47 protein-coding genes and 4 pseudogenes (1 of these 51 running past the window's edge) are annotated in these 57,671 nt (G+C 61.7%); 23 read left to right on the top strand and 28 right to left on the bottom strand.

The window, feature by feature from the left end; translation table 11 throughout:
* Positions 1-526 carry the 3' portion of an ImmA/IrrE family metallo-endopeptidase gene (locus JHC79_RS01425; RefSeq protein WP_296388087.1) on the top strand. Its footprint begins 44 nt before the window's first position, so only the last 526 of its 570 coding nucleotides appear in the window; its start codon lies beyond the left edge, outside the window; the stop codon is at positions 524-526.
* Between the two features lie 56 nt (positions 527-582).
* Complete coding sequence (locus JHC79_RS01420; protein WP_296388086.1) at positions 583-1,464, top strand: hypothetical protein; 882 nt, start codon at positions 583-585, stop codon at positions 1,462-1,464.
* On the opposite strand, the gene JHC79_RS01415 is transcribed toward JHC79_RS01420, so the two are convergent.
* The 8 genes from JHC79_RS01415 to JHC79_RS01380 form a co-directional block, all read right to left on the bottom strand.
* The gene (locus JHC79_RS01415; protein WP_296388085.1) at positions 1,415-2,290 is read right to left on the bottom strand and encodes an SAM-dependent methyltransferase; all 876 of its coding nucleotides are present in this window, start codon (positions 2,288-2,290) and stop codon (positions 1,415-1,417) included. The genes JHC79_RS01420 and JHC79_RS01415 overlap by 50 nt on opposite strands.
* A gap of 215 nt (positions 2,291-2,505) precedes the next feature.
* Positions 2,506-2,829 (bottom strand): PaaI family thioesterase, encoded by a 324-nt coding sequence (locus JHC79_RS01410; protein WP_296388132.1) that lies wholly within the window; start codon positions 2,827-2,829, stop codon positions 2,506-2,508.
* A gap of 615 nt (positions 2,830-3,444) precedes the next feature.
* The gene (locus tag JHC79_RS01405; protein WP_296388084.1) at positions 3,445-4,509 is read right to left on the bottom strand and encodes a BtrH N-terminal domain-containing protein; all 1,065 of its coding nucleotides are present in this window, start codon (positions 4,507-4,509) and stop codon (positions 3,445-3,447) included.
* Between the two features lie 239 nt (positions 4,510-4,748).
* Positions 4,749-5,951: an FAD-dependent oxidoreductase gene (locus tag JHC79_RS01400; RefSeq protein ID WP_296388083.1), complete on the bottom strand. Its 1,203-nt coding sequence runs from the start codon at positions 5,949-5,951 to the stop codon at positions 4,749-4,751.
* A complete protein-coding gene (locus JHC79_RS01395; protein WP_296388082.1) occupies positions 5,948-7,336 on the bottom strand; it encodes a cytochrome P450 in 1,389 nt (462 codons plus the stop codon). Before JHC79_RS01395 ends, JHC79_RS01400 begins: the two co-directional genes overlap by 4 nt.
* 26 nt (positions 7,337-7,362) lie before the next feature.
* Entirely contained in the window at positions 7,363-7,683 is a 321-nt protein-coding gene (locus JHC79_RS01390; protein ID WP_296388081.1) for a 2Fe-2S iron-sulfur cluster-binding protein, read from the bottom strand.
* A gap of 403 nt (positions 7,684-8,086) precedes the next feature.
* Positions 8,087-11,176, bottom strand: coding sequence for an MMPL family transporter (locus tag JHC79_RS01385; protein WP_296388080.1), 3,090 nt, complete (start codon positions 11,174-11,176; stop codon positions 8,087-8,089).
* Between the two features lie 125 nt (positions 11,177-11,301).
* A complete protein-coding gene (locus tag JHC79_RS01380; RefSeq protein ID WP_296388079.1) occupies positions 11,302-11,643 on the bottom strand; it encodes a DUF4873 domain-containing protein in 342 nt (113 codons plus the stop codon).
* A gap of 127 nt (positions 11,644-11,770) precedes the next feature.
* Between JHC79_RS01380 and JHC79_RS01375 the strand changes: the two genes are divergently transcribed.
* The 17 genes from JHC79_RS01375 (at position 11,771) to JHC79_RS01295 (ending at position 31,383) form a co-directional block, all read left to right on the top strand.
* Positions 11,771-12,739 (top strand): diiron oxygenase, encoded by a 969-nt coding sequence (locus JHC79_RS01375; protein WP_296388078.1) that lies wholly within the window; start codon positions 11,771-11,773, stop codon positions 12,737-12,739.
* Positions 12,740-12,842: 103 nt separating this feature from the next.
* Positions 12,843-14,360 (top strand): NAD(P)/FAD-dependent oxidoreductase, encoded by a 1,518-nt coding sequence (locus JHC79_RS01370; RefSeq protein WP_296388077.1) that lies wholly within the window; start codon positions 12,843-12,845, stop codon positions 14,358-14,360.
* Between the two features lie 41 nt (positions 14,361-14,401).
* Positions 14,402-15,268 carry an SDR family NAD(P)-dependent oxidoreductase gene (locus JHC79_RS01365; protein ID WP_296388076.1) on the top strand — a complete coding sequence of 289 codons (867 nt, stop codon included), beginning with the start codon at positions 14,402-14,404 and terminating at the stop codon, positions 15,266-15,268.
* Complete coding sequence (locus JHC79_RS01360; protein WP_296388075.1) at positions 15,265-16,335, top strand: ferredoxin--NADP reductase; 1,071 nt, start codon at positions 15,265-15,267, stop codon at positions 16,333-16,335. Before JHC79_RS01365 ends, JHC79_RS01360 begins: the two co-directional genes overlap by 4 nt.
* Before the next feature lie 67 nt (positions 16,336-16,402).
* On the top strand, positions 16,403-17,239 hold the full coding sequence (locus JHC79_RS01355) for an alpha/beta hydrolase (RefSeq protein WP_296388074.1): 837 nt from the start codon (positions 16,403-16,405) through the stop codon (positions 17,237-17,239).
* Between the two features lie 125 nt (positions 17,240-17,364).
* On the top strand, positions 17,365-18,108 hold the full coding sequence (locus tag JHC79_RS01350) for a TetR/AcrR family transcriptional regulator (protein ID WP_296388073.1): 744 nt from the start codon (positions 17,365-17,367) through the stop codon (positions 18,106-18,108).
* Positions 18,109-19,226: 1,118 nt separating this feature from the next.
* Complete coding sequence (locus JHC79_RS01345) at positions 19,227-19,961, top strand: ABC transporter permease (protein WP_296388072.1); 735 nt, start codon at positions 19,227-19,229, stop codon at positions 19,959-19,961.
* A 135-nt stretch (positions 19,962-20,096) separates the two neighbouring features.
* Positions 20,097-20,837 carry an ABC transporter permease gene (locus tag JHC79_RS01340; RefSeq protein ID WP_296388131.1) on the top strand — a complete coding sequence of 247 codons (741 nt, stop codon included), beginning with the start codon at positions 20,097-20,099 and terminating at the stop codon, positions 20,835-20,837.
* Between the two features lie 9 nt (positions 20,838-20,846).
* Positions 20,847-21,881, top strand: a complete 1,035-nt coding sequence (locus JHC79_RS01335) for an MlaD family protein (RefSeq protein ID WP_296388071.1) — start codon at positions 20,847-20,849, stop codon at positions 21,879-21,881.
* Positions 21,878-22,882: an MlaD family protein gene (locus JHC79_RS01330; RefSeq protein ID WP_296388070.1), complete on the top strand. Its 1,005-nt coding sequence runs from the start codon at positions 21,878-21,880 to the stop codon at positions 22,880-22,882. The genes JHC79_RS01335 and JHC79_RS01330 overlap by 4 nt, the downstream gene beginning before the upstream one ends.
* A gap of 59 nt (positions 22,883-22,941) precedes the next feature.
* The gene (locus tag JHC79_RS01325; protein ID WP_296388069.1) at positions 22,942-23,877 is read left to right on the top strand and encodes an MlaD family protein; all 936 of its coding nucleotides are present in this window, start codon (positions 22,942-22,944) and stop codon (positions 23,875-23,877) included.
* Between the two features lie 41 nt (positions 23,878-23,918).
* Positions 23,919-24,941, top strand: coding sequence for an MlaD family protein (locus tag JHC79_RS01320; RefSeq protein ID WP_296388068.1), 1,023 nt, complete (start codon positions 23,919-23,921; stop codon positions 24,939-24,941).
* Between the two features lie 56 nt (positions 24,942-24,997).
* On the top strand, positions 24,998-25,978 hold the full coding sequence (locus JHC79_RS01315; protein WP_296388067.1) for an MlaD family protein: 981 nt from the start codon (positions 24,998-25,000) through the stop codon (positions 25,976-25,978).
* Complete coding sequence (locus JHC79_RS01310; RefSeq protein WP_296388066.1) at positions 25,975-26,931, top strand: MlaD family protein; 957 nt, start codon at positions 25,975-25,977, stop codon at positions 26,929-26,931. Before JHC79_RS01315 ends, JHC79_RS01310 begins: the two co-directional genes overlap by 4 nt.
* The gene (locus JHC79_RS01305; protein ID WP_296388065.1) at positions 26,928-27,650 is read left to right on the top strand and encodes a hypothetical protein; all 723 of its coding nucleotides are present in this window, start codon (positions 26,928-26,930) and stop codon (positions 27,648-27,650) included. Before JHC79_RS01310 ends, JHC79_RS01305 begins: the two co-directional genes overlap by 4 nt.
* Positions 27,651-27,785: 135 nt before the next feature.
* Positions 27,786-29,384 (top strand): MFS transporter, encoded by a 1,599-nt coding sequence (locus JHC79_RS01300; protein ID WP_296388064.1) that lies wholly within the window; start codon positions 27,786-27,788, stop codon positions 29,382-29,384.
* Positions 29,385-30,366: 982 nt separating this feature from the next.
* Positions 30,367-31,383, top strand: coding sequence for an AraC family transcriptional regulator (locus tag JHC79_RS01295; protein ID WP_296388063.1), 1,017 nt, complete (start codon positions 30,367-30,369; stop codon positions 31,381-31,383).
* 113 nt (positions 31,384-31,496) lie between these two features.
* Here JHC79_RS01295 and JHC79_RS01290 read toward each other — a convergent pair.
* From JHC79_RS01290 to JHC79_RS01275, 4 genes and pseudogenes are all read right to left on the bottom strand, one after another.
* Positions 31,497-32,600 (bottom strand): annotated as a pseudogene (locus tag JHC79_RS01290) (IS3 family transposase).
* Between the two features lie 125 nt (positions 32,601-32,725).
* Entirely contained in the window at positions 32,726-34,306 is a 1,581-nt protein-coding gene (locus JHC79_RS01285; protein WP_296388062.1) for an adenylate/guanylate cyclase domain-containing protein, read from the bottom strand.
* 11 nt (positions 34,307-34,317) lie between these two features.
* On the bottom strand, positions 34,318-34,815 hold the full coding sequence (locus JHC79_RS01280; RefSeq protein WP_296388061.1) for a PaaI family thioesterase: 498 nt from the start codon (positions 34,813-34,815) through the stop codon (positions 34,318-34,320).
* The gene (locus tag JHC79_RS01275; RefSeq protein ID WP_296388060.1) at positions 34,808-36,376 is read right to left on the bottom strand and encodes an MFS transporter; all 1,569 of its coding nucleotides are present in this window, start codon (positions 36,374-36,376) and stop codon (positions 34,808-34,810) included. The genes JHC79_RS01280 and JHC79_RS01275 overlap by 8 nt, the downstream gene beginning before the upstream one ends.
* Before the next feature lie 119 nt (positions 36,377-36,495).
* On the opposite strand from JHC79_RS01275, the gene JHC79_RS01270 reads away from it, so the two are divergent.
* Positions 36,496-37,113 carry a TetR/AcrR family transcriptional regulator gene (locus JHC79_RS01270; RefSeq protein ID WP_296388059.1) on the top strand — a complete coding sequence of 206 codons (618 nt, stop codon included), beginning with the start codon at positions 36,496-36,498 and terminating at the stop codon, positions 37,111-37,113.
* 34 nt (positions 37,114-37,147) lie between these two features.
* Here JHC79_RS01270 and JHC79_RS01265 read toward each other — a convergent pair.
* From JHC79_RS01265 to JHC79_RS23785, 3 genes and pseudogenes are all read right to left on the bottom strand, one after another.
* A pseudogene (locus JHC79_RS01265) lies at positions 37,148-40,128 on the bottom strand (MMPL family transporter).
* Between the two features lie 213 nt (positions 40,129-40,341).
* Positions 40,342-40,533 (bottom strand): hypothetical protein, encoded by a 192-nt coding sequence (locus tag JHC79_RS01260; RefSeq protein ID WP_296388058.1) that lies wholly within the window; start codon positions 40,531-40,533, stop codon positions 40,342-40,344.
* A 41-nt stretch (positions 40,534-40,574) separates the two neighbouring features.
* Positions 40,575-40,721: pseudogene (locus JHC79_RS23785) on the bottom strand (transposase); the annotation flags it as partial.
* Between the two features lie 430 nt (positions 40,722-41,151).
* On the opposite strand from JHC79_RS23785, the gene JHC79_RS23780 reads away from it, so the two are divergent.
* The gene (locus JHC79_RS23780; protein ID WP_366782095.1) at positions 41,152-41,487 is read left to right on the top strand and encodes a relaxase domain-containing protein; all 336 of its coding nucleotides are present in this window, start codon (positions 41,152-41,154) and stop codon (positions 41,485-41,487) included.
* 170 nt (positions 41,488-41,657) lie between these two features.
* Here the strand turns inward: JHC79_RS23780 and JHC79_RS01255 are convergent, their stop codons facing one another.
* From JHC79_RS01255 to JHC79_RS01245, 3 genes are all read right to left on the bottom strand, one after another.
* Entirely contained in the window at positions 41,658-42,272 is a 615-nt protein-coding gene (locus JHC79_RS01255; protein WP_296388057.1) for a hypothetical protein, read from the bottom strand.
* Between the two features lie 100 nt (positions 42,273-42,372).
* A complete protein-coding gene (locus JHC79_RS01250; protein WP_296388056.1) occupies positions 42,373-42,903 on the bottom strand; it encodes a hypothetical protein in 531 nt (176 codons plus the stop codon).
* Between the two features lie 92 nt (positions 42,904-42,995).
* Positions 42,996-43,295, bottom strand: coding sequence for a hypothetical protein (locus JHC79_RS01245; protein WP_296388055.1), 300 nt, complete (start codon positions 43,293-43,295; stop codon positions 42,996-42,998).
* 568 nt (positions 43,296-43,863) lie between these two features.
* Here JHC79_RS01245 and JHC79_RS01240 point away from each other — a divergent pair.
* A complete protein-coding gene (locus tag JHC79_RS01240; RefSeq protein WP_296388054.1) occupies positions 43,864-44,097 on the top strand; it encodes a hypothetical protein in 234 nt (77 codons plus the stop codon).
* Between the two features lie 49 nt (positions 44,098-44,146).
* Here JHC79_RS01240 and JHC79_RS01235 read toward each other — a convergent pair whose 3' ends face one another.
* Entirely contained in the window at positions 44,147-44,533 is a 387-nt protein-coding gene (locus tag JHC79_RS01235) for a DUF5313 domain-containing protein (RefSeq protein ID WP_296388053.1), read from the bottom strand.
* Positions 44,534-44,689: 156 nt separating this feature from the next.
* Here JHC79_RS01235 and JHC79_RS01230 point away from each other — a divergent pair, with 156 nt between their 5' ends.
* Positions 44,690-44,986 (top strand): metalloregulator ArsR/SmtB family transcription factor, encoded by a 297-nt coding sequence (locus JHC79_RS01230; RefSeq protein WP_296388130.1) that lies wholly within the window; start codon positions 44,690-44,692, stop codon positions 44,984-44,986.
* Positions 44,987-45,090: 104 nt separating this feature from the next.
* On the opposite strand, the gene JHC79_RS01225 is transcribed toward JHC79_RS01230, so the two are convergent.
* The 9 genes and pseudogenes from JHC79_RS01225 to JHC79_RS01185 all read right to left on the bottom strand — a co-directional run.
* Positions 45,091-45,216, bottom strand: coding sequence for a hypothetical protein (locus tag JHC79_RS01225; protein WP_296388052.1), 126 nt, complete (start codon positions 45,214-45,216; stop codon positions 45,091-45,093).
* 111 nt (positions 45,217-45,327) lie between these two features.
* A complete protein-coding gene (locus tag JHC79_RS01220; protein ID WP_296388051.1) occupies positions 45,328-47,235 on the bottom strand; it encodes a hypothetical protein in 1,908 nt (635 codons plus the stop codon).
* Positions 47,232-48,386, bottom strand: coding sequence for a VWA domain-containing protein (locus JHC79_RS01215; protein WP_296388050.1), 1,155 nt, complete (start codon positions 48,384-48,386; stop codon positions 47,232-47,234). Before JHC79_RS01215 ends, JHC79_RS01220 begins: the two co-directional genes overlap by 4 nt.
* A complete protein-coding gene (locus JHC79_RS01210; protein WP_296388049.1) occupies positions 48,383-50,548 on the bottom strand; it encodes a DUF5682 family protein in 2,166 nt (721 codons plus the stop codon). The genes JHC79_RS01215 and JHC79_RS01210 overlap by 4 nt, the downstream gene beginning before the upstream one ends.
* On the bottom strand, positions 50,545-51,633 hold the full coding sequence (locus tag JHC79_RS01205) for an AAA family ATPase (protein ID WP_296388048.1): 1,089 nt from the start codon (positions 51,631-51,633) through the stop codon (positions 50,545-50,547). Before JHC79_RS01205 ends, JHC79_RS01210 begins: the two co-directional genes overlap by 4 nt.
* Entirely contained in the window at positions 51,630-54,908 is a 3,279-nt protein-coding gene (locus JHC79_RS01200) for a DUF4132 domain-containing protein (RefSeq protein WP_296388047.1), read from the bottom strand. Before JHC79_RS01200 ends, JHC79_RS01205 begins: the two co-directional genes overlap by 4 nt.
* A gap of 194 nt (positions 54,909-55,102) precedes the next feature.
* Positions 55,103-56,044 carry a GTP pyrophosphokinase family protein gene (locus tag JHC79_RS01195; protein WP_296388046.1) on the bottom strand — a complete coding sequence of 314 codons (942 nt, stop codon included), beginning with the start codon at positions 56,042-56,044 and terminating at the stop codon, positions 55,103-55,105.
* A gap of 197 nt (positions 56,045-56,241) precedes the next feature.
* A complete protein-coding gene (locus JHC79_RS01190) occupies positions 56,242-57,174 on the bottom strand; it encodes an alpha/beta fold hydrolase (protein WP_296388045.1) in 933 nt (310 codons plus the stop codon).
* Positions 57,171-57,494 (bottom strand): annotated as a pseudogene (locus tag JHC79_RS01185) (acyl-CoA synthetase); the annotation flags it as partial. The pseudogene JHC79_RS01185 and the gene JHC79_RS01190, both read right to left, overlap by 4 nt.
* Positions 57,495-57,671 lie beyond the last annotated feature (177 nt).

Here is a 57,671-nt window from a genome sequence, read left to right as displayed (position 1 = left end):
GATGTGGACTGCGGATTCCTTCGTCGTAGACGAGTCGTTGCGACGCACTCGCCCGATCCGTGTTGTCACGGCGCGCGATGATTCAACCTTTGGCGAGGGCGTAACCGGACAACTATGGCCGCTCGAGGGTTACGACGAGATTGTCCTCGTAGCCGACCTGTCGGCCGACGAACGCCGGTACGTCATCGCGCACGAAATGGGTCACCTTCTGCTGGGGCACCCTCGTCGCGTCACTCCCGAGCGTTGGGTTGGATGGCTCGGTGCCCTGCCACCGGCGATCGTGGAATCACACCTGGGGTCATTTGCGTGTAAGGCGGGCTCGCATGCCCCATCGGATCTGTCACCGTTGACGGATTATGAACGGGCAGAACAAGAAGCGGAGTGGTTCGCAACGATCGTCCTGGCCAGAGTTGACGAGAAGCGGGCCCGGATTTCTGCGAGCAGAGGTCACGACCGAGGCGCCTTGATGATTGATCGGATCGCGCGGACATTTGGCTACTACTGTGTCGCTGTGAGCATGTTCTGATGTTTTGGCTTGACATGATGACTACGTGCGGAGCCCTTGTCCTTCTGGCGGTCGGCGTGAAATTGCTGTCGCGGTCAGGACCGGGGTCCTCGCCCACGTCGGGGGGCCACTGGATCGGCATCGCGCTGGTGCTGTTTGTGTGTGCACGATTTCTTCACCTCCCAGTGATCGAGAATTTCTTCGACGGCTTGAGCCAAGAAGTCGACGGCTCTGGGCGGTGGTACAACGTTCCATACTTCCTGACGATCACCAGCACCACCCTTGCACTCGGGTACTGCGTGCCGGCGACTGCCTGGGTCGTCGGATACGGATTCAATCCCCGAGTGCCACACTGGTTTGCGGCTATGACGGGGGGCGTGCTGTTCGGGGCATTTGCGACTAGCAACTTGCGAAACCGGCCGATCAGCTACCTCCCTGACGCCTTCGACTCGAGCCTCTCGCAGTCCATTTTCTGGGCGTACGTCGCTCTCGCAATTGCGGTGGTCGGCGTGGCGGCGATCGCGCTCATCGGACGCGCCTCGTCAGAATTTGTTGGTGCGATTCGAGCGATGATGGTGCTGATCGGGCTCGCGTCAGTAACAGCGATCCTGTTTTCGATCCACATCGTTCTGCGGGTCTTCGTTGTTCACATGGCGCCGAACGTTTTTCCAAGTAGCTATGTCGAGGGGAGTTCGTTGATCGCCGTCAGTTTGACGACGCTGGTCACGGTGCTGCTGGTCGCGGCGCTGATGGTTCCCCAGGTCATCAGGCTGGTAGATCGGGTGCAGCGGTATCGGCTGCTGACCGCACTCAGTGACAGTTGGCTGCGGTCACGAAGCGCGCAGCACCGAAACCACTTTGATGACATCAGAGTTCCCGTGAATCTTGCTCAGTGCTGGAGGGCCTCGGCTACGCCCGTGGTGACCCATCGGATGATGTTTGAGATTTCGCAGCACTGAGCGAGGCTGCGAACATCCACGTCACCTCTGCTCCGATTGCGTCTTCGTCGTACGGGATCTTGCGCCCGACGGTCGGAGCGTATTGCGCTATCGAAGTTGCGCTCAGGACGTCCCAGGAGTCGCCGAGCCACTTATCCGGCGTCGTGTCGATTACGGACTCGAAGCCGTACCCGTTCTTGCCGATCGCAGCTGACATCGCCTGCGTCTCAGCGTCGATCAGCGCGCCGCGCCCGAAGTGAACACCGAGCAGGTGGCTGCCGGGAGCGCTCAGCTTCTCGATTTGGGCGATGATGTCTGTACTGACGACGTCATCCAGGTACATGAACAACCCCTCGGCGATGAACAACGTCGGGGCAGTCGGGTCGAACCCGGCACCGTGAAGTTCTGCCGACCAAGATTCTGTTGCCAGATCAGTCGCGAGACCGCGCCACCGAGCGTCGGGATCGATTCCGAGCACCTGCGCTTTCAGCTCCGTGACGTCGGAGCGGTCGATCTCGAAGACCGACAGACCGTCGTCAAGCCAGTTGAGACGGATCGCGCGCGTGTCGAGGCCGGCGCCGAGTATCACGACCTGCCGGATGGCGTTGGGGCTGAGTAGCTGGCTGCACCATGCATCGAGGTAGTGAGTACGGACCGACACTGAAACGTAAACCCGTTGTCCCTCAACCTGTTCCAGGGTGACGTTCTCTATACCCATGGCGGCAGCCGTGACCAGCTCGTGGGCGAGTTCATCCGTGAACAAGCGGTCCGTCCGAGCGGACTCAAGCGCTCTCATCTGAGCCACCAAGACCGCGGTTGTGCCGACGCTAGATATTTCAACCCCCATAATCGCGAAGACTACCTCCCGTGACGGGCTTGCGAAGGTTTGGTCCGCGCATATCCTTTACAACGCGGTCTCATCGCTGCCGCCACTTCATACCGGATGGCCGGGTCTCAATCTCCGAACTGGGTGGATCCGGTCGCCGGGAACACGCCACCGGGCGCGGTGGTAATAAGTCCAACCGTAATCGGTGACTTATGAGTAGCTGCAATTAAAGGCTGTTAGACATCGTTTTTTTCGCCTGGTTGTATAGCAAACGATGTGACGGCGCGACGCGAACTGAGATCGCTCTCCCGAGCTCGGATTTCGGGTCGAAGCGCGGCGATGAAATGCGCGAGATCTACGACGATGAAGACGCCTTCTGCAGAGGCCACTATGTCACCGGTGTGTTGCGCTCGAACTTCGGCAGCCACGTGAAGCTTGCGGCCGTCGCGCTCTTTCAGGATGGCACTTACCTCGTAAGGCATTTGCAGGAGAACTGGCGCGAGAAACTCGATATCGAGCTTCCGTGTAACCGCCATGTCCCCGATCACGTAAAGAAGCATTCCCACCATGTCATCGAGCACGGTGCCTACAGCCCCGCCGTGCGCGATGCCCGGAGCACCTCGGTGCCGACCATCGAACACATGCACCGCCACGACGCCGTCGCCCCGCCGTCGCGCCTGTAGATGATGGCCGTGGGGATTGTCCGGACCACAGCCAAGGCACCACGGGTGGTGAGGCGGGAGAGGGTCACCGTCCGCGAGTGTGTCTCGCTGTTCCTTGAAGTTTCGCCACCAGGTCGTAACGAGCGCGAGGTCGGTCTCAACCTGACGCTCGGAGGATTCTCGACCCGTTTCCAGTGGTTCTGTCATGGCGAACCCACTGAGGCCGGGTTCCGCCCCGACGTAAACAGCAAGACATCGATCGCTGAGTCGATTTCCATCCCGGGCGACACCAGTCTTATGAAGTGTCGATTCAGTATCACCACAGAATCAGTCGCATCGTGTCGGTCTCCTCGAGTCTCGCATCCATAGTGTGTTTGTCACCAATATTCTCTCTTGACGGATCTATCAAGGGTGTATCGCAATGAAACGTATCGCCGTGTAGAGGCTTTCTGTAGAAGAAGTTTCGGTTTCCATGACGGCGCGGCCTGATCTGATTCCATGAGTCGAGCGCGGTCAGCGGTTTGCAGTCGCCAATGAGCTGGAAGCAAGTTCCAGGGCCTCGGCAAGATCCGCTTCGGCTTCGGGCAATCGATTCACTGACAGGATCACCGCGTCCAGGCGGGCTCGCACATCAACGTCGCGTTGGATCCCTGCGCGCGCGGTCTCGGTCCAGACCTGCGCACAGCAGTCGGCGACTCGCGCGAGGTCTGCTGTGGCCGGGTCGCCGGTCAGTCTTGCGATCTCAGCGCACCCCTCGGCGAGGAGACGTCGGAATAATCCGCCACCGGTGCCTGCCTTCTCGATGAACGCGCCGAGGCCGAACAGTAGGATTTCAATTTCGCCGTCGGGAAGGCCGGTCCAGGTGTGGATGTCGGCGGCCAGCGCTCCGGCGGCTGCCAAGCCCTCGGCACCGCTCGCGGGGGTGAGGTCGGCGATGCTCGCCCCTGATGGCTGACGCAAGTTCTCGGCAGACTGTCGGAATGCTGCCGCTGCAATGTCACCGATAGCGGGGAGCTCGCTCGGCCAGGTAATGCGATATGTGCAATGGCGCGTCGGCTCTGGAAATGACGTCGACGATCTGGCCCGAGCCAGCGATTCGAGGGGAACCGATTGCACGTCGGCCCGGTCGTTGTCCACGACGAACGCTACGTGCGCGTCCTCGTCGTAGCCGATCACGACGATGTCGTGGCGGCTCATCTGCATCTGGACCCTCAGATACGGTAGCTCGGCGATGTCGCCCCACACCAGGCTTGGTCGACCGGAATCGATGTCGTCGCGAACCCACGACCATCCTTCCTGGGGATCATCGGTGGTCAGGACCTCGACGTGCCCACCGAGCCGGCGGGGCAAGTCGATTTCGAAGTCGGCGCCTCGTCCCACCAGATACAGCGGTGGGAAGAGGGCGCTCGATCGGACGTAGGACAAGCCCAGAGCGCCGCCGAGGGCGAATACCAGCCCTTCGCTAGGTGGTCCGTCCCACCCCAGGCCGTGCCAGTGCAGCAGATCTCGCATCGCGCCCGAACCACAGTGTCCCCCGATCTGATGCGGGTAATCCTGGATGAGGGTCTTGTGGGGCATGCGACGTCCTTTGTAAGTGGCAGGCGGGGCTGTTTACAGTTCGGTTGTTACGAATTTGATCCGGCGTGGTCGTGCACTTCCCATAGGTCGCAGTTGCTCCGACACCAAATCGGCGGCCAGTGCGAACGTCGTCGTCGCGGCCATTCCCCGAGCTGGTCACATGACGTCACCGAATGGCTGCGCGTCTCGATTGGACAGCTCGAGTTATTCCTCGAGAGGGTGAAGCCGCGCGAGTCACCTCACGTTGCAGCCGCGAGTGCCAGTTCGGCGCGGTCGACGGGGAGATGCTGCGTGATTATCCGTTTACTCAACATGAAGTCGCGGGGACGATTGATGCAGTCCGCCGCAATCAGCTCGCCACCGCGTAGGTAGTAGCAGGTGAAGCCGCGGTCCAGGGCGGGTCTTCCGCTGAGAACGACCTCGTCGTAACCGGTGTTGAGACCGGCGATCTGGAGCTTGAGATCGTATTGATCGGACCAGAACCACGGCAGCGCCGTGATTGTCTTGGACTTCCCACACATGGCGGCGGCGGCGGCCTTGGCTTGCTCCAGGGCACTCGACACGGACTCCAGCCGGATACGCCGGCCGTAGCGGGCCATGACGTGGCTGGCACAGTCCCCGGCGGCAACGATGTCCGGGTCACTGGTCTGGGCGTGATCATCGATGACTATGCCGTTGTCGATGACCAGGCCCGCGTCAGCGGCCAGATCGATGTTCGGTTCCACGCCGATACCGACGATGACGAGGTCGGCGGCAATCGACTCACCACCGGCCAAGACCACCTCGCTGACCCTGTCATCCCCGGAGAGGGCTTCGACCAGCGCACCCGTGCGGATATCGACGCCTTCCGCCCGGTGGATCTGTTCGAAGAACGCAGAGACCTCAGGGGCGGTCACCCGCTCGAGAACGCGTCCGGTCGCCTCGAGGACGGTGACCTCCACGCCGAGCGCGCGCAGGGAGGCTGCCGTCTCCAGTCCGATATAACCACCGCCGACGATCACCGCGCGCAGCCCGGGGCGCGCGGCCTCGCGGATCTCAGCGACGTCGGCCGCGGTACGCAGGTAGTACACGCCGGCCAGGTCGGCTCCCGGGGCGGAGAGCCGACGAGGCCGGGCGCCCGTACAGATGGCGAGCTTGTCGTAGGACATCGTCTCGCCGTCTTTCGACACGACGTGCCCAGCCGCGCGGTCGATGCTCACGACCGAAGCATCGAGCAGAGTGATCCCCTGCTTGACGTAGAAATCCGAGCTTCGGATCGCGAGGTCGTCCAGTACGCACTTGTCCGCGAGGTAAGCCTTCGAGAGCGGTGGACGCTGATAGGGCAGCGCCGACTCATCCCCGCTGAGGACGATCTCGTCGGCCCACCCCTCCTGCCGCAGACTGGCTACGAGCTGTGCTCCGGCATGGCTGGCCCCGATGACGACGGCTCGCCGAGGTGTCATGCGTCCGATTTCGCGGTGAGGCGAACCATCATCTTGCTGATCCCTCTGACAAAGTTGGACTGCACGTACTCGGGTTCGCCGATGACCTCGATGTTCTCGAACCGAGGAAGCAGCTCTTCCCAGAGGATTTTCAGCTGCAGCTCGGCCAGTCGGTTGCCCATGCAGCGGTGAACACCGAAGCCGAATGAGATGTGGTTGCGGGCGTTGGCGCGATCGATGATGAAGTCGTCCGGACGATCGAACACGCGCTCGTCGCGGTTGCCCGAGGCGTACCAGATCACGACTTTGTCGCCCTTGCGGATAAATTGCCCGTTAAGCATCGTGTCGGTCGTGGCGATGCGGCGCATGTAGGCCACCGGTGTCTGCCACCGGATGATCTCTGAGTTCATGTTGGGAATCAGGTCGGGGTTTGCCTTCAGCTTCTCGAACTGGTCGGGGAACCGGTTCAAGGCGAGCACACCGCCGCTCATCGAGTTGCGGGTCGTGTCGTTGCCACCGACGATCAGCAATGCCAAGTTGCCCAGGAACTCCATCGGTCGGTCGATGAGGTTTTTGGTGTCGGCGTTGCTTTGCATCATGGTGATCAGATCGAATCCGGGTTCCTCGCCGGCTGCGGTCCGGGCCGCCTTGTCGTGCCAGTGCTTGCTGAGACCTTGGGCCATCTCACGCATACCGTCGAACGTGTCGTCGAGGTCTGAGGGGCCGCCGTTGGTCTGCTCCATCGACGTTGCGAGATCGGACCACTCAACGAGCTTGTGACGTTGCTCGTACGGGAAGTCCAGCAGTGTGGCAAGCATTCGAGCGGTCAACTCGATCGAAACGTTTTGCACCCAGTCGAAAGGCTCGTTCAGCGGGAGGTCGTCGAGCACCTCCTGAACGCGCGATCGAATCAACGCCTCCATCTCACGGAGATTCTTCGGCGCGACCACGCCTTGGACGGCGGCCCGCTGCCGGTCGTGGCGGGGCGGATCCATCGCGATGAACATGGTGATGTCCAGAAAGCGCGGCGGGACCCCGATGACGATCAGCGGTTCGGCGGAGAACACCTCATGGTTCTTGTCGACGGCCATGATGTCGGCATGTCGGGTGACCGACCAGAACGGACCGAACGGGCTGGCGGGCAGGTAGTGCACGGGCGCCTCATTGCGGAGGCGCTCGTAATAGGACTGCCAGCGCCCCTGACGATAAAGGAACGGGTTGCTGAGGTCGATATCGGCGAGTTCGACCTCCTCGACCGGCGGGATGGGACTTTCGACGAACAGCCTCTTCCCGTTCGATCCGGTCACCCACCGCCGGGTCCTGTCGTACAGGTGCGCGCCATGGATTTGTAGATCGATCGGGAGGGCGGACTGAACCCGCTCAGTGATCACGTCAGAAACCTTCATTGCGTCTTATCCGTCACTCTCGTGGGTCACATCTGAAATTCAGGCGTCTGGACGATCAAGCCGTCCCACGCCGCGGACACGAGCATCTGGCAGGACAACCGGGAGGTCGGTCGACGCTCGGGGTTCATCGCGAGCATCTCTTCCTCGACGGCGCCCGACCCCCCGACCGTCGCAGACCACTGCGGATCGACGATCACATGGCAGGTCCCGCACGCGGCTTCACCGCCACAGTCACCATCGATACCGGGCACCGCGTTGTTGGTTGCGATCTTCATCAGGGACACGCCTTCCTCGATCGGCGCCTCGTCTTTCTCGCCGTCGTGGGAAACAAAGGTGACAACACCCATAGCCAACTCCTGATGATGCGTTTTCGGTGTAAGAACTCGAATCAACTCTGGTCGATGCCGACGGAGTCGGCTATGGTCGCTGGAGTCAGATGGTTGTGAATACAGCTCAAAGAGGCACGTTCCATCTGACCGGCGCCGACATGTGGTTTGGCATCACCGAGCGGCACGCGTACCAAAGCGTCTGTCCGTGGCGTTTCCGTGCCGACCGGTGGAGTTCGTCCTCGACGGCTGGAACCCGATACCCAAGGTCCTTCTCCGGTACCTCGCAGCCGGCAGGCTAGGTGATGACGTGGGGACCTCTCGCGGCAGAACGGCTTTCCTTGTCGAAACGGATCCAACAGGGCCCCTCATGAGACATCGGATACTCAAATCGCACTAACCTCAGACCTCAGGTGAGAAAACCTCACTGGTCTCGCGAGAGTATAAATTCTTCGACTGGGACTTCCCATTTCCGTCTAATCAATCTGCGCTCGTGGTGCTGCCTCTCAATATTTCCCGGCCACCAGCTCGCCTTGCCCAGCAGAACTGCCAGTGCAGGGACAACCAGTGTTCGAACCACGAACGTGTCCATCAAAAGTCCGGCCGCGACAATTACACCGATCTGGACCATGACGTCAATAGACCCGAAGGCCAACCCGAACATGCTAGCAGCGAAAATCAATCCCGCTGAGGTGATCACGGACCCAGTGTGGGCGACGGTCCGCAGCACGCCGAGCCGAACACTGTCCGTAGTCTCCTCGCGTAGCCGCGACACCAGCAACATGTTGTAGTCCGCGCCCACCGCCACAAGAACGATAAACGAAACCAGCGGAACCGGCCACGATATCGAAGCACCGAGCAAGTTTTGAAATACTAGGACCCCAATCCCGAGCGCGGCGAGATAATTGAGGACCACCGTCGCGAGAAGATAGATGGGTGCGACGATAGCTCTCAGCAGAATCATCAGAATCAGCCCCACGATGAGCAGGGTGGCAATTCCCAATAACTTGAAATCGTAAGAAAGCAGACGCTGGACATCCGCGTTGATGGCCGGGAATCCGGCCACGGAAGCGCGGGCGCCCTCGAGAGAAGTATTTGGCATCGCGCCTTCGGCAACCTTTGACAGCGTGTTCGCCAAGCGAATGGCATCAGCCGTGTACGGATCGTAACCAGTCTGTACCGCGAACCGTACAGTCTTCCCGTCCGGCGAGATGAACTGTTTTGCGACCTGACTGAACTGCTGATCCTTGAAGGCGTCGGCAGGAAGGTAAAAGCCGGTGGCCGAGTCCGAGTTGCCGATATCACGGGCGGGCGCTCGTAGTTGCGCAGCCACCTGCGACAGTCCTGCGAGCAACTGCACATTGCTGTCCACCAAAGCGGCCACACCACCCGACAATCGACGGGCGCCGTCGGCCAGTGCGCCGACTCCTGTCTCGAGCTGGGACAGCCGGCTGGTGAGGTCTTGGCCGTTGATGGTCTGTAAGGCGGAGTCGAGGACATTCAATGAGTCCCGCAGCTGTGCGACATCCGCGGCGCCCGGCGCGCGGATCCCGCCGAGGTTCGTGGCGAAGTCCGCGAATCGAGTGAGCGACTGGTTCTCGGCAAGTGAGCGAATGTCGGCTGTCTGGGTCCGCAAGGCAGAACACTGGGGAATCTGCCGGCACCACGGTGCGTCGAGCGCGTCCAATGCGGGAGCGACGGTGTTGGCTGCCGACTGCGCCTGCCGAGCCAGTCTCGCCAGCTGTGGCGCCTGTTGCGAGAACTGGTCGAGAGCTGGTGCGGCGCTTGCGAGCTCGTCCACCAACGGCCGGTACTGACTGAGTTGACCGCCCGCGGCGGAGGCCTGACCGAGCAGACCTCCCAGTGGCGCGAGATTGGTGGTGATCTGGTCACTCAGAAGTGCGAGGCCACCTGCGAGCTGCGAGGACCCCGTCTTCAGGAGTTCGAGGTCACCTTTGCGCGCTTGTGCGCCTCCGGTTTGCTCGGTGATCTTGTTGCCGATCTGATCGTTCTGCCATGACAACTGGGCCTGCTGAAGTTTCTCGCCGGTCGGACGTGTAACGCCGATGACCCGTGTGACTCCTGGTGTTTGTGCGACTCGCGAGGCCATCTGATCGAGATCGGCGAGACCTTGAGCGGTGCGCATGTCCTTCTTGGACTCCACGATCAGGAATTCGGAGATTATGGTGTCTTTGGGAAAGTGTCGGTTGAGAAGGGCGTAACCCTCGTTACTCTCCGTGGAGGCGGGTTGACCCTCTCGATCGTCGTACGTGATCGTCATAGTGGTTGCGATGAGACTGAGGCCGATCAGCGCCACGATACTGACGGCGAGGAGTTGCACCGGCCGCCTGACGACGAAGGTCCCCACGCGATGCCAGTATCGCCGCGTCAAGTCTCTGCGAGGCAGCCCCGCACCATGTTTCGCGGCAAATGACAGCACTGCAGGCAGCAACGTGACTGTTGCCAGGAAGCCGATTAAGATCGCGATTGCGCACGCTGGTCCCAGCGTTCTGAACACGCTCAGTTTCGCGAACGCCATCGACAGAAACGCCAAGGCGACAGTCGCTGCCGACGCCAAAACCACGCGTCCGATGGTCCCGTTGGCCTGCGCAATCGCGACATCTGGCGTGCTGCCGGAGCGGATGGCCTCGTGATATCTGCTTATCAGGAACACGGAGTAGTCCACTCCTGCACCGAAGATGATCACCGTCATGAACATCGAGGTGAACTGGGATACGGGCATACCAATCTCACCAAGTCCGGACAGGACGCCCCGACCTACCGCGAGGCTCATCACCACCACAAGCAGCGGCATCACGGCGGTGAACAACGATCGATAGACGATAAAGAGAATCGCGGCGATCATGAATACGGTGGCGAGGGTGATCACGAGTAGATCCGATTCGCCCACCTTGATTTGATCGCTGAAGGTTGCCGGCGGGCCAGTGATCCGCACAGTGGTTCCGGAACCGTCGAAGGTTCGGTCCGCGACTTCGCGAACCGAATCCACGGAGTCTGCGGCCTTCGGACCACCCAGCGTTCCCTGCAGCGAAACCGGCAAGTACCACGCCTTCTTGTCGCTGCTCAGCGCCTGACTCTCGGTGAGCCGATCACCGAGGAGGTCACGTACAGCGATGACGTGCTCGCGATCGGCATTCAGCGCTTTCACCATCTCGCCGTACTTGACCCGCGTTTCCGCGTCCAGTCCACCCTTGTTTTCCATGGCCACGAACACGGTGGTCTTCGCGCCGCGCTCGTTGAACGCAGTTCCCATCCGGTCGAGCGTCTGGAACGACGGGACGCTGGCCGGGATCGGGTCCACGGACTGGTCTCTGATCACCGACTCGAGCTGAGGAAACAGCAGAGCAAGCCCACCGGCGATGATGATCCACACCAATGCCACGACACCCTTACGCCGCAAGACTAGCCAGGCCAACTTCTCCAGCAGAGCGCTGTACTCGCCGCTCCCAGCCGACTTCTTCGACGATGGTTTCGGTGACGGACCGTTGTCCACGGTCGACGCGCTAGGCACGTGTCTTGTTTCCTCTCGAACAATTGGTCATGCAAAAGTCCAGTGAACTGCGACGGGCCAATTGAGGAGAGTTTGCAGTTACCCCGAAACGACCGTCTGCAGTCAGATCAGCTGTGGTGTTCGCTCTCGGCGATTGCTTCCACCTCTTCGAGAGTGCTCGGTACGTGGTACGGCGGGCGGCTCTTGCCGCTCAGCCGGTAGCGGCCCCAGAAATCGACGTCTCCGACGACGCATTCGGCGCGTCCCTCGGGCGTCGAGACCACCGCCACCGTTCGCTTGCCCTCCAGCAGGGCATCGAGCTCGGCGTTCTTGGTTATCCGGCCGTACCAGGTGTACAGGCCGTTGAGCGGCTGAAAATAGCCCTTGATCTTGAGATCAACAGGGATCTCTTTCCCTCGGCATGCCAGCACCGCTTCGCCGGAGTAGTCGAGATCGTGGTCGTCTGACATTTGGGTCTCACCTTCGTGCATCGCCGTTGACAAGTTGGAACTTGTTGAGAATACTATCAGTACCGGGTACTACTGGTAACAGATACTCGAGCAGCGGATCCCGAAACCACGAACACATGGAGCGCAGATGACCGTTCAAGATGCCGAAATCAAGCCGAACTTTTCCACCGAGGGACTAGCGCGAGTCAATACGCGTAAGCCTGTTGACATGCAGCGCTCGGCCGGTCGCTTGCTGCGCTCGTCAGCCGAGAAATCCTACGATGCCGAGATTGACATCGATTGGGATTCGCCGTGGGAAGACGGCAAGCGTTTCCTGCCTGAACACAGGGTGTCGCTCTACGGTTCGAAGCTGTGGAACAAGATGACCGACGAGCAGAAGTTCGAGCTGGGCCGGCACGAGATCGCAAGCATTCTGAGCTTCGGAATCTACGCCGAGAACTTGCTGAGCTCAGCTCTCCTACGGACCACCGCCAAGGGGGCGATCACCGACGAGCGTTCGTTGTACTCGCTAACAGAGGTCGGTGATGAATCGCGTCACTCGATCATGTTCGCCCGTCTGATCAACAAAATGGGCATCGAGCCCTACCGTTTGCCCACGGGTTTCCTCAGCTTCGCCAAGATTCTTCATTTCGTCCCGCTAGGTCCCTCGGTCTCTGGTGCGACTCTGCTGATCGAGGAGATCCTCGATCGCGCTCAGCGTGAGGCGATGAGTGACCCCGAGATGCAGCCGCAGCTGCGTCAGCTGATGAAGATCCATGTGCTCGAGGAGGCTCGGCACATCACGTTCGCGCGGCTGGACATGGTCGAAGGAATGCAGCGTCGCGGCAAGATCTCCCGAGCGTGGCACCGCGGAGTGCTCGCAGTAATCGCCAATCTCGCATACCCGCTGCTGATCAACCCCAAGGTGTACCCGGCCGTTGGCATCGGCCGTCTGCGTGGCGTGTTCGCACAGCAGACCAGCCCGCACTACCGCGTCAACATTCAGTTCATGTCAGAGCCCATGATCCGGTTCTTCCACGAGGCCGGCATGATCGAGGGCAAGTTCACCATGGCGATGTGGCGCGCGACCCGCAGCCTTCCCGACGACCTTCGGTGACTGATCGTTGATCCAACGGATCAACGCATAGGCCAAGCATCACGCCTGCACCTCCCTGACTCATATGCATCGCGAACACTCGTTAATTGAGGAGTATCAATCAATGACATCATCCACCACGAAGCGCGCGCCGCGCTCTGCCAAGTCGCCGAAATCCAACGATCCAATCACGACCAAGGTCCTTATAGTTGGTAGCGGGTTCTCGGGACTTGGGATGGCCGTCCAGTTGCGCCGCAAAGGAATCAACGATTTCCTCGTTCTGGAAAAGGCAGACTCCGTGGGTGGGACCTGGCGCGACAACACCTACCCAGGTTGCGCGTGCGATGTCCCTTCCTTGATGTACTCCTACTCCTTCGAGACTCGCGGCGGCTGGTCAAAAGTGTGGTCGTCGCAACCAGAGATCGAGCAGTACCTCCAGGACATCTCTGATAAGCGCGGCGTCACGCAGAAAATCCACTTCGGCCAGAAGCTGATTTCTGGGTACTGGAGCGAGCCCGAGTCCCGGTGGCACGTGCGGACCGAGGCGGGTCGGGAGTACATCGCGCAATACGTGGTGTCCGGTGTCGGTGCGTTGCACATCCCCAACTTTCCTGACCTCGCCGGTATCGAGAAGTTCACGGGCCAGGCGTTTCACTCCGCGCAATGGGACCATTCGGTAGAGCTCGCAGGCAAGCGTGTTGCTGTCCTGGGTACCGGTGCCAGTGCGATTCAATTCTTGCCTTTCGTGCAGAAGGAGGCCGGCGAGCTGACAGTTTTCCAGCGTTCTCCGGCATGGGTGCTGCCGCGCAGGAACTTCGCGGTTCCCGCCGCCGTTCGCACGGTTCTCAACAAGGTCCCCCTCACGCGTCGGCTCGCACGCTGGTCGGTGTACTGGGGCGCCGAGAGCCTGGCTTTCGGACTGAACGGGCACTCCAACCTCATGCGTCCGATCGAGAAGGTTGCGAAATGGAACATCAAGCGTTCTATTAGTGATCCGGTTCTCCGCGAGAAGCTGACCCCCTCCTACCGCATCGGGTGCAAGAGGATCCTTGGCTCGAACGACTACTATCCGGCCCTTGCGGCGCCGAACACGACCGTCGTCGCCGACCGGATCGCAAAGGTGACCGAAGATTCCATCGTCACGTCTGATGGAAACTCGTACCCGGTCGATGTGATCATTTACGCGACGGGCTTCCACGTCACTGATGGCTTCGATTCGCTGGCGCTGAAGGGCGCCCGCGGTGAAGATCTGCCGTCACACTGGCGCGAGACGGGCATCAACACCCACCTCGGTATCACAACTGAGGGCTTTCCCAATTTGTTCTTCCTTCTCGGGCCGAACACCGGATTGGGACATAACTCCGTCGTTTTCATGATCGAACAGCAGATCAAGTACATCTTGAAGGTGATCGATGCGGTCGACAGCAAAGATGCACAGCGCATTGACGTGCGCCCGACTGTTCAGAGCAAGTTCAACGACGACATCCAGCACAAATTGGCCAACGGGGTGTGGACCAACGGTGGATGCACAAGCTGGTATCTGGATTCACTCGGCGTGAATCGGACGGTGTGGCCCGGCTTCACTTGGCAGTACTGGCGCGCCACGAAGGACTTCGAGGCCTCCGACTACGAAATCGCCTAGATAGCGCATTTGTTCAATCATCGACAGAGTGGGTTTACAAAGTGACTAGTTCGACGTCAGGCAATTACGCATCAAAGGTCGCGGTTGTCACCGGCGCAGCTTCGGGAATCGGGAGATCGTTGGCAGTGCAGTTGGCCGAACGTGGCGCCTCGCTCGCCCTGTCCGATATTGACGAAATGCACCTCAAAGAGACTGCTGATATCTGCCGTACGAAGTACGGCACCACGGTCGAGACCTCAGTTCTCGATGTTGCAGACCGCAATGCGTTTCAGGATTACGCGGACGCGATGCAGTCGTCGTTCGGCAAGGTCAACCTGGTCTTCAACAACGCCGGCGTCGCCCTCGGCGCCGACGTCGTCGATATGTCCTGGGAGGACTTCGACTGGCTGATGGGGATCAACTTCGGCGGTGTCGTCAACGGCACGAAGTCGTTCCTGCCGCATCTGATCGCGTCCGGCGACGGGCATCTGATCAATACCTCGAGTGTCTTCGGTTTGATCGGGATCCCGAGTCAGAGCGCGTACAACGCTGCCAAGTTCGGTGTTCGAGGGTTCACCGAGGCTCTGCGCCAAGAGATGAAGATCAGCCGCTACCCGGTCGTGGTGACCTGCGTTCACCCGGGCGGTGTCAAGACGAATATCGTCAACAATGCTCGTGGTGTGTCCGAGATGGGCGACACCACGACCATCGCGTCCATGTTCGACAAGATCGCTCGGAGCACGCCCGACAAGGCTGCATCGACAATCCTCAAGGGCGTTGACAAAAAGCGTGCACGTGTTCTCATCGGCGCTGATGCTCGTGCCTTCGACTTCGTCGCGCGCGTCGTCGGACCGCGCTACCAGGACATCGCAGCACCTCTGACACGTGTGGGATATGCAGTTGCTCGCAGGCGGGGGATCATCAAATGACGGTGGAACAGGACGCGCCCCCGGTAGCGAGATCGCGATCTCGAGCACTCACCGTGACCGACGTCGTGCAGGAAACCATCGATTCGGTGACGATTGCCTTCGACATCCCGGACGAAATCGTCGAGGACTTCAAGTACGCACCGGGCCAGTTCGTCACGGTGAAAATTCCGTCTGAGCAGACCGGTCATGTTGCTCGGTGCTATTCACTCAGTAGCTCGCCCTATGTCGATGATTTCCGTCTCGAGATCGGTGTCAAACGTACCCGCGACGGTTACGCGTCGAACTGGTTGTGCGACAACGTGACTGTGGGTATGGAGATGACAGTTCTAGCGCCGTCCGGCCAATTCACCGCGAAGAACCTGGACGTGGACATGGCGTTCTTTGCTGGCGGAAGCGGAATCACGCCAGTCCTCTCGTTAGTGAAATCGGCGCTCATAGCCGGTGGTGGCGAAGTGGTGTTGTTTTACGCCAACCGCGACATCGAATCGGTGATGTACGGGGGCCAACTCGAACAGATCGCAGCGGAATTCCCTGAGCGGTTCTCCATGGTGAATTGGCTCGAGTCGGAGCGCGGGATCCCGACGGCACAGGCGGTGACGGAGATCCTGAGTGATCACAAAGGTACCGAAGTTTTCATGTGCGGCCCTGCGCCGTTCATGGACCTCGTCGAGCGGGCCGCGGTCGAGTGTGGGGTGAACCATGCGAACGTCCATCGCGAGGTCTTCCAGTCTTTATCCGGCGATCCATTCGACACAGCGACGCTGCGGCGCCTCAGCGACGATGAGGGCATCGCCACCGCAACTGTGTACCTGAACGGCGACTGCATAACCGTTGAATGGCCGCGGAACACGCCGCTTCTCGATGTGCTTCTGTCACAGGGGCACAACGCGCCGTATTCGTGCCGTGAGGGCGCGTGTAGCGCGTGCGTGTGCAGGTTGGTCGACGGCGACGTCGACATGGTTCAGAACAATATCCTGGTCGAAGAGGACGTTCAGGACGGCGAACGCCTTGCCTGTCAAGCGCTTCCGCTGACCGACGCAGTCACTGTGAGTTTCGATGCCCTCTGACATTCAGTTTGCAGTGTCCGAAACTCGGCGCGTCAGGGAGGTCCTATCAACGGATGGGACGCGGCTGATGGTCGAAGAGTTCGGTCTCGGATCCGACGCCCCGCTGTTGGTCTTCAGCCATGGGTGGGCTTGTCAAGGTCGATTCTGGCGCCCACAGATCGAGCACTTCGCCAAGTCCAATCGTGTAGTGGTTTATGACCAGCGCGGACATGGCTGGAGCGATCGTGGACGCACTGCGTTCACCTCAGCCGCGCTCGGCGACGACCTCGAGGCCGTTCTGCGAGCCGTGGTGACGCCGCCTCACAAAGCGCTCCTGGTGGGTCACAGTATGGGTGGAATGTCGGTGATGGCGTGGGCAGACGGGCATCCTGACTCGGTAACTGAGCTCGCGCGTGGCGCTGTTCTGGCCAGCACCGGTCCGTCGGAACTGGTTAGCAAGTCAACGCTGATCGGATCGCGTCCGTCGCTTCGCGCACATCTCGAGCGCGCCTTCGGTGCAGGTCTGGCAGTAGCGGGCCCGGAGATGCCCAACAGCGCACTCACCCGGCGCTTCGTGAAGTACGGCACCATGGGGCGGCATGCCCCAGTCGATGTGGTTGCCGAGTGCTGCGCGATCGTTCTCGAATGTCCCCCATCAGTGCGGGCCGGCTGGGGGGGCGTCCTCGCCACCATCGATGTCGGTGCGGGGTTGGATGCTCTGACTGTGCCGACCACGGTTGCCGTGGGCGACGCGGACAAGCTGACCCCGCAGGCCCACTCGATCGTAATTGCAGAACGTCTACAACAACGTGGTTGGTTGCATGAGACGGTGACCATCCAGCACGTCGGTCACATGATCAATCTCGAGGCCCCGCGGGAGTTCAACGACGCGGTCGGCCGACTGGACGCAGCCACACCCCACTAGCCATGTGGCATGACCTGCAGATTGCAATGTGATTGAAGCGGCGGTGCCCACGCCTGCGATGCAGGTCCTCGAGGATGACCCAGGCTCGGTGGTTGTGTGGCACCGCTGGTAATCTCATCACTGATATGTCTGTCATTCGCCGGATCTCAGCAAAGCCCCACCAGGTTCAAAAACGTGTGTTCGATGCACGAAATACCCGCTGGGATGACCACAGGCTCGTGGTCAGGGCCGAGCTTTCGGACGCAGCAGTTCGCGCGATCGACAGGTGCGGCCAAGGTGTCAGCATGGAGGATATAGCAGCGGAGGCCGGAGTTTCGAAGCCCAAGTTGTACCGCCACTTCGGCGACAAAGCGGGTTTATACCGGGCGGTGGGTTCGAGGCTGGGAACCATGATCTGGGAATCGGCCGAACTGACGTTGCAGGACGCGGGAAGTGCGCCCTCCGTGGATGAAGTTTTCGGTTCCTTGATCCGTTCCTATGTACGACTGGTCGGGAAGCATCCGGCAGTTGTGCGCTTTTTGATCAGCCACAAGATGTTTCAGTACTCGGTCTCGGGAGATGGCGGTGCGGCGGACGAGTTGAGGTCGATTGTCGAGATTCTGGCCGACCAGTTCGCGACGCACCTACGGACCATTGATGCCGACACTTCGACTGTTCCAATCGTGGTGGCATCCATCCTTGGTTCAGGTTTATCGGCGACAGAGTGGTGGTTAGACGGTGGTGCAGAGCAGGGCGTAGATGACGAGTTGTTCGTCGCCCACCTGCAAGATACGACCTGGGGGATAGTCGAAGCCGCTTCCCGCCGGCTTGGTGTCGATTTCTCTCGAGACCGGTCGATTTCAGATCCTGGCCTCGTGACTCGTCGTTAGCCCGCTCGATCAGTCCGGTTTCGCGGTCGCAACGCTTGGTTAGGCCCTCCTTCGCGATGTGGAGACCTGGCTCAACGGTACGGCGCTATTGAGAAAATTGTGCGCTCCTCGCTCCAGGAAGTCTGTATTCGTTCAATTTGAGGCTCGAACGTGGAGCCATACGAAGTTGGGGAGCTGATTTACGAAGGCACGGGCCCTCACTAGCTGACCTACCGTCACAGTGACGGAAAGTTCGCCCGTGAGTCTCGGTTCTCGGTGATCTTGAGATGACATGGTTCGTGGACCGGGATGGTTGCGTGCGTCGTAGGTCTGTACCTGCCATCCTTCCTATGTCCACAAACGGTGGACCTGCCTCTCGTTGATCGGCATGGCCTGGTCGTGCAGCAGATGCCCGCGCTCGGATAGCCATGCACCGGATTCGCCTGGGCATACGTTCGTTGTATCTCGTGGAGATCGGCCTCAGAATCAGCCGGACTCGACGATCGTTGCACTCGTTTGGGTAGAAGGAGCAAGCGCGACCGCCCCGCACGACAACCGCTTCGACACACACAAGCCCTCGACGAGCATGTCCACAGCGCGGCGCCTGGCGGTTCGGCCCTGAAGTTGCCCTCCGCCACCTCGCGCAGCGCATACTTTTCGGCTCGGCGTCGGCGAGGAGTTGTTGAGCCGGTCGTTTGCTTGCGGAGCTCGTGGAGTTCCTTCGCAACGTCGGTGTACATACCGCTATACGAGCGTCGCCAGTTGCACTGTGGCGACCGACACCTCCAGCTCGGCAGCGGGCTTCTCAGACGTATCGCCCGCCGCAGTGAGCTCGTCAGCACCGCGCAGCGCACGCAGCCCGCGCACGATCTACTGCGCGGAATGCCTCTTCCGTTCAACCATATGGTCATCGAAAGCCATATCCGCCCAGTTCACGGCAACAGGAAGCAAAAACAGGATGCGCAGATAACTGAGGACATGCCAATTTCCTGAACCGGTGAACGTACTCCAAGTACCTGATACCCTCAGGAACGAATTCGCGATGAGATACGGATCTGTGTTGTCAGGAGCAATCAATTACCAGTCGAATAGTGGGTCGAACAGCAGACAGCCTGGCGACCTTTGGGAGTACAGCCACGATGGCGGGCGGGGCGCTGAGATGGACTGTCCGCGACATCGTCACCGGCCGCTTTCCGTTCCGGGAATTCATCACGCAAACCTGGTTTGTGATCACCGTGACCACTCTGCCGGCGATTTTGGTGGCTATACCGTTCGGCGTCATCGTTTCGGTGCAGGTCGGGAGCCTGACCCAGCAAGTGGGCGCGACATCTATCGCCGGAGCAGCCGGCGGACTCGGAATCATTCAGCAGGGAGCGCCGATCGTGACGGCGCTCCTGCTCGGGGGTGCGGCGGGATCGGCCATCGCAGCCGACCTCGGCGCGCGGACGATCCGAGAAGAGATCGACGCCATGGAAACCCTGGGCTTGAATCCGACACGCCGAGTCGTTGCGCCACGCGTTGTCTCAGTCCTCGTCACAGCGCCGATGCTCTGCATGTTGATCGTGTTCACGGGGCTCCTGGCGGGCTACATCATCAGCGTGAACGTTCAGGGAATCACCCCTGGCAGCTACACCGCTTCCTTTGCGTCCTTCGCGTCTGTGACAGACATCGTGGTTGCTCTGATCAAGTCGCTCGTGTTCGGTCTCGTCGTCGTCGCGATCGCATGCCAACGCGGACTTTCGACAAAAGGTGGACCGGCGGGAGTCGCACAGTCGGTCAACGCGACGGTCGTTCTGGGTGTCGTGTCTTGCTTCATCATCAATGTGCTGATCACGCAGCTCACGACCATGTTTGTACCCCAGACCATCGGATAGCAGACCAACATGAACCTAGCTGTGCCTTCTCTTCAAACTAGACCTGGCATCCGAACACTCGCCGGCGTAGCGAATGCAACCACCGGAATTGCCGAGCAGGTGGGCCATGTCTTCACCTTTGTCATCGAAACGGTCATGGGACTCCGACACGTGGCGACCACATATCGGCGTCAGACGTTGCTCTACATACAAGAGTTCGCTTGGGGCCGTGGAGCGGTCTTAGTCGGCGGCGGCACGGCGATCGTTCTCGCCATACTCGGTATTGCCGTCGGCGCGTCCATCGGCATCCAGGGCTATGCGTCACTTGACCTGGTCGGGATGAGTTCATTGACCGGATTCTTGTCGTCGTACGCAAACACACGCGAACTCGCCCCGATTATCGCGGCGATCGGATTCGCGGCTCAAGCGGGTTGCCGCTTGACCGCAGAGATCGGGTCGATGCGTATTGCTGAGGAGATCGACGCCCTGGAATCGATGGCCGTGCGTCCGATTCCTTTTGTGGTGAGCACGCGAGTGGTTGCGGCGGTGACCACAGTTATCCCGCTCTACATTGTCACCCTCATTCTCGGGTATTTTGCCGCCAAACTGGTCGTCACCATCGGACACGGACAATCGGGCGGCACCTACGATTTCTATTTCAACGAATTCCTTGTGCCACGCGATCTATTGTTTTCAATGATCAAGGTCCTGGTGTTCGTCGTTTCCGTGGTCATCGTGCACAGCTACCAGGGTTATTACGCCACCGGTGGAGCGGAAGGAGTGGGTCGTGCCTCAGGCCGAGCGATTCGGAGCAGCCTCATAATCATCGTCGTCGAGGACATGGTGCTGACACTGTTGATGTGGGGCTTTGATTCAGGCGTCCGGATCTCAGGGTAGGGGGTTCAGATGGCTGTCTTCAAAGATCTATCCGGGCGTGCGCCGTCGCGCAAGAGCCAGATCGTACGTGGCGTGGCTGTGCTGGTGGTGGTGATCATTGCGGGTTACTTCCTCGTCGACACCACGACGAAAGTCAACGCGGACAAGACTTTCACCTTGAACACCGATGTGATCGGCGATGGGTTGAAGGGCGGTTCGGAGGTCAAGTATCGGGGCCTGACCGTGGGGCGAGTGTCGAGTGTCAAAGTCGGCACCCGCGGCACGGCCGTGAAGATCGAATTCACCGGGGGAAACGGCGCCATAAATCCGAAGCAGGGTTTGTCGGTAAATTACACCTCCGCGAATGCTTTGGGACCGACTGCTCTCGAGATCGTCGACCTGGGCGACGGAGCGCGGGTCCGAGACGGAGGGGTGGTCAGCGTCTCGCGGGCGCAGACCGAGCAGACCTCGGTGTCGACCCTGATCCGCAAGATCTCAAACCTGGTCCAAGTTCTCGATCAACCGTCGTTCAAAGCGGTGACGAAGTTCATCGTCGATGACTCTCAGACATTCGCCGACACCGGTAAGTTGGCGTTCCAGATCGCACAGCTCACCCGCGATGTACAGAAACGACCCGTCGGTAAAGACCTTGCGATTGCTGCTGATTTGTCTCAAGGCATTGCGGATTTCATGAAGCCATTTATCCCGGGCATATATCTCAACGTAGACATTGCTGACTTCTTCGGCAATCAGCGCGGCATCGACATCGCGAAGAGCAATCTGAAGGATACCGGCGAGGTGCTGTTCGGCGGACTCGGCGGCCTGTTGACGAAGAATTACGCGGCACTCAGCTCACTATTGGACGTAGGGCTTGATCTCGCACTTCCTGTGGCACGTTCTGCGTCGGGTCTGGTTCGGACCATGGACTCGGTCCCGCAGATCCTTGACGGAATCGACAAGGCAACGCCGCGTGTCGACAACAAAGTGCAGCTGCACGTCGCGCTGATTATTCGCACGTCGCCTGCTTTGCAGAGCGCGCTGGCGGCGGGAAGGGCTGTCAAATGACTCTCAAGTCGTTGATTCCCACGATTATAAAAATCCTGAGTTTTTTTGTGGTGATCGGGCTACTGACCTATGTGATCGTCGCCATTCTGGAGCCGGCTTCGCAGGATGGGAGTTCGGAACATTCCGCTGTATTCAGCGATGCGTCGGGCCTCAAGCCCCGCGACGGGGTGCGCTTGGCCGGCGTCAAGGTCGGATATGTGACGGCGGTCGATCTTAAGGGCGCCACTGCCGTTGTGCGATTCCAGCTGAACAAAGACATCACCATCACTGACAAGACGAGTGCTGCGGTGCGGTACCAGAACCTCTTGGGCCAGCGATATGTCGAGCTCATCGGTGCGCAGCAGAACGACACACAAGGGTCGCTCACTCAGGTGGCCCTCGACAAAACCATTCCATCGTTTGACGTGTCGACACTGTTCAACGGATTCAAACCCGTCTTTGACACGCTTAACGCCAACGAGATCAATGAGTTGCAGGCCAATCTGCTTCGAGTCGCGCAAGGCGACGGTAGTGGGTTATCTCCGGTTCTCAAACAGGTCGAGAACATCACCGCGTACGGCAACCAGCGATCTGAGATCATCACCAATATCGTGACCAGCCTTGGCCGGGTTTCCGATCAGCTGCGGGGACGATCGGCGCAGTTGGTAGAACTCGTCGACAAACTGGGATCGATTGTGGACGCCTTCAGCCGTGTCAGTGATCGGCTCCGTGCATCGCTCCGCGAGGTCAATCGGTCACTTGCCAACACCGTGAAGATCGGTGAGCAGTTCGAGTCGACGTACGACGACAGCTACGCGGTGATCTACCAACGATTGCTGCGTGAGCCGGGTGATTCAGAACGACTTCTCAATGGAGCAGTTCTGCTGAAGCCGGTCCTCGACGCATTGGCCGGTGCAACCCACGCGACCACGTCCGACGCGAAGTGTTCCGGTAGTCCGCTCACCTTGCCCAGAACCGCCCAGATCGCGTTGATGGGCCAACGATTGGTTGTGTGCCAGTGAGATCCGTGTTCAATTCCAACCGACCGCACAATCGGCCCGAACGCGGACGGAACCTAATCGTGGCAGGCGTGCTGTCTCTGCTTTTGGTCGTCGGTCTCGTGATCGCCGGCGTCACCTACGTCATGCCTCCTGGGCAACGAACCCTGTCGGCACAGCTGATCAATACAGGCGGCTTGAAGTCCGGTGATCAAGTCCGCATTGCCGGTATCCGTAAGGGCAAGGTCTCGGCGGTGGATCTGACCGGGACGTTCATCACCGTTAAGTTCCGGCTCGACGACGCGATTCCAGTTCGGTCGAACGCCACGGCGAACGTCCGTCTGGTGACGCCGATCGGAGGGCGAGTCCTGGACCTGAATCCAGGATCGGGATCGCAGAAGTTGTCGGGACCGATACCTCTTGTGCAGACATCGAGTACCTACGATATTTCCGACACGCTCGAAACCACCACACCGATTTTTCGCGACGTCAAAGCAGTTGATCTGCGCAAGACAGCCGACCTGTTGCAAAAGGCGTTCTCCGACGGAAACACGAACCTCCCAGACGCTTTACGCAACACCAGCAGCCTGGTCGATCTGCTCGAGCGACAGTACGGTCAGCTCGACAGTGCTGTCTCGCTCTCTGACGAGTACGTCAAGGCGCTCGCCGACCGCAAGCAGGTGCTGGTCGACTTTCTGCGCCAGCTGAGTTTCCTCGCGAGCACACTCGGCCCTGACATCCAGAACGTGCGGGATGGATTTGACTATTTGCGGCGCTTGTTCAAACTCCTCACCAGGCCGCTGGTTGCATATCAAGACGGGATCGAACCGTCGGTTCAGCAGTTCAAGAAGCTGCTCGACAAAGTTGCAACTGGGTTGCCGGGGTATTCGAACGCGCTGACACAAGTCGACCAGATCTCGCGTCAACTCGGGATCCTGCTCGACGCGCCCGTCAGCGCACCGACCCCTCAGAAGCCCCAATTACGTATGTGTATCCCGACTGGCGAGGACAAATGTTGAGACGAGGATTGAGATCGTGGCTGGTTCCCACCGCAGTCGTGGTGGCTGTTCTGGTCGCGGTTGTTGGTGGGGTCGTCGGCCGCTCCGCTTCCGAGGGCAACACACGCACGATGTGCGCGATCTTCAGCGACGCCTCCGGTCTATTTAATGGGAACGCGGTTGCGATGCTTGGTAAAAAGATCGGAAGCGTCACAAAGGTCGCGCAAAACAACGATGACGGTGGACGCGGGGTTCGAGTCGACATGAAGGTCGACAAGAGCGTTCCGCTACCCGCGGACGTGGGTCTCACGTTGGTGTCGACGTCAATCGTCACGGAGCGGCAGATCGAGTTCACAAAGCCCTACGCCGGTGGAGCCCGCTACAACGGAATGCAGTGTGTCCCTCTGGCCAACACGAGAACCCCGCTAGGAATCAGTCAGACGCTCGAGTCCTTGAGTAATCTGTCTGATGATCTCGTCAAGGACAATGGCCGGAACACCGATGCCGTTCTGCAGTCGCTCAATCTTGTCGCCCGCAATTTGAAGGGGTCCGACGGAGATATCTCGTCAATCATCAAGAATTCCGCGGCGTTGATAAATGATCCGGCAAAGCGGGACGGTCAGATCAGGCGCATTGTCGGAAATCTCGCCACACTCACCGGAGTGGCGACCGATAATTCTGCACAAGTCACGGCCCTGTTCGACCATTTCGTGGAAGCCATCCAGGTCATCGTTGCCTTCGGCCAGACATTTGGCGCTGCCGTCGAATATGCGGGCGTATTCGTGCCGATTCTGTCCCGGCTGTCGACCGACTTCGGCCCGCCCATCTTTGCGATCGGTGACGCCTCGGTACCGCTGATCGCCAAGGCTGGCGATCAGCTGAACCTTGTGGCCGCTTCCGCGGCGCGCACTGCGGACCTCATCGTCAAATATCCTGATTCGCAATCCATCCTGAAGGCGTTCGCCGTGTCGTTGCCGCTCCGTCAGGTTGTGGGTGCGTGCAACAGTCGGGCGGCAGCAGACGTTTGCGCTCCCGGCGGAGCCTCCGCCGCAGTATCGTCGTTGATGGGTGGAGGACCGCGATGATCAGGGGCATTCGGTTACGACGGGGATTGCCGATCCTCATGTCAGGGGTCTCCGTCGTGCTGGTAGTGACGTCGTGTGGCATCAACGCGGACAACCCGCCGTCGTTCACTACTTCCGGTAGCCGCGGGTACACCATCGGCATGGAGTTCACGAGTGCGCTGAACCTCCCCGCGCAGGCGAAGGTTCTTTCAAATGGTGCAGATATCGGGACGGTCAAGGACGTCACCTACGAGAACGGACACGCACTGGTCCGGGCTCAGGTCACGTCAGATTCGCGACTTCCCGCCGATTCCCGTGCTGAGTTGAGGCAGGACACTCTACTGGGTGAGATCTATGTCTCGATCCTTCCGCCTAGCGATCCGACGACCGCCGACATGTTGAGATCCGGCTCCGTCATCCCCCTGTCCCGAACCGAGCCGGCGGCCAATGTCGAGGACGTGATGCGTGGCATGGCCAACGTCTTGGGCGGAGGCGAGCTGTCGAAGGTCCACACGGCGATTTCGACGCTCAACACCGCGTTCCCCAAGAGTCCAGAGCAGTTCGACACTCTATATCGGACAACGCTCGCCACGTTGTCGGAGGTCTCGTCGAACACGGACAAGCTCGACGTGGTGCTGACCTCCGCCAACCGAACGCTGAAAGTTGTGTTATCGGACCCCGCCGCGTTGGATCGCGTGCTCATCAAGGGTGGGAAAAATTTCTACGGACTGGGTTACACCCTCATCGACGTCGCGCTCCTCATCGCGAATCTGCGTGACTTTTCTACGGCGGCCGGTGCAATCGTCGACCCTGAGAACTCGCGGATCGTGCCATCGGTGGCTGCCATAGCCCCCGTTGTCCGTTCGCTGGCGAATTCGGATATCTACTCTGCAGCTGTCACCGAGCAAGCGACCCGCGTCATCCGCGACAAGCTGATCCCGTTCGTCGGCTCACCGAACGTCAACGTGTCCGGTATTTCCGTCGACAACCGTGACCTCGCTCGCCGCGATGCCAGCTCGTTCATCACAGTCTTGAAATCGATCGGAATGCTTCCATGACCCGAGGAGCGCGACTTTCTGCGCTGGCCCTGTTCGTCGTCCTCGTTGTGGGCCTCACCTACCTCGTTGTCGTCGTCGCTCGCATCAACCCGGCGCGGTCGGACTATTCGCTGACGGCATACATCGACGCCTCCGGTGGTCTCTTGGACACCTCGCCGGTGATGCTGCAGGGACTGCCGGTGGGGAAGGTCACCGCGATCCACGCGGCGGACAGCGGTCTCAAGGTGGACATGAGCGTCGAGACCGGAACGAAGATCGCGCGAAACAGTGTGATGACAATAGAGAATCTGTCGGTAGCGGGCGAACAATACGTCAACTTCATACCTGCCGATTCGAGCGCTGACGGGTTTTATGGCAGCGGCGACGTGGTGCCGCCCACCGCTGTTCACGTCTATCCGTCGGTTCCGCAAGTGCTGCCCAAACTGTCATCGGTTGCGGACGCACTAGATCCCACCGCAATCGAATCCATCAACAAGACCGTGTCGCAAGCGGTGGACGGTCGGCAAGCGGACCTGGCCACGATCGGTGACATGATGGGTCGCCTTGTCGACTTCGTGGGCAAAGACGGTGCCGTTCGGGTGACCGCGGACAACGCGGAGTTCTTGCTCGGATTGCTGTCGAACACCGGCGACGTTCTCAGTGCCGCATCCGTCGAGACGCCGGCAGCAGTCGGCGGGTTGGCGCGTATCCAGCGGGCGTTCATCAAGTTCTCGGCGACGTCATATGACAAATGGCCTCCCATCCTGAAGCTCGTCACAAAGTTGAACGGTTACCTGCAGATCCTCCAGCCCGATCTGGTGGCCATCAGCCGAGCTGTCAAACCGGCAACGGCCAAGGTCGCGAACACCTATGTCGACTTCGGATCGATCGGCGACCTTCTCTCGCGTACATTCCCGGCGTCGAAACCGGGAAGCGCGCAGATTCCGATCAACACGTCACCGTCACCGCGGTGACGAAACTGAACACTGCGACCCCGGCCGCAGTGCAAGAAAGGCCTCACATGACAGACCACGAACAATCGAGTGTGGGAACCACTCCCGCACAGAGCACCGAGTCGGAGGGCACACCAGGTTCAAACGTGGTGGTGAGCGAGCCGGTCGACACGGTCGACGATCCCGTTCGCGATACGGCGGACCTTGACGCCGTTGTCGCAAAAAAGCCGCGGCGATACCTCACGGCGCGTGCTCGCGGCGCGATCGCGATAGTCCTGATCGTGGTCTTAGCAGTGCTGGTAGGTGTGTTCGCGTACCTGTACGTCGACGCCGACGATGTGAATTCCGCCAAAGATGCCGATGCCACCCAGCGCGCACAGGCAGCCGCCGCGGCAGCGGACTACACCACGAAATCACTGACGTACAGCTACCAGAACACCGATGCCTTCTTCGCTGCAGTGAAGACGAATGCCGGCGACGCCCTGGTCAAGCGATACGACGAGGTCCGTCCGACGTTGACCCAGATCATGCAGCAAGCCCAGGTGCAAGCGACCGGCCGCGTGCTCGCGACGAGCGTCACGGAGAAGACCGACGGGAAGTACACGGTGATGGTCTTCGCGAACCAGAAGACCCAGAATGTGCAGAATACTCAACCAAGCGAATTGCCGACGTTGCTGAAAGTGGTGGTGACCAACACCGGCAAGGGTTGGCAGATCCTGGATTACGGTCCGCCCTCGTAGATGATGCGCGTACAGCGGTGGCGATTTCGTCGATGTGTGCCTCTTCGCAGCCCGTCGCGATGGCCAATCCCTGTAACGCGCGGGCTGTTGAGGTAGTTAGATTCGAAACGCCGGACCACAACCTACGAGGCTCCTGTGAGCGACGCGAAAGAAGCAAAGCAGAAACTGGCGGTAGCCCCCTCGGACAGGATCCCGTCAAACTATGCTCGCCGATGGTTGGTCCTCGCGATCGTTGCGTTGACCCAGCTGATGATCGTTCTGGATGCAACAATCGTGAATATAGCTCTGCCGCAGGCGCAAGCGGATCTCCAGATCAGTGACGGAGGCAGGACATGGGTCGTGACCGCCTACGCCTTGTCGTTCGGTGCGCTGCTCCTGCTCGGTGGCCGGGTGTCCGACTATTGGGGGCGCAAGCGGTCGTTCATAGTGGGAATGGCCGGCTTCGCCGTTGCATCCGCTATCGGTGGGCTTGCTCAAGAACCGTGGCAACTGTTCCTGGCCCGCGGTGGCCAAGGAGTCTTCGCAGCACTGCTCGCACCGGCAGCGCTGGCGATCCTAACCGTCACCTTTACTGACCCCAAAGAGCGGTCAACCGCATTTGGCGTCTTCGGGGCGATCGCCGGCGGGGGTGCGGCCATCGGCCTCCTACTGGGTGGAGTGTTGACCGAGTACGCCAACTGGCGCTGGTGCCTACTCGTGAATGTGCCGGTGGTCGCGGTCGCAATTGTGGCCGCCTTGGCCGTGGTCAAGGAGAGCAAGGCCCATGGGGACACTCGCTACGATCTGCCGGGCGCTGTTCTCGTCGCCCTAGGCTTGGGCGCTCTGGTGTACGGATTCACCGAAGCGGAGAACGGATGGGGTCAGGCCACAACGATCTCGTTCATTGTCGGCGGCGTGATCCTGCTTGGAGTATTCGGACTTGTCGAAGCCCGCTCCGCGAATGCGCTGCTACCGCTCAACATCTTGTTCCATCGTGATCGTGGGCCGGCATTCTTCGGGTCCGCCGTATGTGGAACCGTCCTCGTAGGAGCGACGCTGTTCCTAACCTTTTACTTCCAGATCGTCCTCGGTATGAGCCCGGTGATCTCCGGCGTCGCCTCACTGCCGATCACCGGCGGCATCGTGATCACCGCAGGCGTGGCGTCGGCGCTGGCACCGCGTCTTGGTCCGAAGCCGCTAATGGTGACTGGTCCGATCATCTCCCTTATCGGCCTGGTACTGCTAACGCAGATCGGGGTGGACTCGTCATATTGGACGCACGTTCTGCCAGGCCTGATATTGCTCGGACTGGGTCTGGGACTGCTCATAATCCCGCAGCAGAATGTCGCACTCATCGGAGTGCCCGATCACGATGCCGGCGCGGCTAGCGCATTGATCAATTCGACGCTTCAAATCGGCGGCGCGCTCGGCGCGGCGGTGTTCACAACCGTCTACGCCTCGGGCAAGGCTTCGTTCTTCGATGACAACCCCGCGCCACGTCCGCCGGCCGGAGTGGCGGCGGGTTCCGGTCAAAACAGTGCACCGCCGTCGAGTGAGATGCTGGCGTCGCTACCTGTTCCCGTCCGTGACTTCATTACTGCATCGATGGATCACGCCTTCTCCGCAGAAGTCTCGGGCTACACGAATGTGTTCGCCCTGGCCGCGGTATTCGTCACACTTGTCACGCCGGTGGTCTTCGTCTTCGTGCGGGCGAAGAAGGACGACTTGCCAACTGACTCGGTCGTCCCTGTCTGACCGCCCACCGAAGCGATCACCGCCTCACACATTTGAGCGAAGAAGTGACATGATCTTGGTCACAGGTGTCCACGAATAATCCGGACGACTGATCCTCATCGAACCTCCAAAGATCAGACCCGACGAATATCGTTGTGGCAGTGGGAGGATAAGACTCCTCGAGGGCGCTATTCGAGCACAGCGAAGGGCATCTCGCAGATGCAGTAACCTCAACCCGCCCAGGTTGCTGCGGCACCTTTCGGTGGTCCAATCTGGTGCCGTACGCCAGCCTGGTCCGGTGATGACCCCGGCCGAACGGTCTCGGTTTTGCCGGACGTGGCCGATGAGCACCGATCCGCTCCGACCGAGAAAAGGTGCACACACCGGCCGGCGCAATGGACGAGGGCTTGATCGCCAGTATGCGCCGTCGCCACCGGGACTGTTCCTCCGCCGCTTTACCGTCGGCCATCTACGTCAAATTGATGCCATCGCCTCACGCGTTGTTGTGTTCGCTGGTGCAGCGGAACAGTCGCAGCACCGCAGCGCCGACGCCGGTCATCGCCGCCGAAATCGCTGCGAGAAAGTGTGTGCGGATCGCCGCGGGGATGGTCGCCCTGGGATGTGGCCACACGCGCTGTCCGCTGAGCCGAGACTGGCCAAAGCAACCCCCAGATTATCCGAGATTCCATCATTCGCCGGATCGCTTCCTCGGGCCGCAAACGCGCTGCGCACATGCCGACGCGATGCCATCACGAACAGTCGCGGTAGCCCCTGCACACAACGCATTACAGATGAAACGTCTGCCGAATATCCAACGACTTGACCACCCTCGATGCGAAAAGCCAGTGAAACAACCGACAACCGCGCTTGGGAGATCACCTATGGCCTGCAACAGCCCGGTGGTGCGCGAAAGAACTGGCGTCGAGATCATCGCCCGTCGTGTATTCCGGGCTACGTTCACCGTAGTAAGGTCGTTGTGATTACAGCTCAAAAGGGAGTCTCCATGGACGCCGACGACGCGGGTCTACCTCCGCTTGCGTTCGTGCAACTTCTTGAAAGCCAAGCGCTCAGCCCAGAGGCCGTCACACGGTTTCGCAGACTTATGGCTCGCGAAGGAACAGACGAGGCAGCACTGATTCAGCGCGATCTCCAGGCTCCACTGCGGTGGTTTCGCGAGGTCTACCCCGATCTCGACGCCGAGCAGGGAACCGTGCTCGGCATAGCTTTCGCTGAACAAGCCCAGTTGACGTCCTTTGGACCGTTGAGTGTACCGCTGGTGAGTGCAGGCTCAGTGGCCGAGATAGTGGAGCTGCTCACCTATCTGCCATTGGTCTCGACGGCGGTCAGTTCACAGTTTCATGCCAGTGCAGACCACGGTTTCTCGGTCGGACTCAGCGGCCACACAGGCGATCCGGGCCTGGACTGTCTTGCAATTGCCTACGCTGGGTCGGCGCTGCTGAGGCTGCTTGGCTTGCTCGCATACGACGCGCCGACCGTTACTCTTCACCTGAGTTGGCCAACGCCGGTTGCTCTGACGAACCATGAGCACGTACTAGCCGGGCGTCTGAACTTCGACGCCCCGGTGTCCTGCATTCATGTTCCCGTCGAAACAGTCGACGAAGTCTGTCGGTTTTCCGACCCCCTGGCCTACAGAATCGCCATTGCCAACCTTCAACGAACCCTCGACCAGCGGCGGGGAACCGAATCGTTCTCAGAGAAGGTGAGGCGGTCGATCGAGGAAGCTCCCGGACTGAGTAGTAGCCAGTGGGTCGCAAACAAGTTGGCCGTATCGACCAGCACGCTTAAACGGCGCCTCGCCGAAGAGGGGATCACTTTTCGCGAGCAGCGCGAGACTCTCTTGCGAGAGCGTGCGATGCTCAGACTGCTAGACCGATCACTGACGGTGAGTGAGATAGCCGGAGAGCTTGGATATAGCGACCTCACCAACTTTTCACACGCCTTCAAGCGATGGACTGGCGTCTCGCCGAGTGAGTTTCGACACGTGAATAGAGAATCGTGAGTGCTTGCTACGCGCTGCCCGATGGACACCCGGTCAAAGATATTGAGCTGTACCTATTATTTAGATGCCGATGGGACTGCCCCCACTTCAGTTGACTCGTGGGGTTGAGCGATTCAGGCCGCGTGCGCGGTCTGGTTGATTGTCTCAATTTCGATCGGGGTGAGCTTGCCGAGGCGCCGTTGGCGGGGCTTGCGGTGGTAGGTCTTCTCGATCCAGACGACGATCGCCAGACGTAGCTCGTCGCGGCTCGACCACCGCCGGCGGTCGAGCACGTTCTTCTGCAGCAGGGCGAAGAACGACTCCATCGCAGCATTGTCGCCGCACGCCCCGACACGACCCATCGAACCTTGTAACCCGTTGTGCGAGAGCGCATGAACAAACTTTCTAGACCGGAACTGGCTTCCTCGGTCGGAGTGCACAATCGTTCCTGTCGAGTCACGTTGGGCTACAGCATTATCGAGTGCTTTGACTGCGAGCGAGGCCTTCATGCGCGAGTCGATCGAGTACCCGACGATCCTGTTCGTGCTCGGTGATGTCGGTCAGCCACACCTGGTTGGGTCGCTGTGCGGTGAACTGGCGGTCGACGAGGTCATCGTGGACCGGTGGGCCCGACTTGGTGGTCAGGCCGCGTTTTTTGGAGAACACCGACCACAGACGCTCCTGAGAACACAACCGGGCAACACGGTTCTCGCCGGCGGTGATCCCGTGATCGGGAAGTTCGTCAGCGATGAACCGGTATCCGAACGCTGGGTCGTCAGCGTGGATCGTGCGAGCGGCATTGATCAGATGGTCATCGTCCCAGTCACGTTGCGTAACTGTATCTTTCTTCCATTTGTAGAAGCCCTGGGTGGAGAAGCTGAGCACGCGGCAGGTCACCGTGACGGGCACACCGTCAGCAGCAAGGTCAAGGACCAGCGGGTACATCATTTTGGGTTGACACCCCGAGAGAGGTAGCCAACGGCGCGCCGCATCACCTCGGCTTCCTGCTCGAGGAGCTTGATCCGTTTGTGGGCTTCACGCAGCTCGGCTGCCTGATCACCACCATCGCGTTTGCCGGCGGACTCGACGCCGTCATCGCGGTCGGCGACCTTCAGCCAGCGATGCAAGCAGGCCTCGGAGATTCCGAAGTCCTTAGCGATCTGACGCAGCGGCGCCTCGCCCTTGCGGGCGACCTCGATCACGTCGCGACGAAACTCCTCAGGAAATGCTTTGGGCATGGAAAACATCCTTCCACCGTGAGGGCGATCCTCACGGATCAGATGTCAACCAAAACGGGGGCAGTCCCGATCGCAACACACCTCGACTGTGCTGCTCAAGAGGCTAATTCACCCGTGATTGGTGGCTAGTTGGTGAGTAGCCACGTGGTGGTGGGGGTGTCGCGTCCTCGGAGGAGGATTTCTTTGTAGAGCGTCCAGTGGGCGGCTTCGGTTGGGTCTGCGGCCGCGATGGTTACATCGCTGGCGAGGGCGCTTGTGTCGAGATATTTTGCGAGTTCGGTGAGGCGGGCCGCTTCGTTGACGGCGTCGCCGATGACGGTGTATTCGAGTCGGTGTTCGGTTCCTACGTTGCCGGCGAATGCGGGGCCTTTGCCGATACCGATTCCGATGTGGAGTTCGCCGCGGGCGTTGGTGCGGTCTCGTATTTCGCGGGCTGCTCGAAGTGCTGCGGTTGCGTTGTTGGTGATTTCGGTGGGTGCCCCGAAGATGCAGAGTGCAGCGTCTCCCTCGAATTTGTTGACCAGGCCGCCAAAGTGATCGGTTGCGGTGACGATGTCGCTGAAGAGTCCGTTTAGTTTGGTGACAACGATGTGGGGTGTTTCGCGCAGGGCGAGGGCTGTGGAATCTCGTACGTCGACGAAAACAGCTGTGACGTTGTGTATTTCGCCGGAGAGTAGTTCGCCGGTTGCAAGGGCTCGTGTTGCGACGCCTAGTCCGACGTGGCGGTTGAGGATGTCGCGAAGCCGTTGTTGCTCGAGGAGGGCATCGGCGAGTTGGTTGACTGAGTTCTGCAGGACGCCGATTTCACTGCTGTCGTCGACGGTGACGTGGGTGGTGTGGTTTCCGTGGGCGATGGCGTCGACAGACCGGCGGAGTTGGCGCAGGGGGTGTGCCACGGCGCGGGAGAGTGCGAGTTCGGCGGCTGTACCGGCGACGAGTGCAGCGCCTGCCATGGCGGTTGCGGAGGCGATTCGGTCGGCTGCGGTAGCGCTGGGGGCGTTGAGAAGCACGATTGCTGCGGTCAGTGGCAGTGCGGTTGATAGTGCCCACACCAGGAGCAGGCGAGACGCGACGGAGATTTGAGGCGGTGAGTGCCCGGTGGGCATGTTTTGGACGGCGTGTGCCATGACGGGTCGCATCGCGCGCTCGACGAAGACGAAGGTGTATCCGATTGTGCCCAGTCCCCCGAGCCCGATGATGGCAGTTGTACTCAGGGCGTCGGGTTGCGCGAGTAGTGCAAAAGCGGGGATCGATACCGCGATACCCCCGATGGTCCACAGTGCGGCGATGATGGCGCAGATGGTTTGCGGTAGGCGCAGTGTGGCCCGGAGTTGGGGTTCGGTCAGCGGTGTGGGGCCACCGAGCCATCCCAGGGCGCGGTGTTGACAGACCACGATCGTGCACGTGCTTATTGGAAGCGCGCAGATCAGATATGCGATGACGATTGTGCCGAGTGTCCAGAATGGCGGGCCGAATCGGTGGGGGGCGTCGCCGATGATGATGAGTGCGAGCACTATTGCGGCGCCGCAGAGACTTGAGCTCGTTGCCAACGCCGCGAGTCCCCAACGGTTACGGGTGACGTTGTTGTTGATGACGTCGAGAATGTGGCGGGTCGGTGGTGGGCAGTAGTGGAGAGGGGCAGGTTGGTGTAGGGCGTGGCCGTGATGGGATGTGCGTCGCGAGTATTCGGGGCTTGATCCGCTCATGGTGCGGGCCTCTACATTTCGCGGGTGTGGGTGTCGATCGTGCTTAGTGTGTTGAGCAGCGCCTCAATGGCGGGGTTGCCGGGCCCGCCGTGGCGGATGAAGTGTTCGGCGGGCACCTCGATGAAGATGGCTGATGCTGTGAAACAGGTTGTTGAGGAATTGGTTCCGGTAGCAGCGACGTGTATTGTGCGACCGGATTCTTTGACGATGCGGGCGGTGATTCTGTGGGTTTGCCCGAGTGTGACGGGGGCTAGGTATTCCACGGTCAGTGATCGGGTTACGGCGGGGCGGCGGGCGATCCAGAGGGTGAAGCCGAATAGGTCGTCACACGCTGCGCTGACGGCTCCACCGTGAGCAAGGCCGGGTGCACCGACGTGGCGGCTGTCGAAGACGATGTCGGTGTACACCTCGTCATCGGTGAGATGCACTTGCATCTGTAGGCCGGCAGCATTGTTTGGCCCGCATCCCATGCAGTCGGGGGTGTGCGGTGGCAGTAGTCGATCACTCATGGGTGTGCACCGTGATGGTGGCTGCGGTGGGTGTCGCGAGCACGGGGTCAGCGATGGGCTTGGTGTGCCGTCTTGGTGCCCACGCGGCGATGATGACCGCGGAAACTGCGGTGATGGCCGCGAGAATCAGGGCGGCGTTGTGGGTGCCGTGGATGAACGCTGCGTTGGCGGCGTGGGCCAGTTGCACCCCTGCGGGCCCCGCGTGGTCGGCGACCTCGAGCGCGGCTGCCAGTGAGTTCGACACGGGTATTCGTGCTGCTGCGGGTATTTGGGAGAGGACTGGGTCGATTCGGTTGGCGTACCCGGCGGCGAGAACGCTGCCGGCGATCGCGATTCCGATCGCTGCGCCGATTTCGCGGGCGGCGTCGTTTACCGCCGCAGCGACGCCTTGCTTGTCAGATGGGGTGTTGACGACTATCGCCTCGGTCGACGGCGCGGTGCACAGCCCGATTCCAGCGCCCATCAAGATCATCACCACACAGACGTCGAGGTAGCCAGATGTGCTCTGCAAGCGGCTGATCAGGTAGAGCGACATCGCGATCACGAGGAGTCCGGATACGTTCATTGCCCGCAGCCCCACTCGTGAGGCTATTGAGGTGGCGAGCAGAGAGATCCCGACCAGCGGGATGGCTACCGGAGCAATGGCCCCGGCGGCCCCCAGTGCGCTGTATCCGAGGATCAACTGGAGGTACTGCACCAGCAGCAAAAACGCTCCGAAGGTGACCAGGAACTGCAAGACAATGGTCACTGTTGCGCTGCCAAACGCCCTGTTGGTGAACAGTGCGAGGTCGAGCATCGGATGAGTTGCTCGGTGCTCGACCCCGACGAACAGCACAGCCGTCAATGCTGCACCGATCAGAGCGATGAGCACCAGAGGATCGCTCCAGCCGCGGACAGGTCCTTCAATGAGGCCGACCACGAACAGGCCGATGGCGGTGGCAGCGGTGATTGCTCCTGTCGCATCGAACGCGACCCGCTGGCGGTCAATCGACTCCGGGATGGTCAACGCCGCAATGAGTAGCGCCACACCCGCGGCCGACAAACATACGAAAATCGCAGGCCACGAACAGTATTCGAGCAGTAGACCCGAGCCGAGGATCCCTGCAACAGCGCCTGATCCGGCTACTCCAGCCCAAATCCCCACAGCCGTACCGTGGCGGTCGGATGGAAACCCCGCTGTCAGTAGCGACAATGTCGACGGCATGACCAGCGCCGCGCCGATGCCGGCGACTACGCGGGCGCCGATCAACCAGCCGGTCTCGTGGACCACCGCCGGCACGATGGACGCGCCGGCGAAGATCGTCAAGCCGGCTATGAGTGCGGCCCGCCTACCGAACCGGTCGCCTAGGGCACCGGCCGGTAGCACCAGACATGCCAACGCGAGGGTGTATCCGTCGACGACCCATGTGAGCTCGGCCTGAGTGGCTCCGGTCGAGGTCGTGACGTCGGGTAGCGCGGTGTAGAGCGCGGACATGGATGCGATCACAACGGTGACCGACATACATGCCACGACCAGGGTCCACCGCTGTGATCCAGACAGACCCGAGTTGGCCTTCGACATCGCATCACCTTCGCGTCAACTACCGATAGTAGCGCTGCGCTACTATCGGTAGCGTAAGGGACTGGGAGGGTTCGCGCACCCAGCTTGGATCGATTGGGCAAGATAAGACGGTGGCCGAGATGACAACAGCGAGCGGCGTACCCGACGACGCGGCCGACCCGCGGTGGCTTCGTTCGAGAACACGACTGCTCGATGCCGCGTCAGGATTACTGGCGACTGGTGGAATCGAGGCTGTCACGATCGATGCGGTCACTCGTGTGTCGAAAGTTGCTCGCACGACGCTGTATCGGCATTTCGGCAGCAGTACGCACTTGTTGGCGGCGACGTTCGAGCGTTTGCTGCCCCATGTCGACCCTCCCGCTGGCGATGGATCGATTCGGGATCGGTTGATCGCCTTGCTCACCCAGCAGGCAACGTTGATCGAAGAGGCGCCTCTTCAGCTCACGACGATGGCGTGGCTGGCGTTGGGGCCGGGCCAGATCGATCCCGAACCTGCCGATCGGACCGTCCTCACGACGCTGCGCGAGAGAGTTGTAACCCAGTATCGGGAGCCGTTTGATGCGATTCTCGGGACCGAAGAGGCCCACCGGGAGATTGCCGACCTCGATGTTCGACTTGCCCTGACCCAGCTCGTCGGCCCGATCGTATTCGCGCGACTCACAGGCCTGACTGCTATCACCGCCGAGGATTGTGTTCGCATCGTCGATGACTTCCTCGCCGCGCACACCGCGCGCTGACTTGTGAACCGGTTGAGGCTGGGTGTGGCGGCTGTCAGGTCCGGCTTGTGCGGGGCCACCAGCTCGCTTCACCTGCCAGCGTTGCGATCGCGGGAACGGTGAGTGTTCGTACGACGAATGTATCGAGAAGCAGACCCGAACCGATAATGAAGCCGACCTGGATCATCGTGCCGATCGACCCGACCATCAGGCCGAACATGCTCGCGGCGAAGATCAGGCCGGCCGAAGTGATCACTGATCCGGTGTTGGCGATAGTCCTCATGACTCCGACGCGGATATTGGTGGTCGATTCTTCGCGTAGCCGCGAGATCAGCAGCATGTTGTAGTCGGCACCGACGGCAACCAGGATGATGAATGCCAGCAGGGGAACCGGCCATGCGATGTCGACCTCGAGTATGCCCTGGAAAAATACAACGCCGATGCCCAGCGACGCCGCGTAGTTGAGGATCACGGTCGCCAGCAGGTAGATCGGTGCGAGCACTGCGCGAAGAAGGGCGGCCAGTACCAGCCCGACTATCACGACAGTCGCGATGGCGAGCTGGAGGAAGTCGGTGACGAGGAGTCGTTGGATGTCAGCGTTGACCGCGGGGAAGCCAGCGACCGAGGCCCTGGTTCCGGCAAGGGTCGTGTTGGGCATCGCAGCATCAGCCACATCGACAACCTGGTTGGCCAGATGCATCGCCTGCGAGTTGTAGGGGTCGTAGACGGAGTCGATTGCAAACCTGGCAGTCTTACCGTCCTGTGAGATGAATTGGCGGGCAACATCGCTGAAGTTCTGGTCATCGAATGCGCTGGGTGGCAGATAGAAGCCCGACATGGAGTCCGATCCTTGGGTCTCCCGCGCTGTGGTCTGTAGCACCGTGGCGATCTTGCCCATGCCTGCGAGTAGGTCAAGGTTGCTGTCGACCAGTGTGTGCACACCGGTAGACAGAACGCCGGCACCGGCAGCCAACTGTGTGATGCCGCTCTGTAAGCGAGCAATTTCACCGGGGAGGTCAGTGCCGTGACCGGTGAGCGTTCCGAGTACCCCTTGGAGTTGGGTCACTGCATCTCGCACACCCGACAGGGTGGAGCTCAGCGACGCGCCACCGGAAAGATTCGAGAGGCCCGCGAGATCACCGATCCGGGTAAACAGCCCTGAATTGCGAAGTTGGACCAGGGTGGCCACTTGATCCCGCAGAGCTACACAGACCGGTACTGCTGCGCACAACGGGTTATTGGCTAAAAGCGCACTCAGTGGTTGAGCGGCACCGATCGCGGTCTCAGCTTGCTGTGCGAGCGGCCGCAACTTCGGCGCCGACGCCGACAACTGTTCAAGAGCCGGCGCGGCCGAGGCCAATTGGCTCAACAGCGGTTACTGAGAGATCTGTCGACCCGCGACCTCCGCTTGATTGAGAATGCCCGCCAATGGACCCAGCGCATCGTCCACGCCAGACTTGAGTTGTTGCAATCCGGCGGCCAGTCGATCGGCGCCATCGGCGAGTTCGCCGAGTTGACCACGTCGCGCATCCCCGTCGGAGACTGAGGTGGCCAACCTGTCGCCGATCTGGCCGTTCTGGAACGACAACTGCGCTTGATCGAGACGTTTCCCGGTCGGCCGGGTCACCCCGATCACTTTTGTTATCCCCGGGATCTGCCCGATTCGCGATGCCATCTGATCTAGATCAGCCAATCCGCGCGCTGTTCTCATGTCGGTTCGTGACTCGATCACCAGGAACTCGGTGATCACAAAGTCTTTGGGGAAGTGCCGATCAAGGAGCCGGTAGCCGAGGTTGCTGGCCGTCGTCTCAGGCTGCGCTTTGCGGTCGTCGTAGCTGATCCGCATGGTCAACGCCATCGCCGACAGTCCGATCAAGATCACAAGACTGGCCGCCAACAAGCGGCCTGGCCGGCGCACCACCATTACCGCCACCCGATTCCAATACGCCCGCGTGCGATCGGGCTTAGGATCACCGATCCCGCGGGCCGCGGCCAGCACCAGTACCGGCGAAGAAGCGTCACGGACGCGGCGAAACCGACGAAGACCGCGACGGCGCACGCGGGTCCAGAGGTGGAAAATACCCCGAGATGAGCGAATGCCATCGTCGAAAATGCCAACGCAACCGTGGCAGCTGACGCCAAAATTACCCGGCCAATAGTTCCGGTCGCACTGATGACAGCTTCCTCGGGAGATATACCGGCCCGTCGCTGCTCGTGATACCGGCTGATCAGGAACACGGAATAGTCGGTGCCAGCACCGAGAAGAATGACCGTCATGAACGCGATCGTGAACTGCGACACGGGCATTCCCAGCTCGCCCAACGCAGATAGGATTCCTCGGCCCACCGCCAGACTCAAGCCGATCACCAGCAACGGCAACAGTGCCGTGAACACCGATCGATAAACAATGAGCAGGATCAGTGCGATCAAGGCGACGGTCGCAGCGGAGATTATCAGCAGATCATGATCAGCGGTGACGATCTGATCACCCAAAGTTGCCGGTGGGCCGGTGACAAACGCTGTGACCGGAGATCCGGAGAACACGTCACTGACCATGGAACGGACTGCAGCAACCGATTCCGCGGTTCGAGGCCCACCTAATGTTCCCGCCACACCTACCGGCAGATACCACGCCTGGTGATCGGCGCTGACGGCCTGCCGGGCAGTGAGTGGATCAAGGAGGAGGTCCTGCACCAACTTCACGTTCGTGTGATCAGCCCGCAACCGCACGACCAACTCGTCATACCGAGTCTTCGCGTCCTGGGTGAGGCCACCGCGATTCTCCATCGCGATGATGACGGTGGTCTTCGACCCCTGCTCACCGAACGCGACGCCCATGCGCTCCAACGTCTGAAACGACGGCACATTCGATGGAATCGGATCCACCGATTGCTGCTTGACGACCGCTTCCAACTGGGGAAACACGACCGCGAGAACTACCGCTGCACCGAGCCAGACACCGATGACGACTGTCTTATGCGCAACCGCAAAATGCGCTACCCGCTCTAACCATGCCTTGTTGCGGGATCTAGCCACGCCTGACCTCGCAAGCACTGAAATGACCAAGCGTTGGCGCCAAGGGATCCACCACAACCTCCACGGAAGAGCTACTCGTAGTAGCGCTGCGCTACCACTAGTACCACACAGGGCAGGTCGATACGCGGAAACGAAAAGCCGGGCGCATCGGTCAACTGCTGTGCAGCTCGACCCCCGTACCGTCACAAGGGCCCCTTCGGGGTCCTCGCGGCGTCAGTGCACGAGATCGCCCGCCGGATTTTCGAGGCGCACCGGCGTAGTAGTGCCGTCTCGATGCACAGTTCGCCAGATCTGTTTGGTGATTTGACGTTTGAGGCATCGTTGGGCTTCGCGGCGGGTTTTGCCTTCGGTGATTTTGCGGCGGTAGTACTCAATTCCGGTGCCGAGGGGTGTCGCGATTGGCACACGGCAACGATATGGATGACGGCATTGAGTTTGCGGTCACCGCTGCGGGAGAGTCGGTGGCGGTTGTGGTCGCCGGAGGACACATCGATCGGAGCGGTGCCGACGTAGGAGGCGAACGCGGCCTCGCTGGCAAACCGGGTGGGGTTGCCGATACGAGCGACAAGCCGTGCGGAGCAGATCGGTCCCACCCCGGGGATTGTGGTGAGGGTGGATCCGCTGGCTTCGAGCGCTGCTGTGATGCGGTTGACGCCCCGCTTCCCTTCTGACTAACGAGGCTGGCGTTACGGCCGTCGAAGATTAAAGAATGAACGGTCCTGGGTCTGTTGGAGAAATTCGATGGGGCAGATGGGGCAGGTCCCATGGGGCAAAAATGGGGCGAAAATCTCGGACGGGGTGGTCTGAGACGTCTAACTCGTTGTCGCCGAACCAGTCTGACCTGGGGCTTCCAGTTTCACCTGATGTTGTGTCCATCTGAAAAGCGGAAGGTCGTCGGTTCGATCCCGACTCTGGCCACCAGTTTTGCCTGCTCTTCAATGCAACCCCAGTTCTCCATGGTGCCAATTTGGTGCCAAACATGGGTTGCGTCCGTGTTGATCATCGCCAAGATCAACGCGAACAGTGTCGAGTACTACGAATAGACAGTCACGCAGTCCCGCGGGCTTTCGTCTTGGGCCGCGACCCCAGATCTGCCAACGTGGCGGCGCTGCTCGAGGTCGGCGTCTCTCCGAGTCCTTGGGCGTCGAATGGACCGTGACTGAGGAGCAGTCGGGGATCGCCGACATCGCGGGTTTTGATCGAGATGTGATCGATGCGTGGTCGCGCCGCCGCACCGAAATGCATGAAAGGGCCGCACAACATCAGCCCGCGGTCAACGATCAGAGTGCTCCAACCAGTACATCGCTAGCGGTCGACCAAAGGGCAACGCGCACCGCGAAGAAGTCCCAGCCGCTATAAGTGACTCGGGCTGGTTGGCTGGCTGACGAACGCCCTCCCGCGATCGATATATTCGAGAATGGCAAGATCTTGCGCCGTCGAACGCCTCTTTCAGAAGGCGTCGATTCTCTAAGGCTTTACCCAGCAACAGTTTCGAGCCTCACTCCCCAGACGACGGTATCCTCTGCTGACTAGAAGACTTCGTTCTTGTACGGCATGCACAGCATGTCGTCGAGGCTCGGCCAGAAATCCACCATCTCGAAGTCCGCCTCGTACAGGAACGCTAGTTCGCCCGGCTGGAACTTGGGTGAGGTGACATAGTCGTGCTGTTCGGTGTCCCATGACAGCTCGTAGATGTCGCTCAGATCGATAACCTCGCCGTTGTATTCACCGACCTGAGTCTTGTCGGCCGCCACGCCTGCCTCCGCGAAACCAGTGCGTTCGTAGATCGAGATTTGTCGACTCGGGTGCGTGAGACCGCAGGTGTCGTACTCATTGATGCCTAGGCTCGGATGAGTCTCGCGAAGGAACCTCTGAAGCGCGATCGGCAGCTTGTCCCAGGTTCTTGGTTCGGATCCGAACAGGCGTGGATCGGTGCCGATCCAGGACGCGAATTCGTCGCCGTCTTTGGTCACGTACAGGAGGACGTCTTGCTCATCGTCGAGTCGGGCGGGAACAACATCAACCAGCTGGGATCGAAGCAACGCACCGAATCGTGGCAACGCGTCGACGAACTGTTGATTCCACCACGACAACGCGAACTCGATCCGCTCCGTCGCGGACGCGGATGTGCGATCGGCAGCCATGCCTGAGGAAGGGCACCGATCGCGTTCGGTTCGTCGTCGATCCAGGACACCTCGTTAAAGATCGCCGCCCCTACTTCATCCCGGTCGAACGTGTAGTCGATCACGGCGTCTCGCCGTTCAGACGCTTGATGAGATCGATGAGCTTCTGTCGGGTCTCCAGCTGGAACTTGATCTGCTGATCCATCCACGTGGGGTCAGCGCCGTCGACGCGGCCCGCGAGAGCGGAGTTCTTGCTCGCATCCGCCTGACCAGCAGCTGCGAGCCCGCGCGCGAGCTCTGCTTGGTGTCCGGCGGCAAGAGTCGCGGCGACCGGCGCGGCCTGCTCCGGTGTCAACCCGAGTTCGACATCCGGCGGGAACCCACCTGTTGCACCGGCCGGCGCCGACACCATCCCGGTGTCGGAGACGATGTAGCCCATCGCGGGCAACTCATCGGCTGCCCGGACCGCCAGCTCGCAGGCGTGGGCGAACGCCGGCCCCAGGGAGTTGAGCGCATCAGTGATCTGGAGAATTCCCATTCCCAGCCGGCTGCTGATCTTTTTCTCGGAATCGGCGGCGGCTTGAAACGCGTTGGCAGAGTTACCTTTCCAACTGTCCATCGTCGCGTCAACGTCTTGGATCAGCGAGTTCATTGCTTTGTCGAAACCATCGAGGGCAGGCGCGGCAGTGGTCAGTGTTGCGCTGTTCCTGCTCCAGGTTCGGACCTGTGCGAGTGATGGTGAACTCATGGGGCCAGGTTGAGCGTCGCCTTGATGTTGTGGGCGTAGGCGTCATCGGCGATGCCGATTGTGTCGGCCGCTTGCCGATTGGTCTGCGCGAGAGTGTCGATCCGTCCGGCGACCTCGCCCAGTGCCGCGGTGATCTTCTCGGTGGCGGCTGACAGTTGCGCGGCCACATCTGAGCCGGCAAGTCCGGCGAGTGGGGGAGCGAACACCGGTCCGACGTCGATAGCTCGTACGTCTCGTGCGCTCAGGTGCTGCTTGTCCGACAAACCTCGGATGGCATCTAGGTCAGCCTTCAGCATGTTGCCCATCGGTACCCCCTGTGTGTCCGTTTCCCGGAGAGGAAACCGAACCAACCGCACGATCGAACGGTAGTACTCGAGGCGTCCGGAAAGAAATCAGCACGCAGGCGGTCAGATCGCTGCGAGGCGGTCGATCAGACCCGAGTCTTCACATCGGATTATTTCTGCGACCAGCTGAAGTAGCCACTCTTCGGCGTGCTCGGCTGGCGCCTCGTACCGCATCCCCGCAACCTACGCGCGCGCAGGACCTGTCGGAGATGTTGGGCCTTCGACACCCGCTGACGGAGCTTTCGAGGCGAGCCGAACCGAGGGGAACTGCGAGCATTCCCGCGTCTGTCCGAGAAGGGTGACCGGGAGCCGCAGGTTAGCTAGAGAGAGTTTGCGGCTCCCGGTCGGTGCTAGCTAAGTCTGAAGACTCTAAAAGAGTCTAAAGGTCGGTGCCGTGGCGGGAGCATGTCGAATCCGTCCCACGCCAGTTTCGGGGTCAGTCCGCCGCTGCTGGTCGGCGTGAGTCCGTCCTCGAGGAGTTTGCGAGGCGCTCGCAGACGGGCCGGGCGCGTCGGCGCGCGTGACGCTTTACACCGGAGCCCGCGCCACCGGGAAGAGCGTCATGCTCAATGCGGTCGAAGACCTGGCTCGGCAGCAGGTGTCCGACATCGACAAATCGTTGTTGCTGGCCATGGCTCATGACGACGGGCCCTCGAAGATGGCCGACATCCAGCGCCGCCTCGACGTCGGCGTCGACTTCGCGCTCCCGTATCTCCGTGAGTATTTGCGCGACAACACAAAAGACAATCTCTGATCACCGTCGGCCGCGGCACTTCGTCGATCGTGATCGGCGCAGGAAAAGCCTACTTGCGCGGACCGTAGCGCTCGACATAGGCGCGGCGCTCGCCGGCATCGCGCAGCCGGGCCCGTGCATCGACCAGATCGGGATCCAAGCCGGACATCGTGAGGCGGTGGCGGCGCCACACCTTGTTCAACGCGACCGAGAAGTAGACGAACGGGATGAGGATGGGCAGCGTCATGCTGGCGTGGGCATAGGGCGTCGTGGGAATCAAAAGGAATGGCGCTACCAGCAGCACCGCCAGCACCGTGAAGCGCAGAACCGAGCGAAACGCCGCTCCTTTACCCGCGAGATCGTTGCTCACCCACTCACGCATTGCCGTGGGCAGCGTGTACCCGCCGTAGCAGTAAGCAACGAACTGCAGCGGGTTTGGATGCGTGCGGGCAGTCATGGGTCCTCCAGTGGATGTTTACTTGCTAAGATTAGCAAGTAAACATCCGATCAGACCTCGAGGAGACGGGGTTCACTCCGTTCGCATTCGATCGAATGCGAACCGCCCCGGGAAGAGATTGCGGCCGTGTCGAATTCCCAGCAACCGCTGTACCGGATGAAAGCCGAGTTCTTCAAGACCCTTGGTCACCCCGTGCGTATTCGTGTGCTCGAGCTTCTCAGCGAGCGGGAGCACGCGGTCTCGGAGATGCTCCCCGAGGTCGGGATCGAGCCCGCCAACCTGTCCCAGCAGTTGTCCATTCTTCGCCGGGCAGGATTGGTCACAGCGCGTCGCGAGGGTCTCTCGGTGTCCTATGCGCTCACGTCTCCCGCGGTCGCAGAGCTGTTGGCCACCGCGCGCACCATCCTCGCCGGAGTCGTCGCACAGCAGGCCGAGACGCTATCCGTTGATTGACGGGCTGATCCGCACCGACCGTCTCAGGCCTTGGTGAGCCGCCCCAGCCGGTAGCGGAGCATTTTGCTGTTCGATCCGCGCGGACCACATATCTGAACGGGCGGTCAGTAGCCGATGTCCACAGGATTGAGCGCCGCACCGACGATGAAGATCGCCGGAACAGCGATGGAGATCAGTATGACGACGATGTTGAACCATTCCTTGCGGGAGCGGGTGGCGCGTTTCATCATGTGGATCGCCCTCCAGTAGCTGCTCGAAACAACGCAGGCAGTTGCCGACCCAACGAACGGTACTGTCCGTCTTCGAGGCGATCCACCCGTCCCCGGACGATGCCGCGAGTCTCACCGGAACTCGGATAGAACGACCAAGCGAGTCGCGGCGGCGACCCAGGCATGTCGACGATCCTCGACCGGACCCGCCCGCAGGCTGTCCGCCACCGACCGCAGCGATTGCACGGTGTCGGTCATTCTCAACGCCGACGCCCGCTCGGAGAGGTCATCGACGACGTCCGCTGTCGACGGCGTCGGCTGCTCCAACCCGCGTTGCGCGAGTTCGCCCATCACATCGAGGGCGTCTCCGATCAGCGACACGATCGGATCACGTTGTGGAACAACGGCACTGGGAATGGTTCGGGACGGTGGGTCGGGCAACAGTTGCGGCACGATGATCGTGCCGTCGGTGACGAGCGCGTAGGGATCGACAACCAGCTCTCCGTCACGGAGTCGCACATGTCCGGACACGGCAGTGGTGTGATGACGGAGAGCATCGGCAACCGCGTCGAGAGCTCCCGCGCATTCGGGCCGGTATTCCGTCTCGATCATCGCGCGATCGCCTGAAGAATCGTGAATCCACGCCCGGAGCGTCTGATCACCGGGTGTGTAGTCGACGGCGCCCACGTGTGCGATCGCGACGATGACCACGGACTGCGCGACGGTCCGTTTTCTCGCGAAGCTCGGTGGCCGCTCGGCGAGTTGCCGACGCAGGTCAGCGAACTCGGTGATGTAGATGCGGTTGCCGAGTGTCGGCCACACGTCTGGATCGGGAGGAAGGGGTGCGAGACTCTTCGGACCGGTGCGGGAGAATCGGAGCCTCCCGCCGGCCAGGCGCACCGCGGACTCGGCGATCACGCTGCCCGATGCGATGAGATACCCCCTCGTCCCGGGACCATCGGAGCGCAGATTGCTCGACGCCTCACGTTTCCATACCGAGATCGTCTGTGCAGAGCGGTCGTACAGGAAGGTGTCGATCTCGGTGGACTCGGTGGTGCCGCCATGTCGGGCGCCGAGGCCGGTGAAGATGGTCCGTCGTATCGGTGTCTCGGGGGTTACGTCCACGCCTGACGCCTCCCGGCCGATCGGTGGTTCGGCCATCCCGGCGAGCGTTGCCCGGTTGTGCACCTCGACCATCAACTCGCACAGTCGACGACGACTGAATCGAGTGTGCCGCTGCGCCAATGCGTCGACCATGTCGAGCAGTTCCGCGGTCGCGTCGGTGATCCACGTTGCAGTACCGATTCGCAGTTTCACCAGCCCGCGCTCGAGTTCGGCGCGGAGAGATTCGGTGAGGTGTGCGGCCCCCGCGTCGAGTACCGAGGCCACCACACCGAGTGCGACTTCGTATTCCGCCTGTGTGCCGGACGCCGCCGGTCCGTCGCCGCCGAGATGAACGACGTCGTCGCCGGTGTGGTCGGCGTGCCGTGCAGCCCACACCGCGAGCACGATGGTGACAGCAGCCGCCTGTCGGGTGGCCGAACTGTGGGCATGATCCAGGTTCTCCGGCACCAGGAAGCGCACCGTGGCGTGGGGGAGGTCGACGCGGACCTCGGGGTGTCCCCGCGATCCGCGGTGAACCGTCGCGGTGTACCCCGTCGCCATGTGGTCGTGCGCCTTGCGCAGCGCAGTCCGGCCGAGTGTGTCGGCCAACTGCTCATCGGTGAATTCTCCCGGCGACCAATCATGGTGAGGCGCAGCATCTGGGACGCCGCTCTGATACGCCAGGACCAGCGCGATCCGGTGGCGGCACATGGTTGTCGCGCCGCAGGTACAGGATGATTCGCTCAGGGCTGAGCCGTTGGCCAACTCCACGGTCTGTCCGGTCTCGAAGACCGCGCGAATCCCCTTCTCGGTCTCCTCGACGCGGGGATGTGCATCGGCCATCTCGCGCATCGCGCGGTTCACGACTCCGCGATTGCTCAGCGCGACGAGAACCTCGATGTTCATCGACAGCAGGTCTTCTCGACGGGTCATCATCGAATGCAGTCCGCGACGAAGTCGGCGAGGCCGCCCGGCGTCATCGCGCCGACGTGCACCCCGATCCGGGTGAGCCTCATCCCGATGTCGCGGTCGTAATCGGGTTCGGCTGCATCGTCGAGCGATGCGAGGGCCAGCACCGTCACGCCGTCATCGGTCAACCGTTGAATACTGCGAACAAAGCGTGGCGGGTCGCTCTCGTAGAGGTCGGAGATGATCGCCACGATGCAGCGGCGGGAGTTGGTGATGAGGGTCGCCGCGTAATCGACGGCTCGCACGCCGTCGTTGCCGCCGCCGAGCTGAACACCCATCAGGAGCTCCACAGGGTCGAGTACCTCGGAGGTGAGGTCGACGACGTTGGTGTCATAGGCGATGAGATGTGTGCGAACGCCGGGCACGTTCCAGAAGCAGGCAGCGGTGATCGCCGAATGGATGACCGAGTTCACCATCGAGCCCGACTGATCCACCAGCAGTATCAGCTGCCACTGATCTGCGTGTCGCCGTGTCCGGGTGGTGAACAACGGTTTCTCGATCATCACCTGCCGCGTATCGGGCGAGAAATGGCGGAGGTTGGCGCGGATCGTGCCCGCGAGGTCGAAATTCCTTGATTGAGCGAAGAGGGTCCGACGCCGTGACCGAGTTCCGTGCAGCGCGTGTCGCATATCGACCGACAGTTTCTCCACGAGGTCTCTGACCACGACGGCGACCATCTCGCGGGCCATCGCCAGAACCTGCGGATCCATCAGATGCTTGGTCCGGATGACGGCGCGAAGCAGGGTGGCACTCGGCTCGTTACGGGCCAGGGCGTCGGGATCGGTGACGACGTCGGTGATCTCGTAGGTCTCGACGGCGTCTCGTTGGAGTCGCTCGACGGTCTCTTTCGGGAAGAGCCGGTGGATGTCGTCAAGCCAGGTGATCGCCGACACGGACGTGCCCTCTTCCCCGATCTGGGGCCGTTGCTTGCGTCCGTGAGGTCGAGGCATCAGTGGGGTCACCCGCGTTGCCGGTCGGATCCCACGGTCGGCCAGGTCTGGATCGTGGGAGTACAGCCAGTGCAGCGCTGCGTCCTGTTCGGCCACGCGACCCGACATCGGACCCAGGGACGGCGCCGACGGTTCGCCGAGGATCAACCGCCACCGGTCGTTGCTCATCGCAGACCGATCTGGGCGAGTACCGCGCTGACGCGGGCGTCGAGACCGGACGCGTCCGGTGTGGGGACCGGATGCACAGCCGCGCCGGCGGTATGGGGAGCGATGCGTTCGGCGATGATCTGACGCTCCCTCGGCGGAAAGTACTCGAACGCCTGACGCAGCGAGGGGAGCGCAACGGCGAAAGCATCATCGGTCAGGCTCGTGACCACCTCGTCGAGTTCGGCGAGGACGGATTGTCCGTGCTCGGTGGAGACGAACGTCTCCCGTGCCACGGTGAACAATCCGAGCAACCAGTCGCCGACGAGTCGATGGTCGATCGATCGCATGGCTCGGCGTGAGACATCGAACATTCCTGCCTGCCAACACGCTCCGAGGGCAGCGCCGCGCACATCGAACGGAATCACCGGATCGGTGGCCAGCGCCACCAGGTGGGGGAGCGGGTCGTCGAACAGGACGGACGACGCGAACGTCTGCGCGTCGCTGACCGCCTTGATGGCGGCCGGCCGGCCGGGCTCCGAAGACCCCGCGCCTCTCAGCGCCGATGCGAGTTCGAGAACTCGTGACGTCACCGCGCCGACGAGGCGTCCGAGGTGGATGTTGCCCTGCGTCCCGAAGATCCGATCGTGACGCCAGAGCTCCAGGACGGTCCCGAGTAGCCGACCGCCGGGCGCGAGGTCGGTCGGGTTGCCGGTACGGCCGACAGCGCTGTTCGCCGACGACGCGAACGGCCCGTGTATGCCGGTGAGGACCGCGTCGACCACCGCTGCCTCGATGTCGTCGAAGCCGACGGTGTCCACACACCGCCGCTCCACCACGGCGGTACAGGCGGCCTGCACCGTCGGACCGTATGCGGCCGACTCTGTTGCCGCGGCAATTCGGGGTTCCCGTAGATCGATTCGCCACGTCTCACCTGCCGCATGTATCGCATCAGCGTCGTCGGTCTGCTGCACCTCGAACCCGGGGATCCGCAGTACACGGAATCTGTGCAGGGCTCGACTGCGGGCGAGCTCCGACGGATCAGTCAGATCGAGGTCGACCGTGCCGGTGGTGAGTTCCAGGTCCCGGATGAGCTGTTCGACCTCGTGGATGAGGCCGGACATGGGGGTGTCCGGGTGCAGGCGCCCCACCACGTCGCCCTGAAAGATGCTGCAGCAGTCTGCGACGAGGGGATGGGCGGCGGCGCCGGCATCGGTGTCGCGATGCCAGGGAAGTTCCGCCGGGACACTCTCGTTGATCAGCGCACTCGCCGCAGCGTCGAGGAGGTCGACCCGGGCAGGATCGTGCCGTCCGCGGATGAGTGCCAGACCCTGTGCGACGACGCGGAGGTTGACGGCATCCGGCGTCGACACCCGATGCCCTCGCGTGCGCAGGTTCTCGACGAGGGTCGTGAGGGCGACTTCGGGTGCCTGTTCCGGGCCATGCGTCCAGAGCTGGTGGTACCACCATGGCGCCGGTGCCGACATTCGTGCGTACGAGAACGGCACCAGATACGAACTGGTCTCGCCGACGGCGTCGGGGACATCGGGCCATCGACCACCAGTGGCGCCGTCGGACGCCGCGTCGATGAGGCGAGCACGGTGTTCACCACGGCAGACGACCACGACCTGCCGATCGCCGGCCTCACCGACCGCGGCTCGCACGCTCGCGGCCATGAACAGTTCGCGGGGCGTCGGAGCACGGCCGTCGTCGATGAGATCGAAGAAGGTGTCGATGCGGCGGGCGAGCTCGTCGGTCGGTGTGGCCGCATCGTGTGACTCGACGAGGTGGTCCCACAGGCCCTGTGACGTGCCGATCCCGGATGCCCTCCTCAACGCGAGCTCGGATGCCGTGACGTCGGCGGTGTCCACGGCATCTGCGTGCCAGGCGGGTAGATCGATGAACCGCACGTGCGCCCCCATCGACACGGCCGCTCGAGCGGCGACGAGTTCGGGCGAATACGCGGTCAGCGGCAGCCACCACGCATGGGTGACGTCGACGTGGCGACGATGGCTGAACAGGGCGATCGGCAACTCATGGTCGAGAAGTAGTTCGTGAGCACGGGCATTCAGCTCGACGGGGAGCTGAATGAGGACGAAAGCCGGCGCGGAGGCGGCGATCACGGCGGAGACGACCGACGAGCACGACGGGCTGTGCGGGTGGAAGCCGACGATCGCTACGCTCATGCGTTGTGCGTCAACCGCTGTGCGGCCCGGAACCCGTCCCAGAGGTCTCCGCGGTATGTCGACTTCGTGGATTCGACATAGCGGCGCACGCGCGCGAGATCGTCGACGTTGTCCTTGGCCGCCGCTCCTGCGAGCGACTCGACTACATCGGAGACGCCACCCTTCTCACCCCGGAGGTACCAGGCGCGAACGCCGGCAGCGTGCGCGAGACTGACGGCCTCGGCTGTGCTCATCACGGCGGACACTTTGTCGACCGGCGCGCCGTCACGTGTGCGGCCCTGCCGGAGGTCTCGGAACAATGTCACCAGTAGTTCGATCAGGGCAGCGTCCTGGCCGATCTGCACCCCGGATGCCCTCAACAGGGCGTCCGACTCGGCGAGAACGAGGTCGAGCTCGGTGGCGAAATCGGCGATGGGGTGGACGGTCTCGAAGTTGAAGCGCCGCTTGAGCGCCGCGCTCATCTCGTTGACCCCACGATCCCGCGTGTTGGCGGTCGCGATGATGTTGAAACCCTCGCGGGCATACACCATCGAGTCGTCGGCCGGGAGTTCCGGAATCGCGAGTACCCGCTCCGACAACAACGACAGCAACGTGTCCTGCACCTCGAGTGGGCACCGGGTGATCTCCTCGAAGCGCACGAGGCGGCCCTCGGACATCCCCCGATGCATCGGAGCCGGTACGAGCGCTCGTGTCGAGGGGCCCTCGGCCACCAACAGCGCATAGTTCCACGAATATCGGATCTGGTCTTCGGTCGTGGCTGCGCCACCCTGGATGGTGAGGGTCGAATCACCGCTCACCGCGGCGGCGATCAGTTCCGACAGCAGGGATTTCGCTGTTCCCGGCTCACCCACGAGCATCAGTCCGCGCGTGGTCGCCAGGGTGACGAGGCATCGTTCGATCAACGCGCGGTTGCCGACGAACTTCGCGCTGATCTCTCGTGCGGGGTCCCCGACGATGAAAGCCCTCGCCGAGGTCAGGCTGAGCTGCCACCCCGGTGGTCGCGGGCCGGTGTCGTCGGCCCTGAGTCGGTCGAGTTCGTCGGCGTACCGCGTTTCCGCAGCGGGGCGTTGCTGCTTCGGTGTCACGACGCGAAGCCCGAGAGGTCGGCCAGCAGCTCCGACGCGGTCGCCACGTCCACCTCGTCGAGCCGTCCACCTCGCAGTTCGACGCCCACAAGTGTCTGGTCGGGGTATCCGTCGTAGGGGCTGCCGATCCCCATTCCCGGATCCAGGCGGAGCACCACCGATATCGATTCGTTCAGCTCGGTCCGCAGCGCCTGCCCCCAATGACCAGGGTTGTCCCACACCGGCTCCCATCCTCGGTACGTGAGACGAAGCGCCTGGCTCGGGCTGGCGGTGACCCCGGTGAAGCGCGCCAGGCCTTGTCCGTCCAGGTCGTCGTCGAGTGGACGGTGGACAGGGCGGGCCAGCTGCGGGAACGGCTGCATGATCTCGTAGTCGGCGAAGATCCCGGCCCACGCGCCGATGGTGTCCGGGATGTGGGCAGGGTGGACCAGCCCGATGCGGTCACCGACGACGTCGATCTCACGGTCATCGATGTCGGCGAAAGTCTTGTCCTCGGCGACACGGAACACCATCTCGACAGCGTTGGACTCGGAGTAGGTGGCCCACAGGAGTCGTTGGCACACCTGCCCGATGAGGGGGTGAGACAACAGGTGGTCGTCGAACTCCTGCCGGGTCCACCGGCGACCGATGACCATGGCGCGATTGAGTCGCCGGATCTGCTCGGTGGCAGCTGATTTCAATTCGCGCTTGAACGCGGCAAATCGTGCCTTCGCCTCGTCGGCGGCAACCGGGTCATCGTCTGCGCGCGGTTTCGGCAAACTCTTCGATCGCTTCCCCGCAGCGTCGGTCACGGACGGCGCCAACGATTCGTCGAGGCCCACGATGAACTGTCTCGAGCCATAGGTCAGTGTCATTGTGCCGGCGGCATCAAGCCCGAGGTCGGGGACGATGCGGTCTCCGAGTTGCTCCTGGTCGAGTCCGAGTCTGTCCGCCACGGTGGCGACCCGTTCGGCCGCTCCGGCTTTGACGGACTTGAACTTCATCCGTCGCGACATGTCGCTCAGCTCTGCCAGTGCGGCGGTGGTACCGATGGCCGCGAGCGCATCGAGACCCAGTTGGGCACGCGCGGTGCCGCTCTCGCCGGGCCAACGCCTGATGAGCGGGGCGAGCCGTCGCACCGTGGTGTCGTCACCGAGCCACCCCAGGGCGGGTATCACCCAGTTGTCCTTCGACGGGGCGCCTGCTCCCCACCACCGCTCGAAGACCTCCCACCCGAAGGCCGCCAACTCCTCTCGCGAACAGAGATCGGTGACCATCGACACCCCCGGGTACGGGTTGTCGGGTTTGCTGATCGCACACATTGTCAGCAGGTGCCCCACCGAATCGTCCGACAGCCGTGCTCGACGGTCCGTCGTGGGTATCGGAGGCAGCGTGGGTAGATCGAGCCAGTCGCCGATCTTGGGGATCCGCTTGGGCAGCACGTCGAGCGGATCCTGCAACAGGATGGCGCGCAGTGCGACAGCGGCTTCGCCTCCGTAGGTAGTGGTCGCGATTTCCTCGAGGCTCTCGACATCAACGTGGCGCGACATCTCCACCAGTGCCGCGCCGGCGTGATCACGTTCTGGTTGTGCGGATCCCAGAGCATCCGGGATGAGGAACGCCGTAGCGTCGTCGACGTTGCGCAGCAACCACGCGAGCGCGTCCTTGCGGAGATTCTTGCGCGTTGCGAATGCTGTCGCCTGTAGCCGTGCGACCTCCAGATCGACGAACGGGAGCAGGAACGGCGACGCCGCGTTCGGGCGGGACCTCGCCACCCGCAGGAAGAACGGAAGGGCCTCCAGGCCATAGCGCTGCACCACCCGCATGGGCGACTTGAGATTGCCGGTCCAACGGTCGAGAAGCGGACGGGCGAGCTCGTCTGGTGCGAGGAGGAACAGTGCCATCGCCTCGTAGTCGCCGACCTCGTCAGGACTGGTCCGCCGCGCGTAGCGCGAGTAGTCCGTCCAGTTGGTGTAGGAGAGGTCGTGGCGCGAGTTCGTCAGTTCCTCGAGCTCACCAGGAAGCCACTTCAGTTCGGTCCGATCGGGTGCACGGAGTCCGTCCACGACCGGCAGTGTCGACCCGCCACGCTTTCGGGTCCACGGGGGAGACGACAGCACCTCGGGCAGGTCGGTGGCGAGCGGCAGGTCGGTGAGCAGGGTGTCGATGCGCCTTTGGGCGAATGGATCCAGTTCGTCACGCATCTCACGCGCCAGAACTGGGTTCGCGCGGGTGTGGACGGCGAACAACGACGGGTGGTCGGGGAACAGGAGGCGGAACGCGCGGCGCGGGTAGCGGCGCAACGCTCGTAACACGTGTGGACGGACGCCTTTTCGGTCGGCGCGTCGAGCGAGCTCGGCGAATGCCGTGTCGGACGGTAGACGAAGGAGGAGGTCCAACGCCATCGAATGAGAACGGTCGACATCAGTCGGACCCATGTAGCCCGTTGTGTCCAGTACAGCGACCAGCGGCGTCACGATATCGGCACCCAGGCCGTCGAAAACAGCTGCGACCACCTCGGGTTCGTGGACCCAACGCAGATCCATCTGGTACGTGTTCAGCAGGGCCATAACCCGATCCACCGATGACGTCGACACCAGGAGCGGATCCCGAAATCCGTAGGGCATCTCATCGAGAGAATCGAGTGCTGCCGCCTCCCACCTCGGATCGTCGGGGAACAGGAACGCCGCGATCAAGGCCCTCATGTTCGTCGTGATCAACGGGATGACGCTCTCTGCTGCTGCGGTGTAGTCGTCGCTGTCAGCAACCGCCAGCAGGCTTCGCATCCGCATCATCACGTGCTTGAACGAACCCTGGAACTGGAAAACTCGGGGATCGAGGTCGCGGGTCAGATACGACTCCGACGTGTACTGCCGTCCATCGCTGCCACCGTGGGACATGTAACTCCAGGTCGTCACCCCCTTGGGCACCTTGACGTCCTCGACGGGGATCTGTCGGTGATCCTGTTTGAGCTCTGCTGCTTCCAGGATCACGGCGACCGCGAAGTCCAGACCGTGTCCGCTCACCCAGCCGTCCACCCACGGCTCTGCAGTGTCTCGATCGTCGCGCCCCCACCATCGGAGAAGGCGGTACAGCGCGGCCGCGCCCACCGCGCTGTGCTCGCCGGCGAGGTGCTTCCGCGCCACGAGGGTCAGTTCGTCGACGTCCTCGTCGTCGTAGAGCGCCCACCACTGCTGTGCAGACTCTTCGGCGACTTGCTGCGCAAGCACGTCGGCGGCATCCGGGGCGATCGGCCGGACGTCCGGAGCCATGCCGCCGCGACGCGGATAGACCATCGGCCGCCACGATGTCGGTGGCTCGAAAGTGTTCTCATCGGTGTCGTGAACAGCAGCGTCGGCCACGAAATCCCCTCCGTCGGTTGCCGCCAAACGGGCAATCTTCCGAAATGATAGCGGCGTAAACGAACGTTGTTTGTACGTTCGTCAGGTGGGTCAGAGACCTGAACGGGTCTGACTCGACACTGGGTCTCTCAGGCCTTGGTGAGCCGCCCCAGCCGGTAGCGGAGCTTTGGTTCACGATCCCGGTCCGACGCCAGGGTGGCCGTCCGCTCGATGTGGTCCTCGCCGAACCGGGCGAGCAGGAGATCGTCGACCAGTCGCACGTGTGTGGGTTCGAACTTGTAGTCCATCGCCGCGATGACGGCCTCCACGTCGGCTGCGGCGAGAAACGCATCGAGATCCTCGCGCACTGTTATGCCGTCCGCGGCCAGCAGCGTGACCAGCCATTCGTAGGCGTTGGCGCGCGCAGGATTGATGTCGGGCAATGCTGCGGTCAGCACCTCCTGCAGCGTGCAGATCTCGATCTCCTCGGTGGCGCGGGCGTGCGCCAGATCGCTCTTGTGTAGCGCGTCGACCTCGGCGAACTGCGCGTCGGCCAGTTCGATGAGGCCGGCGGCGAGCGTGAACGCCCGGTCGATCGGTGCCGACTGGCCGGCGCCCGAGCCTTTGTAGCGGATGCCGTGCTCGATCTCGGCCCACGCGTGCTGGAGCACGGTGCGGATCTGTACCTCGAAATCCAACTCGTCGTCGGCGCGGAGGATCAGGTGCGTACCGGCGTAGCCGAACGTGCCAGCGCTCTGCGTGACGGAGGTCTTGTCGACGCGCTGACGCACCTCGAACGCCGACGTCAAAGCCTGCTCGACGCGATCGATGTCCGACGTCAGGTACGTGATCACCCGGACACCCACGAGGTCGGTCACCTCGTGTAACGGGTCAGTGAAGAACGGGACCCCGAACTCGTCGAGTCGGGCGAACTTGCCCGCCGCGGAGTCGGGCTCCTTGGTGCGGGATTGAACTGCGTGAACCGCGATGTAGGACTCCGTGAGTCGTGTTGTCACCGACCGTTCCATCGCCCGGGTGACTTCCTGGAACCGGCTGAAATCACGAAGATAATGCTCGATTGCCGAAGTCATCGTCGCTCCCTTCCTGCGGTGGGTCCTGTGGCGACTGTGAACACTCTAGAAGGAGGGTCCAACAGCGACAGTGCGACACCTCGGACTCGACGCCGAGCTCCGCGGAGCGCGGCGAGGCGTGGCATCAGGCGTTGGGTTGGGGTGTTGAGTATTCGATCGTGCATCGATGGCGTGACCGGTGCGCGCAGCCCGACGGGCTAGCTGTCGGCGTCGTGCTCAGCCGTGGAGTCGAAGACCCAGCGTAGTGCTGTGTCGGTGATTCTCGCGTAGGCCCTCGGGTCCGAGACCGGGAGGTCGTGGTCCGCCTGGAGGTCGAAGCGTCGGCCGTGCAACAGGTTCGCGGTCTCCCGCTGGAGTTGCGGTGGGCAGACGCGATCGGCCGTCAGCACCACGACCGCGGTCGGGACGTGTGATCGCAGGTTCCGATGATCGGCACGCCGGACGGCGTCCCACACAGTCGCGTGCTGGACCCTCCCGGTCATCGCCAGCTGCCTGCGGATCCACGACCAACGCGCCGCGGCATCGACACTGGTGCGCCCGCTGGCGCGCCAATAGCGGGCCGGCAAAGCGCGAGTGGCCTCGTCGAGCCGCAGTCGGTGGACAGCGGCAACCGAGTGGAGGAACAGCCGCTCGCGAACCGCCACGCCGTATCGCATCGCCGCGGCCTGCACCACGAGCCCCGCGACGCGCTGCGGATGACGGTCGGCGAGAACCATGGCGGTGATACCGCCGAGCGAATACCCGCACACCACCGCCTGTTCGACACCGAGCTGATCGAGCACCGCGACGACGTCATCGGCGGCAGCGTCAAAGGTGAAGGTGTCGACGCGGATTCCCGCACCATGGTTCGGGAGGTCGAACACGATCGCCGGTCGGTCCGCTCCGAACAGTCCCGCCAGCGCGAAGAAGTTCACGTCCGCCACGAGCGTGATGCCATGCAGGAGCACGACGGGAACTGCAGTGGATGCCGCGACGCCTGGCGTGTGCCGGACGGTGAGGCGGCCGCGCTCGCCGAGGTCGACGATCGTCTCCTCGGTCCACGGAACCGACGGGGCCGGCAGCTGTGCCACGGCACGCGTCGGTCCGAACATCGCCACGACGGAGCGAAGGTCCGACCACAGCGCGGTCACGGTATGTCCCTGCCCGTGGTCGTCTCGTCGTTCAGGGGTCGCCGCAACACTTTTCCGGTCGCATGGCGCGGCAACTCGGGAACGAACACGACGTCGCGCGGCACCTTGTACCGCGCCGGGTTGTCTCTGACGTGGGCGCGAACAGCGTCCGCGTCGAGAATGCGGGGGTGATCGGTCAGGAGGGTCTCCACCTCGAGCGGATAGACGTTCTCCCGGCCTCCTACGATCATGTCGTCGTCGCGGCCGTCGACGAAGAACAGGCCCTCGGCGTCGACGTGTCCGACGTCGCCGGTCGACAGCGTGCCGTCGGCGATCTCCTTGGTGGCGTCAGGGGTTCGTCTCACATATCGCAGCCTATTACGGACAAAACCTGTCTGCATATAGGTTGCCCGCTCGTCTCGCCTCCACCCGGTCCGATCTGCCTCCGGGCTCAGGCCTTCTGGAGCAGATCGATGAGTGCGCTTGCCGCCTCAGCCGACGAATTCGGGTTCTGGCCG

The organism is Williamsia sp. (assembly GCF_016462415.1).
In the GTDB taxonomy this organism is placed as follows: domain Bacteria; phylum Actinomycetota; class Actinomycetes; order Mycobacteriales; family Mycobacteriaceae; genus Williamsia_A.
This window is presented reverse-complemented; position numbering and strand designations above follow the sequence as displayed.

Excerpts from the sequence above, each read along its gene's own strand:
- JHC79_RS01415 (WP_296388085.1), bottom strand. The coding sequence starts at position 2,290 with ATGGGGGTTGAAATATCTAGCGTCGGCACAACCGCGGTCTTGGTGGCT.
- JHC79_RS01410 (WP_296388132.1), bottom strand. The coding sequence starts at position 2,829 with ATGCTTCTTTACGTGATCGGGGACATGGCGGTTACACGGAAGCTCGAT.
- JHC79_RS01405 (WP_296388084.1), bottom strand. The coding sequence starts at position 4,509 with ATGCCCCACAAGACCCTCATCCAGGATTACCCGCATCAGATCGGGGGA.
- JHC79_RS01400 (WP_296388083.1), bottom strand. The coding sequence starts at position 5,951 with ATGACACCTCGGCGAGCCGTCGTCATCGGGGCCAGCCATGCCGGAGCA.
- JHC79_RS01395 (WP_296388082.1), bottom strand. The coding sequence starts at position 7,336 with ATGAAGGTTTCTGACGTGATCACTGAGCGGGTTCAGTCCGCCCTCCCG.
- JHC79_RS01390 (WP_296388081.1), bottom strand. The coding sequence starts at position 7,683 with ATGGGTGTTGTCACCTTTGTTTCCCACGACGGCGAGAAAGACGAGGCG.
- JHC79_RS01380 (WP_296388079.1), bottom strand. The coding sequence starts at position 11,643 with ATGTCAGACGACCACGATCTCGACTACTCCGGCGAAGCGGTGCTGGCA.
- JHC79_RS01375 (WP_296388078.1), top strand. The coding sequence starts at position 11,771 with ATGACCGTTCAAGATGCCGAAATCAAGCCGAACTTTTCCACCGAGGGA.
- JHC79_RS01370 (WP_296388077.1), top strand. The coding sequence starts at position 12,843 with ATGACATCATCCACCACGAAGCGCGCGCCGCGCTCTGCCAAGTCGCCG.
- JHC79_RS01360 (WP_296388075.1), top strand. The coding sequence starts at position 15,265 with ATGACGGTGGAACAGGACGCGCCCCCGGTAGCGAGATCGCGATCTCGA.
- JHC79_RS01355 (WP_296388074.1), top strand. The coding sequence starts at position 16,403 with ATGGTCGAAGAGTTCGGTCTCGGATCCGACGCCCCGCTGTTGGTCTTC.
- JHC79_RS01350 (WP_296388073.1), top strand. The coding sequence starts at position 17,365 with ATGTCTGTCATTCGCCGGATCTCAGCAAAGCCCCACCAGGTTCAAAAA.
- JHC79_RS01345 (WP_296388072.1), top strand. The coding sequence starts at position 19,227 with ATGGCGGGCGGGGCGCTGAGATGGACTGTCCGCGACATCGTCACCGGC.
- JHC79_RS01340 (WP_296388131.1), top strand. The coding sequence starts at position 20,097 with ATGGGACTCCGACACGTGGCGACCACATATCGGCGTCAGACGTTGCTC.
- JHC79_RS01335 (WP_296388071.1), top strand. The coding sequence starts at position 20,847 with ATGGCTGTCTTCAAAGATCTATCCGGGCGTGCGCCGTCGCGCAAGAGC.
- JHC79_RS01330 (WP_296388070.1), top strand. The coding sequence starts at position 21,878 with ATGACTCTCAAGTCGTTGATTCCCACGATTATAAAAATCCTGAGTTTT.
- JHC79_RS01310 (WP_296388066.1), top strand. The coding sequence starts at position 25,975 with ATGACCCGAGGAGCGCGACTTTCTGCGCTGGCCCTGTTCGTCGTCCTC.
- JHC79_RS01295 (WP_296388063.1), top strand. The coding sequence starts at position 30,367 with ATGGACGCCGACGACGCGGGTCTACCTCCGCTTGCGTTCGTGCAACTT.
- JHC79_RS01285 (WP_296388062.1), bottom strand. The coding sequence starts at position 34,306 with ATGAGCGGATCAAGCCCCGAATACTCGCGACGCACATCCCATCACGGC.
- JHC79_RS01280 (WP_296388061.1), bottom strand. The coding sequence starts at position 34,815 with ATGAGTGATCGACTACTGCCACCGCACACCCCCGACTGCATGGGATGC.
- JHC79_RS01275 (WP_296388060.1), bottom strand. The coding sequence starts at position 36,376 with ATGTCGAAGGCCAACTCGGGTCTGTCTGGATCACAGCGGTGGACCCTG.
- JHC79_RS01270 (WP_296388059.1), top strand. The coding sequence starts at position 36,496 with ATGACAACAGCGAGCGGCGTACCCGACGACGCGGCCGACCCGCGGTGG.
- JHC79_RS01255 (WP_296388057.1), bottom strand. The coding sequence starts at position 42,272 with ATGGCTGCCGATCGCACATCCGCGTCCGCGACGGAGCGGATCGAGTTC.
- JHC79_RS01250 (WP_296388056.1), bottom strand. The coding sequence starts at position 42,903 with ATGAACTCGCTGATCCAAGACGTTGACGCGACGATGGACAGTTGGAAA.
- JHC79_RS01245 (WP_296388055.1), bottom strand. The coding sequence starts at position 43,295 with ATGCTGAAGGCTGACCTAGATGCCATCCGAGGTTTGTCGGACAAGCAG.
- JHC79_RS01235 (WP_296388053.1), bottom strand. The coding sequence starts at position 44,533 with ATGACTGCCCGCACGCATCCAAACCCGCTGCAGTTCGTTGCTTACTGC.
- JHC79_RS01230 (WP_296388130.1), top strand. The coding sequence starts at position 44,690 with ATGAAAGCCGAGTTCTTCAAGACCCTTGGTCACCCCGTGCGTATTCGT.
- JHC79_RS01225 (WP_296388052.1), bottom strand. The coding sequence starts at position 45,216 with ATGATGAAACGCGCCACCCGCTCCCGCAAGGAATGGTTCAACATCGTC.
- JHC79_RS01220 (WP_296388051.1), bottom strand. The coding sequence starts at position 47,235 with ATGATGACCCGTCGAGAAGACCTGCTGTCGATGAACATCGAGGTTCTC.
- JHC79_RS01215 (WP_296388050.1), bottom strand. The coding sequence starts at position 48,386 with ATGAGCAACGACCGGTGGCGGTTGATCCTCGGCGAACCGTCGGCGCCG.
- JHC79_RS01210 (WP_296388049.1), bottom strand. The coding sequence starts at position 50,548 with ATGAGCGTAGCGATCGTCGGCTTCCACCCGCACAGCCCGTCGTGCTCG.
- JHC79_RS01200 (WP_296388047.1), bottom strand. The coding sequence starts at position 54,908 with ATGGTCTATCCGCGTCGCGGCGGCATGGCTCCGGACGTCCGGCCGATC.
- JHC79_RS01195 (WP_296388046.1), bottom strand. The coding sequence starts at position 56,044 with ATGACTTCGGCAATCGAGCATTATCTTCGTGATTTCAGCCGGTTCCAG.